53 protein-coding genes (1 of these 53 running past the window's edge) are annotated in these 57,671 nt (G+C 33.2%); 19 read left to right on the top strand and 34 right to left on the bottom strand.

Annotation, left to right across the window (positions count from 1 at the left end; all coding sequences use genetic code 11):
* Window positions 1–883 carry the 5' end (the start) of an endonuclease MutS2 gene (locus BM383_RS16405; RefSeq protein ID WP_093026235.1) on the bottom strand. 1,289 nt of this gene lie to the left of the window's left edge, so 883 of the gene's 2,172 nt are visible here — the first part of the coding sequence; the start codon lies at window positions 881–883; the stop codon falls past the left edge of the window.
* Window positions 884–933: 50 nt separating this feature from the next.
* On the opposite strand from BM383_RS16405, the gene BM383_RS16400 reads away from it, so the two are divergent.
* Both BM383_RS16400 and BM383_RS16395 read left to right on the top strand, forming a co-directional pair.
* The gene (locus tag BM383_RS16400; protein WP_093026234.1) at window positions 934–1,599 is read left to right on the top strand and encodes a uracil-DNA glycosylase; all 666 of its coding nucleotides are present in this window, start codon (window positions 934–936) and stop codon (window positions 1,597–1,599) included.
* A gap of 100 nt (window positions 1,600–1,699) precedes the next feature.
* A complete protein-coding gene (locus BM383_RS16395) occupies window positions 1,700–2,290 on the top strand; it encodes an FEKKY domain-containing protein (protein WP_093026233.1) in 591 nt (196 codons plus the stop codon).
* Here BM383_RS16395 and BM383_RS16390 read toward each other — a convergent pair.
* The 23 genes from BM383_RS16390 to BM383_RS16280 all read right to left on the bottom strand — a co-directional run bounded on the left by BM383_RS16390 (window position 2,280) and on the right by BM383_RS16280 (window position 25,682).
* The gene (locus BM383_RS16390; protein ID WP_218157961.1) at window positions 2,280–2,444 is read right to left on the bottom strand and encodes a hypothetical protein; all 165 of its coding nucleotides are present in this window, start codon (window positions 2,442–2,444) and stop codon (window positions 2,280–2,282) included. The genes BM383_RS16395 and BM383_RS16390 overlap by 11 nt on opposite strands.
* A 94-nt stretch (window positions 2,445–2,538) precedes the next feature.
* Window positions 2,539–3,393, bottom strand: coding sequence for a substrate-binding domain-containing protein (locus BM383_RS16385; protein ID WP_093026231.1), 855 nt, complete (start codon window positions 3,391–3,393; stop codon window positions 2,539–2,541).
* A 37-nt stretch (window positions 3,394–3,430) separates the two neighbouring features.
* Window positions 3,431–5,476: a polyphosphate kinase 1 gene (gene ppk1 / locus BM383_RS16380; protein ID WP_093026230.1), complete on the bottom strand. Its 2,046-nt coding sequence runs from the start codon at window positions 5,474–5,476 to the stop codon at window positions 3,431–3,433.
* A gap of 72 nt (window positions 5,477–5,548) precedes the next feature.
* Window positions 5,549–6,415, bottom strand: coding sequence for a nucleoside phosphorylase (locus BM383_RS16375; protein WP_093026229.1), 867 nt, complete (start codon window positions 6,413–6,415; stop codon window positions 5,549–5,551).
* Between the two features lie 3 nt (window positions 6,416–6,418).
* Window positions 6,419–7,336: a DUF1835 domain-containing protein gene (locus BM383_RS16370; protein ID WP_093026228.1), complete on the bottom strand. Its 918-nt coding sequence runs from the start codon at window positions 7,334–7,336 to the stop codon at window positions 6,419–6,421.
* Between the two features lie 82 nt (window positions 7,337–7,418).
* Window positions 7,419–7,748, bottom strand: coding sequence for a translation initiation factor (locus tag BM383_RS16365; RefSeq protein ID WP_093026227.1), 330 nt, complete (start codon window positions 7,746–7,748; stop codon window positions 7,419–7,421).
* 37 nt (window positions 7,749–7,785) lie between these two features.
* On the bottom strand, window positions 7,786–8,304 hold the full coding sequence (locus tag BM383_RS16360; protein WP_177229153.1) for a WbuC family cupin fold metalloprotein: 519 nt from the start codon (window positions 8,302–8,304) through the stop codon (window positions 7,786–7,788).
* Between the two features lie 88 nt (window positions 8,305–8,392).
* Window positions 8,393–9,343, bottom strand: coding sequence for an isopenicillin N synthase family dioxygenase (locus BM383_RS16355; RefSeq protein ID WP_093026225.1), 951 nt, complete (start codon window positions 9,341–9,343; stop codon window positions 8,393–8,395).
* 106 nt (window positions 9,344–9,449) lie between these two features.
* On the bottom strand, window positions 9,450–9,746 hold the full coding sequence (gene trxA, locus BM383_RS16350) for a thioredoxin (RefSeq protein ID WP_093026224.1): 297 nt from the start codon (window positions 9,744–9,746) through the stop codon (window positions 9,450–9,452).
* 55 nt (window positions 9,747–9,801) lie between these two features.
* Window positions 9,802–10,077: a DUF3817 domain-containing protein gene (locus BM383_RS16345; protein WP_093026223.1), complete on the bottom strand. Its 276-nt coding sequence runs from the start codon at window positions 10,075–10,077 to the stop codon at window positions 9,802–9,804.
* A gap of 280 nt (window positions 10,078–10,357) precedes the next feature.
* Window positions 10,358–10,654 carry a hypothetical protein gene (locus BM383_RS16340; protein WP_093026222.1) on the bottom strand — a complete coding sequence of 99 codons (297 nt, stop codon included), beginning with the start codon at window positions 10,652–10,654 and terminating at the stop codon, window positions 10,358–10,360.
* Window positions 10,655–11,040: 386 nt separating this feature from the next.
* Window positions 11,041–11,856, bottom strand: coding sequence for a prohibitin family protein (locus BM383_RS16335; RefSeq protein WP_093026221.1), 816 nt, complete (start codon window positions 11,854–11,856; stop codon window positions 11,041–11,043).
* A gap of 59 nt (window positions 11,857–11,915) precedes the next feature.
* Window positions 11,916–12,719, bottom strand: coding sequence for an SDR family oxidoreductase (locus BM383_RS16330; protein WP_093026220.1), 804 nt, complete (start codon window positions 12,717–12,719; stop codon window positions 11,916–11,918).
* 9 nt (window positions 12,720–12,728) lie between these two features.
* A complete protein-coding gene (locus tag BM383_RS16325; protein ID WP_143106451.1) occupies window positions 12,729–14,747 on the bottom strand; it encodes a vWA domain-containing protein in 2,019 nt (672 codons plus the stop codon).
* 6 nt (window positions 14,748–14,753) lie between these two features.
* Complete coding sequence (gene fabG / locus BM383_RS16320; protein WP_093026218.1) at window positions 14,754–15,500, bottom strand: 3-oxoacyl-[acyl-carrier-protein] reductase; 747 nt, start codon at window positions 15,498–15,500, stop codon at window positions 14,754–14,756.
* Between the two features lie 100 nt (window positions 15,501–15,600).
* Complete coding sequence (locus BM383_RS16315) at window positions 15,601–18,588, bottom strand: M16 family metallopeptidase (RefSeq protein WP_093026217.1); 2,988 nt, start codon at window positions 18,586–18,588, stop codon at window positions 15,601–15,603.
* 91 nt (window positions 18,589–18,679) lie between these two features.
* Window positions 18,680–19,552, bottom strand: coding sequence for a succinate--CoA ligase subunit alpha (sucD, locus tag BM383_RS16310; protein ID WP_093026216.1), 873 nt, complete (start codon window positions 19,550–19,552; stop codon window positions 18,680–18,682).
* 74 nt (window positions 19,553–19,626) lie between these two features.
* On the bottom strand, window positions 19,627–20,559 hold the full coding sequence (locus tag BM383_RS16305; protein ID WP_093026215.1) for a UDP-3-O-(3-hydroxymyristoyl)glucosamine N-acyltransferase: 933 nt from the start codon (window positions 20,557–20,559) through the stop codon (window positions 19,627–19,629).
* Window positions 20,560–20,616: 57 nt separating this feature from the next.
* Window positions 20,617–21,183, bottom strand: a complete 567-nt coding sequence (efp, locus tag BM383_RS16300) for an elongation factor P (protein WP_093026214.1) — start codon at window positions 21,181–21,183, stop codon at window positions 20,617–20,619.
* 24 nt (window positions 21,184–21,207) lie between these two features.
* Window positions 21,208–21,993 (bottom strand): acyl-ACP--UDP-N-acetylglucosamine O-acyltransferase, encoded by a 786-nt coding sequence (gene lpxA, locus BM383_RS16295; RefSeq protein ID WP_093026213.1) that lies wholly within the window; start codon window positions 21,991–21,993, stop codon window positions 21,208–21,210.
* A 14-nt stretch (window positions 21,994–22,007) separates the two neighbouring features.
* Window positions 22,008–23,411, bottom strand: coding sequence for a bifunctional UDP-3-O-[3-hydroxymyristoyl] N-acetylglucosamine deacetylase/3-hydroxyacyl-ACP dehydratase (locus BM383_RS16290; protein WP_093026212.1), 1,404 nt, complete (start codon window positions 23,409–23,411; stop codon window positions 22,008–22,010).
* The gene (gene lpxD, locus BM383_RS16285; protein ID WP_093026211.1) at window positions 23,404–24,429 is read right to left on the bottom strand and encodes a UDP-3-O-(3-hydroxymyristoyl)glucosamine N-acyltransferase; all 1,026 of its coding nucleotides are present in this window, start codon (window positions 24,427–24,429) and stop codon (window positions 23,404–23,406) included. The genes BM383_RS16290 and lpxD overlap by 8 nt, the downstream gene beginning before the upstream one ends.
* Window positions 24,430–24,452: 23 nt before the next feature.
* A complete protein-coding gene (locus BM383_RS16280; RefSeq protein ID WP_093026260.1) occupies window positions 24,453–25,682 on the bottom strand; it encodes an HD domain-containing protein in 1,230 nt (409 codons plus the stop codon).
* Between the two features lie 50 nt (window positions 25,683–25,732).
* Here BM383_RS16280 and porX point away from each other — a divergent pair, with 50 nt between their 5' ends.
* The 5 genes from porX (at window position 25,733) to BM383_RS16255 (ending at window position 30,062) form a co-directional block, all read left to right on the top strand.
* The gene (gene porX, locus BM383_RS16275; RefSeq protein ID WP_093026210.1) at window positions 25,733–27,283 is read left to right on the top strand and encodes a T9SS response regulator signal transducer PorX; all 1,551 of its coding nucleotides are present in this window, start codon (window positions 25,733–25,735) and stop codon (window positions 27,281–27,283) included.
* A complete protein-coding gene (gene tsaE / locus BM383_RS16270; RefSeq protein WP_093026209.1) occupies window positions 27,283–27,702 on the top strand; it encodes a tRNA (adenosine(37)-N6)-threonylcarbamoyltransferase complex ATPase subunit type 1 TsaE in 420 nt (139 codons plus the stop codon). The genes porX and tsaE overlap by 1 nt, the downstream gene beginning before the upstream one ends.
* A gap of 248 nt (window positions 27,703–27,950) precedes the next feature.
* Window positions 27,951–28,457: a hypothetical protein gene (locus tag BM383_RS16265; protein WP_245766610.1), complete on the top strand. Its 507-nt coding sequence runs from the start codon at window positions 27,951–27,953 to the stop codon at window positions 28,455–28,457.
* A gap of 33 nt (window positions 28,458–28,490) precedes the next feature.
* Window positions 28,491–29,690 carry an alanine dehydrogenase gene (locus tag BM383_RS16260; protein WP_093026207.1) on the top strand — a complete coding sequence of 400 codons (1,200 nt, stop codon included), beginning with the start codon at window positions 28,491–28,493 and terminating at the stop codon, window positions 29,688–29,690.
* Window positions 29,691–30,062, top strand: a complete 372-nt coding sequence (locus BM383_RS16255) for a DUF4258 domain-containing protein (RefSeq protein ID WP_093026206.1) — start codon at window positions 29,691–29,693, stop codon at window positions 30,060–30,062.
* 2 nt (window positions 30,063–30,064) lie between these two features.
* On the opposite strand, the gene BM383_RS16250 is transcribed toward BM383_RS16255, so the two are convergent.
* Complete coding sequence (locus BM383_RS16250) at window positions 30,065–31,234, bottom strand: proline dehydrogenase family protein (RefSeq protein ID WP_093026205.1); 1,170 nt, start codon at window positions 31,232–31,234, stop codon at window positions 30,065–30,067.
* A gap of 232 nt (window positions 31,235–31,466) precedes the next feature.
* Here BM383_RS16250 and aroB point away from each other — a divergent pair, with 232 nt between their 5' ends.
* The 4 genes from aroB (at window position 31,467) to BM383_RS16230 (ending at window position 35,610) form a co-directional block, all read left to right on the top strand.
* On the top strand, window positions 31,467–32,534 hold the full coding sequence (gene aroB, locus BM383_RS16245) for a 3-dehydroquinate synthase (RefSeq protein WP_093026259.1): 1,068 nt from the start codon (window positions 31,467–31,469) through the stop codon (window positions 32,532–32,534).
* A gap of 292 nt (window positions 32,535–32,826) precedes the next feature.
* Window positions 32,827–34,221 carry an arginine decarboxylase gene (locus tag BM383_RS16240; protein ID WP_093026204.1) on the top strand — a complete coding sequence of 465 codons (1,395 nt, stop codon included), beginning with the start codon at window positions 32,827–32,829 and terminating at the stop codon, window positions 34,219–34,221.
* 55 nt (window positions 34,222–34,276) lie between these two features.
* Window positions 34,277–35,245 (top strand): deoxyhypusine synthase family protein, encoded by a 969-nt coding sequence (locus BM383_RS16235; protein ID WP_093026203.1) that lies wholly within the window; start codon window positions 34,277–34,279, stop codon window positions 35,243–35,245.
* A gap of 74 nt (window positions 35,246–35,319) precedes the next feature.
* Window positions 35,320–35,610: a hypothetical protein gene (locus tag BM383_RS16230; RefSeq protein ID WP_093026202.1), complete on the top strand. Its 291-nt coding sequence runs from the start codon at window positions 35,320–35,322 to the stop codon at window positions 35,608–35,610.
* Window positions 35,611–35,703: 93 nt separating this feature from the next.
* On the opposite strand, the gene BM383_RS16225 is transcribed toward BM383_RS16230, so the two are convergent.
* The 3 genes from BM383_RS16225 to BM383_RS16215 all read right to left on the bottom strand — a co-directional run bounded on the left by BM383_RS16225 (window position 35,704) and on the right by BM383_RS16215 (window position 40,081).
* Entirely contained in the window at window positions 35,704–38,289 is a 2,586-nt protein-coding gene (locus BM383_RS16225) for a phosphoenolpyruvate carboxylase (protein ID WP_093026258.1), read from the bottom strand.
* A gap of 91 nt (window positions 38,290–38,380) precedes the next feature.
* Window positions 38,381–38,863 carry an Lrp/AsnC family transcriptional regulator gene (locus tag BM383_RS16220; RefSeq protein WP_093026201.1) on the bottom strand — a complete coding sequence of 161 codons (483 nt, stop codon included), beginning with the start codon at window positions 38,861–38,863 and terminating at the stop codon, window positions 38,381–38,383.
* A 96-nt stretch (window positions 38,864–38,959) separates the two neighbouring features.
* Entirely contained in the window at window positions 38,960–40,081 is a 1,122-nt protein-coding gene (locus BM383_RS16215) for a M14 family metallopeptidase (RefSeq protein ID WP_093026200.1), read from the bottom strand.
* 339 nt (window positions 40,082–40,420) lie between these two features.
* Between BM383_RS16215 and BM383_RS16210 the strand changes: the two genes are divergently transcribed.
* Together BM383_RS16210 and BM383_RS16205 are read left to right on the top strand one after the other, a co-directional pair.
* On the top strand, window positions 40,421–40,891 hold the full coding sequence (locus BM383_RS16210) for a helix-turn-helix domain-containing protein (RefSeq protein ID WP_093026199.1): 471 nt from the start codon (window positions 40,421–40,423) through the stop codon (window positions 40,889–40,891).
* Between the two features lie 60 nt (window positions 40,892–40,951).
* On the top strand, window positions 40,952–41,326 hold the full coding sequence (locus tag BM383_RS16205) for a hypothetical protein (protein ID WP_093026198.1): 375 nt from the start codon (window positions 40,952–40,954) through the stop codon (window positions 41,324–41,326).
* Between the two features lie 146 nt (window positions 41,327–41,472).
* On the opposite strand, the gene BM383_RS16200 is transcribed toward BM383_RS16205, so the two are convergent.
* The 3 genes from BM383_RS16200 to BM383_RS16190 form a co-directional block, all read right to left on the bottom strand.
* Window positions 41,473–44,064, bottom strand: coding sequence for a DNA gyrase/topoisomerase IV subunit A (locus BM383_RS16200; RefSeq protein ID WP_093026197.1), 2,592 nt, complete (start codon window positions 44,062–44,064; stop codon window positions 41,473–41,475).
* A 39-nt stretch (window positions 44,065–44,103) separates the two neighbouring features.
* On the bottom strand, window positions 44,104–45,957 hold the full coding sequence (locus BM383_RS16195; protein ID WP_093026196.1) for a DNA topoisomerase IV subunit B: 1,854 nt from the start codon (window positions 45,955–45,957) through the stop codon (window positions 44,104–44,106).
* A gap of 99 nt (window positions 45,958–46,056) precedes the next feature.
* Window positions 46,057–48,270 carry a tetratricopeptide repeat-containing hybrid sensor histidine kinase/response regulator gene (locus tag BM383_RS16190; protein WP_093026195.1) on the bottom strand — a complete coding sequence of 738 codons (2,214 nt, stop codon included), beginning with the start codon at window positions 48,268–48,270 and terminating at the stop codon, window positions 46,057–46,059.
* A gap of 254 nt (window positions 48,271–48,524) precedes the next feature.
* Between BM383_RS16190 and BM383_RS16185 the strand changes: the two genes are divergently transcribed.
* Window positions 48,525–49,160, top strand: coding sequence for a hypothetical protein (locus BM383_RS16185; RefSeq protein ID WP_093026194.1), 636 nt, complete (start codon window positions 48,525–48,527; stop codon window positions 49,158–49,160).
* Window positions 49,161–49,189: 29 nt separating this feature from the next.
* On the opposite strand, the gene ychF is transcribed toward BM383_RS16185, so the two are convergent.
* Window positions 49,190–50,281 carry a redox-regulated ATPase YchF gene (ychF, locus tag BM383_RS16180; RefSeq protein WP_093026193.1) on the bottom strand — a complete coding sequence of 364 codons (1,092 nt, stop codon included), beginning with the start codon at window positions 50,279–50,281 and terminating at the stop codon, window positions 49,190–49,192.
* A gap of 177 nt (window positions 50,282–50,458) precedes the next feature.
* On the opposite strand from ychF, the gene BM383_RS16175 reads away from it, so the two are divergent.
* Window positions 50,459–50,992: a hypothetical protein gene (locus tag BM383_RS16175; RefSeq protein WP_143106450.1), complete on the top strand. Its 534-nt coding sequence runs from the start codon at window positions 50,459–50,461 to the stop codon at window positions 50,990–50,992.
* A 95-nt stretch (window positions 50,993–51,087) separates the two neighbouring features.
* On the opposite strand, the gene BM383_RS16170 is transcribed toward BM383_RS16175, so the two are convergent.
* A complete protein-coding gene (locus tag BM383_RS16170; protein WP_093026191.1) occupies window positions 51,088–51,438 on the bottom strand; it encodes a 4Fe-4S dicluster domain-containing protein in 351 nt (116 codons plus the stop codon).
* 62 nt (window positions 51,439–51,500) lie between these two features.
* Here BM383_RS16170 and BM383_RS16165 point away from each other — a divergent pair, with 62 nt between their 5' ends.
* From BM383_RS16165 to BM383_RS16150, 4 genes are all read left to right on the top strand, one after another.
* Entirely contained in the window at window positions 51,501–52,562 is a 1,062-nt protein-coding gene (locus BM383_RS16165; RefSeq protein ID WP_093026190.1) for an acyl-CoA reductase, read from the top strand.
* A 90-nt stretch (window positions 52,563–52,652) separates the two neighbouring features.
* Window positions 52,653–53,717, top strand: coding sequence for a 3-phosphoserine/phosphohydroxythreonine transaminase (gene serC, locus BM383_RS16160; RefSeq protein WP_093026189.1), 1,065 nt, complete (start codon window positions 52,653–52,655; stop codon window positions 53,715–53,717).
* 31 nt (window positions 53,718–53,748) lie between these two features.
* Window positions 53,749–54,702 carry a D-2-hydroxyacid dehydrogenase gene (locus BM383_RS16155; RefSeq protein WP_093026188.1) on the top strand — a complete coding sequence of 318 codons (954 nt, stop codon included), beginning with the start codon at window positions 53,749–53,751 and terminating at the stop codon, window positions 54,700–54,702.
* A gap of 172 nt (window positions 54,703–54,874) precedes the next feature.
* Window positions 54,875–57,361, top strand: coding sequence for a TonB-dependent receptor (locus tag BM383_RS16150; RefSeq protein WP_093026187.1), 2,487 nt, complete (start codon window positions 54,875–54,877; stop codon window positions 57,359–57,361).
* A gap of 62 nt (window positions 57,362–57,423) precedes the next feature.
* On the opposite strand, the gene BM383_RS16145 is transcribed toward BM383_RS16150, so the two are convergent.
* Window positions 57,424–57,671, bottom strand: a 248-nt coding sequence (locus BM383_RS16145) for a transposase (RefSeq protein ID WP_177229041.1), incomplete at its 5' end; no start/stop codon positions are given.

The raw sequence follows: 57,671 nt of genomic DNA, 5'->3' as shown, positions 1-57,671 counted from the left end.
GTAAAACTGCATCCATACTTTCAGCATATTTTGCCTTCGCCGAAAGAATATCAATAGTGGTTAAAAACTCTTGATACTCCATCAAAAGTGGTGCAAACGGACGTACAAAATTGGTTAGATCTTTTAGAATTTTATTAATTTCTTCTCGCTCATCAAACTGTAAATTAATGAGTTCACGCGTAAACTGTTCCGTAGCTCTTGGCTCTACATAGGTGATGCTTCCGGTTTTAGAAGAACCCAATGCAGTTCCCTGCACGCGTTTACGATACATGGCTTTCACCGCTAAAACTCTACGGTTTTCTACCACAGTTTCACGAATATCATCTAAATATCCGGCGCTGTTGTACATGCTCAGAGCCGAATTAAAACTCTGGTTGATTTTCCCTTTTACGCCATTCATAGCACGACGAATATGTAACAATTCAGCCGAGGCATCATCTTTAATTTCTCCAAAACGGTCAATAATACCGTCTATTTGTTTCGAAATTTCTGTGGTGTACTCTATACTATCAGCTAACTTAAAAAGCGTGGGGTAATATTCATGAAACTTCTTGAAAAACACCAAATGCGTGTTTGCTACTTTAGAAAGGTTGTTCATTTTTCTAAAACCGCCAATTTCAATCTGAGTATTTTCTATTCGTAAAAGCTTCAATTCTTCTGTAATGGCATCAAAACCATGGTTTGGAATAGTATTTTCGTTAGCGAATGAAGCCACATATTCACTGGTTTGATGTAAAGAATCAAATAATTTTTCTTCTTTATGAAATGGAGTAATTTTGAGTGCTGCCTCTTTTCCTAATTCGGTAATACAATAGTCCGAAACCTGCTCTAAAACCGTGGCAAACTCTAAATCTTGTAATGTCTTTTGATGTATTTTCTGCATTGAAAAATTTTATGCTAATTTTATAGCCGTACAAAAATAATTAAAATCTAATGAACGTACAGATAGACGAAAGCTGGAAACAATATTTACAACCTGAATTTGAAAAACCGTATTTTGAACAGTTAACAGAATTTGTAAAACAGGAGTACCAAACACAAACCTGTTACCCAAAAGGGAAGGAGATTTTTGCTGCTTTTGATCACTGTACTTTTGAAAACTTAAAGGTAGTAATTATTGGGCAAGATCCATACCACGGACCCAACCAAGCTAACGGATTATGCTTTTCTGTACATGATGAAATTGCGCATCCGCCTTCGCTGATTAATATTTTTAAAGAAATTGAAACCGATTTGGGAAAACCTTATCCTAAAAGCGGAAATTTGGAACGTTGGGCGGATCAAGGAGTCTTATTGCTCAACGCAACGCTGACTGTAAGAGCGCACCAAGCAGGAAGTCATCAAAACAAAGGTTGGGAAACCTTTACCGATGCAGTAATCAAAACCGTTTCCGAACACAAAAATGATGTAGTTTTCTTGCTTTGGGGCGGATTTGCTAAAAAGAAAGTAAAGTTAATTGACACACAAAAACACCATGTATTAACTTCGGGGCATCCATCGCCTTTGAGCGCTAATAGAGGGTATTGGTTTGGAAATCAGCATTTTTCACAATGTAATACTTTTTTAAAGTCTAAAGATCTAGAAACTATTGATTGGTAACTCATTGGAAAAATCTGTACACTCAGCGAAAAGCGTATTTCACTCATTTTACTAAAATTTTATCTGAAGATCATCTATCTTAGAAAAAACTTTTCTAATTATGAGAATTTCTATACTTGCTTTTTTATTGTTTTCATCCATAACTTTTGCGAATCCTATTACCGTGAAAGTTTCTTTTGATACCAAAACAGCTATTCAATTTTCTGAAGGTGTTTTTAAAATTAAAGAAACCAACGAAGAACTAATCATTTCTAAATTAGAAGATTTTGAAATCACGCTTCCTGAAAAAGGAAAATATGAGTTTAGTTTTGTGAGTGAAGGTTTTACTGCGTACACTATATATCCAGTTCGTATGAATGCCAGAAAAAATACGATCATCATTCGGCTTGAAGAAACACATTTTCAAAAGAAAGAAGTTGCTTCAAAACCTGAAACTGTAAATCACTTTATTTTTAATGGTTTCACAAATGATATTTCTGATGCGTGGAAAGTCTTCTATGATAAATACGGAGTTTCTAAAATTACCGAAAACTGTGTTGTAGATCCGTTTAGCTATAGAAAAGCAGTAGAACAAAATCAAAAAATGTACAATCAACTTACACAAAAGTTTGGTAAAGATTGGATTGAGGATTTACCTGAAATTCCGTTTGGCTTGAGGGATTTAATTTCAGAAGCGAAATCTAAAAATTAGTATTTTCTACTTCTGAAATACAAACATCTTCTTGCAATTTTTCGTCAAAAGATTGCTTCTCTATTGACTTGCTATAACGATTACAACCACTTCGTGGGCAATAACCCGATTTACAAGAAGTCATTCCAAAAAAAGAAACTAAACCAACTATCATTAAAAATCTTTTCATACTAAGTAACTTATTTGTTTTGAATGGATTGCAAATAAATTAAATCTGAAAAGATTTATCAAATCTTGATTGTTAAAGTTTATAGCTCAAAAAGTACATCGTCAGCAGTGATGTTTTTCTCTAATAAGTTCAGTTTTTTAAGCTGTTTCAACACATTATTGATTTCCGAAGTAGTCAATTGTTCCTGACTCCACTCCGTGATACTTAACCAATCTTGAATATCTTCTAACTGAATTTCGTATCGGTTTGCCAAACTTCTATCAATGCTTGGAATGATCTTAAATTCTTCTGTGTAGGTATTGATGACTTCAAGAATATGCTCAAGAATGTTTTCGTTTTCTTCAATAAATTTATTCGTTGCGGCAATCACAAAACAAGGCCAGGGCGTTGGGCAATCGGTAATTCTTCTAAAAATTCCTTTGTCAACCACCGGTTTTGTAGTAAAACGTTCCCACATAAAATATTGAGCAGTATCATTGGTTAAAGCTTCAATAGCGCCATCTAGCGTATTTACGACTTCAAAATCTACATCAGATTCAATATTCCAGTTTTGGTTATCAGCGTTTACATACGCCATAAGATGACTTCCGCTACCAAAACGCGAAATGGCTGCTTTGGTTCCTTTTAATTGTGAAAGTTCTGTATAGTTGGAATTAGCCGCTACGTGAATTCCCCAAAGTAGAGGAGAGCCGATAAAACCTTGTACAATTTTAGAAGGATTTCCGGCTGAAATTGCTTTTGTAATTCCTTCGGTAAGAATAATAGTTAAATCAGTTTCCTCATCTTGCAACATTTGACACATTTTCCCGGTTCCTTCTGGCACGTTGGTAAATTCAAGATCAATACCTCTTTTTTCAAAAGCTTCATCTTCAATAGCCATATGCCAAGGCATATTAAAATGTTCTGGAACTCCTGCAATGCGTACTTTTATCATGATAGAAAACTATTTTAAAACGTCAAATTTACTCAAATCAAGATGCTTTTTCGGCTTTTTCCTTTAAATAATTGTAGATAGCATATTGTGAACGAATTACCTTTTCGCCAGGTTTCTGTTCTACATATTTGTTTGTGAAATCTTCATCACAAACTCTAGCTTTTTGATTGTCGTTTAACTGAAATTTGAATATCGTTTTTAATTCATTTTTCACGTCATCATCTAAAATAGGCGTAAGCACTTCTATGCGGTAATCTAAATTTCTACGCATCCAATCCGCAGAACCTGTATACATGATTTCATCACCATCGTTTTCAAAAAGATAAATTCTCCCGTGTTCTAAATAACGATCTACAATACTTGTCATGGTAATATGATCGCTTAAGCCTTCTACACCCGGAACCAAACAGCTAAATCCACGAATCAATAGACGAATTTCAACGCCTTCACGAGATGCTTCGTATAATTTGTAAATCATTTTTCTGTCGTGCAAACTATTCATTTTTGCGGTAATTTTTGCTCTTTTACCTGCACGCGCATTTTCAATTTCATTATTAATCAGCGTATCAAATTCTTTTCGTGTATTGAACGGCGATACCAATAAATGCTTGGTTCTAGGAATAATCAAATCTCTTTCTAAAACCTCAAAAACTTTGCAAAGTTCATCTGAAATTTTTGGATTTGCGGTAAATAAACCATGATCTGCATAAACCGTAGCCGTTTTTGCGTTGAAATTCCCAGTTCCTATATAACAGTAATTTTTGGTTTGATTATCCTCTAATCGTTGAATTAAGAAGATTTTTGAATGCACTTTTATATTAGGAATACTGTAAATTACTTTGGCGCCTTTGTCACTGAACTTTTTACCCCATTTGATATTATTTTCTTCATCAAAACGAGCTTGGGCTTCTACAAAAATAGTTACGTCTTTACCATTTTCTATCGCTTTTAATAAAGCAGAATTCAATGCTGATTCTTTCGCCATTCGATATAACGAAATTTTTATAGCTGTAACATTTTTATCTTCTGCTGCTTGAGCTAGAAAGTTACTAACATAATCGAATTTCTGATACGGAAAATGAACCAATTGATCTTTAGCTCCAATAGTTTCAAAATAATTTGTTGCTTTTGAAAGCACCGGATGATCTAGTTGTGGTTTTGGTTCAAACTCTAAATCTGCATTACCGGTAGGGTTTGGAAAACTCATAAAATCACTAAAATTATGATACGTTCCGCCAGGCATCATATCCACTTTACCCACTTTGAGTGTTTTACGTAATAATTTCTGATGTTCTTTAGAAATTTTATTATCGTACAGTAAACGTGTAGGTTGCCCTATATTTCGCTGTGATAAAGCCTTGTAAATTTGTTCTGCTAGTTCGCCTTCATAATCCTCTTCCAAATACAATTCCGCATCTCTAGAGAGTTTAATTTCTCCTATTTCTTTAACTTCTTTTGACTTGAATATATGCTTTAATTCAAACTGAACGATATCATCAATTAATGTATACTGATAGGTGTTTTTCTGATCAGTTGGAATTTCTATAAAACGATTTTCTGAAGGAATTTTTACAATGTAGATATTTTCATCTTCTGTATAAACTGAAAAATATAAAGAACCGTCCTCTAAATGCGGAGATAGGGTGGAAGTGTCAAAAATCTCTAATCGATTGCAATGCTTTTTGAAGTAATTAGTTACAAATTCTTTTTGAACATCGTTATATTGTTCCGAATTGATTAGGTGTACACCATTTTCATTGAGTTCCGGTAAAATTTGATCGTTTAAAATGGTTCCAAATTCTTCCTGCTGTTCTAGAACGTTTTGTAGTATAGTTTTCAACGTTTTATTTGGACGCAGTTGTAATTTTTTTCGTGTATCCTTATCAATTTTCTTTATTTGACGAAGGCTCGCAACCCGTACTTTAAAATATTCATCTAGGTTAGAAGAAAAAATAGCTAAAAACTTAATACGTTCAAATAACGGGTTTCTTAAGTCTTTAGCTTCTTGTAGAACTCTATGGTTAAAACGTAACCAATTGATATCTCTTTGGATATATTTGTCTTCTTGAATTTGTATTTTCATGAGTTAGTTTCCTGTTCTTTCCAAAAATAAGGACTAACTCACTAAAAAAGCTTTAAAAACTTGTTAAGAAGTTTACAAGCTTAGCTTAAACAATACATATTCTATCAACTCATCAACTACTTTATATGGATCTTTAGAAAAAGTTTGATTGGCTCTATTCGCAATAATCGCATTGGCCGACAGCGCTTCATGTCCCAACATTTTACTTAAACCATAAATTGCCGATGTTTCCATTTCTAAATTGGTCAGTTTAGTACCCTCAAAAGAAAAACTATCCATTTTATGATTCAATTCAGCATCCTGAAGCGGTAAACGTAAAACTCTTCCTTGAGGTCCATAAAAACCTCCAGCAGTTGCTGTGAAACCCGTAAATGTTTTCTCAGATTGAATTTTATTCAACAATACTTCGCTTCCTTTGATAACTGTAGGTTTCCCTTTGTCTAAATCCCAATTGGTATGTTGAACAAAAGCCTCTTCAATTTTAGTTTCAGTAATACCTGTTAAATCGTAAGAACGAAGCATGTTATCTAAACCTAAACCATATTTACCAAGTACAAAACTATCAACGGGAATATCGGCTTGTAAAGATCCAGAAGTACCTATTCTTATGATATTTAAAGACGTTAGTTCATCTTTGATCTTTCTGGTTTTAAAATCAATATTAACAAGTGCATCCAATTCATTAAGCACAATATCAATATTATCAGGACCAATTCCTGTAGCAATTACAGTAATTCTCTTTCCTTTATAAATACCTGTATGTGTAACGAATTCGCGCTTTTCTTTTTTTACTTCAATAACATCAAAATGAGCAGAAATGCGAGCGACCCTTTTCGGGTCGCCTACAGTTATAATTGTTGATGCTATATCTTCGGGTAATAAATTTAAATGATAAATGCTCCCATCTGGGTTCAATATCAATTCCGATTCTTTGATCATGAATTATAGTTTAAGTAATTTTCCTGAACTTTCGTTGTAAAGAAAATCATATTTTTTACTTCCTCCAAGGAAAATATCATCGTTTCTTAGTTCTGCATAGAAATTTGCAGCGCCATCTACTATTTCTTTCCCTTTTTTAGAAAGTACTACCGGATTGAACGTGTGAAACAAAGGGCGAATGGTAGCAATTACGTTTTCATACTGAAGATCTCCGTAACCAAAAACCTTTTGATTTTTAAGAGACATGGCTATCAATTCTTCTTTGGATTTTAATTTACTTTTGGTAGCTTCATTTAAAACGAAATTTTCTACTGAATTTAAGCCGTTTTGAATTGATGGGAATCTTGATAAATGTGCTTCTAAAGCGGTAGATAAGAAATCGAATTGAGAGGAGTTAAGAGAAGCGAAATTTTCTAGTCGAATAGGGGAGTCACTACAATAAATTTGCCAAGCATAATCGGCAGTAGCAATATCATCCGAGGTTAAATGAACTCTTTTTTCAAACATTTTAAGTAATTGTTCTTCTGTTTTATCAGAAAAAAATTGCTCAAGTTTTGGCGGAGATACAAGTGAAACCTGCACGCCCTGTCGAAATTTCTTCAGCCAACTAATTACGGCAATCATATTTATTTGACAGAAAAGGTCGTTATCAAACCAAAGGACAATTTCATCCTGTTGTTTTTCATTACAGAGACGTCTGTATTCTTTTAAGGTTTTCTCAATAAACGATTGCTTTGTGACTTTGTAGTTTGATTTGAAATGTTCAAAACGGGTTTTCCAGAAAGATTCACTACCTACATCGGTAGTAGTTTTACCTTCGCAGAGTACTTCGCGCCAGGTAATGATCTCTCCTTTCACCGGTAATTTTTTCAAAACATCTGTCAATGAATCACCGTTGGTAATGTGAAGGATTTTATTCATCGTACTTAGTTTAAAATTTAGTTAGGGATGATAAATGTAAAAAATATTAACTAAAAGTTTACATTAAATTTCACATAAGTTATTAACCACCAACCCTTTTCACTCGAAAACCCTTATTCTTCAAGAGTTCCATGATTTTATCTCTATAGTCTCCCTGAATAATAATTTCATCGTTTTTAAAACTTCCACCAACGCTCAAAGTCGTTTTCAATTCTTTCGCTAATTTTTTAAAATCCTCATCAGCTCCCGTGTAACCAGCGATGATGGTTTGAGCTTTTCCCTTGCGTTTTTCATATTTGCATAACAAAGGTTCTTCCTGCATCCAAATATTTTTTTCGCTCTTTTGAGGTGTTTGTTCTTCCTGAAATTCGTGGTCAGGAAATAAATTTTTAAGTTGATCTTGTAAATCCATTTGATAAAATTATAAAGTTTGAAGGAATTCTAAAAACTTATTCATTTTCTGTTTTCCTCAATAACTCATTGAGATATTCTTCAGCATCTAAATCATCTTCTTTTGGAGCCCAATCCATAAAACTTTTATCCGTGCTTTTTACGTAAGGTCCCGGTTTTACCTCAAAAATAACAGTATCAGGTTCTAAAACTAAAAATGTATGGATTACCGAAGGTTCTAAATCTACTCCAAAAACATTTGAGCCCGCATATACATTTTGGTACGATTTGATTTTACCATCATCGTAAAACGTAATGAAACGAATTCCTCCTTTTAAAACGATGATTGATTCAGATTTTTGTTCATTTAAATGATAATGAGGAACTATGTATGTCTTTGGTTGCACCACATTAAACATTCGATGCAAAGTATCCTCATCCTTTTTATGAAATGGATAAATGATTCGCTTCCTTGGACTTTCTTGCGACATTTGAGTTGCGTCTTCAACTATTTGACTAGTTATATATGTGAGATCTGAAGTAGGCGGCGGCATCGCTGCAGGAAACTTTTTTTTCATATTGATTGTATTTTTCATCAAAAAAGAAACTAAAAAAAGCGCTATCTAACAAATAGAATAGCGCTTTTTATAAATATATCTTTTAGAACTATTTTTTAATTAATCCTAGCTCTACTAAACGTTCATGAAGAAATTCACCTGCCGTAATATCGTCATACTGTTTAGGATGCTCTTCATCAATACAATTTTCTAAACAATCCAAAGGCATTTCACTTACTGGATGCATGAAGAATGGAATAGAATATCTAGAAGTTCCCCACAATTCTTTTGGAGGATTGGTAACTTGGTGAATTGTTGATTTCAATCTATTATTTGTGTGTCTAGAAAGCATATCACCAACATTTATCATCAACTCATCTGGTTCAGCAATAGCATCTATCCATTCCCCTTTATGGTTTTGCACCTGTAAACCTTTTCCTTGTGCACCCATTAATAAGGTAATCAAATTGATATCACCATGTGCTGCAGCTCTTACTGCATTTTTAGGTTCTTCTTTGATAGGCGGGTAGTGGATAGGTCTTAAAATAGAATTCCCATTTTTGATGTATTTATCAAAATAAGTTTCCTCTAAGTCTAAATGCAAAGCCAAAGCTCTTAGCACATATTGTGCTGTTTTTTCCAGCATTTTGTATGTTTCTTTACCAACTTCATTAAAACCTGGTAATTCATCAACCATTACATTGGGAGGATAAACCTTTTCAAGTTCAGGATTATTTTCTACATATTGACCAAAATGCCAAAACTCTTTTAAATCACCTTCTTTTTTTCCTTTGGCACTTTCTTTACCAAAAGAAGTATAACCACGTTGACCACCAATACCTTCAATTTCATATTTTTCTTTGGTATCTACAGGTAGTTCAAAAAACTTCTTTATTTCTGCATATAAATTATCTATCAGCTCATCTGAAAGAAAATGTCCTTTTAATGCTACAAAACCAATTTGTTCATACGCATCACCAATTTCCTTTGTAAATTTTTCTTTTCTTTTTGGATCGTCCGATAAAAAATCGCGTAGATCTACACTTGGAATCCTATTCATTATCTGGTTTTTACTGTTAATAACTTAGTTTGAAATTGCTAACAAACTCATGCAAAGGTACATAATTATTGATGTTTTATGGAAAATAAGTTATTAACAACAGCACCTAAATAGTTTCTTTAAGTATTCGAGATAATTCGCTCTCGGGAACTACACCAGATTGTCTCCAAATTTGCTTACCTTCTTTAAAAATCATTAAAGTAGGAACGCCACGAATTTGATATTTAGCCGCTAAGGCTTGATTTTTATCTACATCAATTTTTAAAATCGATACTTGATCTCCAAATTGTCCCTTAACGTTATGTAAAATAGGAGCCACAGCTTTACAAGGCCCACACCAATCAGCAAAAAAGTCGATTAATACTGGTTTTGGTTGATTTATTAATTCTGAAAAACTACTCATAATTTTTATTTTTTATAAAATTACAAATAATCAAAAAGAAGAAATGTTACAATTGTTACGACTTCAAGTATTTTCTTTCCATCCAAAAAGCTCCAAAAGGAATGACAGAACAAAGTAGAATAATCGCTAAATCTTTTAGATTCCAATTTTGCTGTTTTTTAAAACTGAAAGCCATAAATACATAAAGGACAAATAAAATTCCGTGTGCCATACCCACAATTTTGTTTGGCCATTCTATATGGTAACTATATTTAAGAGGCATGGTGATTACAAAAGATAAATAGGATATACCTTCAAGGATACTTACAATTCTAAAGCTTCTAATATTCATTTATTTGGTTTTAAGATTGCAAAAATAAATATAAAAGAGAACACATAGAAGTATTTCTGATAATTTCTATTTTACATAAGGTAAATTATAGATCAATTAAATATAAATACATTTTGAATTTATTCTGAATATCATTTCAATTTCACTATATAGAAAATTATCAATAAGACCATAATTCAAAGTTTGCGATTTTAGTATTCGCACTTAGATTTGAATAGAAATAACACTTGCAAAAGATTACACTAGCGAATTGTTTTTTATATCAAAAAAAAAGAGCTTATTAGGAAGCTCTTTTTTCTGTATCTAGGTGGTTGGTTATTTTATCTTTAAAAAAATCCTCAACAATCATAATCAAATTGTTGGGTTTTAGTTTGATGTTTGTACGTTCAAAAGTATCTACATGTAACTGTAGTATTGGTTTTAATATATCTCTAACCGATTTACTGTCATGAAAACTATTACTTATTAAATAAGTTACTAATTTATCACCGATCCTTCGTTTACCGTCTAACGTTTCTTCTTCATAGAAATCTTTACAGATTTCTACAGAATTTCTCTTAAGTAATTCTTCTTCCATGAATAAAGTAGGTTTCGTTAATTATACCAATCAAATTAAAAGTATTGGGGAACTTTTAATGCTTCAAATATAAGCTTATTTACTTAAAGATCAAGATTATCGGCACAAAAAATCGATGAAATACATAGAATAGTATAACTTTTTATCTATAAAAGTATATTTTTAACTGTTTGTTATATTTGTAACTATCTAATTTTCAGATACACTAAACTAATTATTTTCATTGGCATGCAACTAATTACTTAATTACTTCACTATTCTAACCGAGCTTTCTAACACAAAGAATTTACGTTATTATATTTAGTTTTCTAAAGTTCTGAAAATTATACGCACAGAAACATCCCCATAAATGGGGATGTTTTAACGAGTTATATATTTTTAAAAATCTATTGATTTCCTAGAATTACTGGTAAACCATCATCTCCGCTTCCAATTACCACGACTTTTGAATTTGGTGATTTTGAAAGCTCAATGGTTGCTTGAATTCCTTTTTCTTTCAGAATTTTATCACTCAAAGAAGCATTCAAAATATTATTCGCTTTTGCTTTACCTTCTGCTTCAATACGTTGACGTTCCGCTTCCTTTTGAGCTTTAGCTAAACGGAATTCATATTCCAAAGATTCTTGTTCCTGTTTCAATTTACGCTCAATTGCATCTTTAATGGTTGGTGGTAAAGTAACATCACGCACCAAAACTTGATTTAATTGCACATATTGATCGTCTAAAATTTCTTTAGTGTCTTCAAAAATTTCATTTTGAATGGCATCTCTTTTTGTAGAATACAATTGTTCCGGAGTATATCTACCCACAATACTTCTTGCTGCAGATCTCAATGCTGGACGAATTACGCGTTCTACATAATTCTCTCCTTTTTGTTGGTGCAAATCTCCTAATTCAGCATATTCTGGTTGAAACCAAATAGTAGCGTCCAATTTAATTTCCAGTCCATTTGAAGATAATACTTGCATTTTCTCAGATAATTCTTGTTGACGAACTTCGTAAACGAAAATCTTGTTCCAAGGCGCTACTAAGTGAAAACCTTCTCCCAGTGGTGGCTCATCTGTTACAACACCGCCTGCAAAAGTTCTGTATAAAACTCCAGCTTCACCAGAACCAATGGTTACCGTTGATTTCGCAACAAAAATGAGTACTATAATTAAGATAATCGCAATACCGATAATTCCTTTAGGTAATTTATTCATTATTAAAGTTGTTTTGAATTGATTACCTTATTGGTCGGTATTTCTAGTGAAATGTTACATCAACCATTTCCAATGAATCCTGGATATAGTGACATTCCACCATCAACAAAAATGGTAGTTCCGTTTACGTAATCTGATTTATCTGAAACCAGCCAAAGTACTGTTTCCGCAATATCTTCTGGCTCACCAATTCTTCCATAAGGAATTAACTTTAATAATTCTTTCCGCTTTTCATCATCTTTCCAAACATCTTCATTAATTGGTGTTGCAATGGCGCCTGGAGCTACGCTGTTCACTCTTATTTTTTTGTGTGCAATCTCTTGTGAAAGTGTTCGCATAAATTCTGTAAGACCACCTTTTGCTGTAGCATAATTGATATGACCTGCCCAAGGAATTTCTTGGTGAACGGAACTCATAAAAACAATTTTTCCCGCAGCTTTACTCACATCATCCACTACTCCCCTTTTCATAAAATATTTTACAGCTTTTTGAGAACATAAAAATGCACCAGTAAGTATGGTGTTTAAAACTAAATTCCAGTCTTTTAATTCCATATTTTCGAAAGCTGCGTCTTTTTGTAGACCTGCATTGCTTACTAGAATATCTAGGTTTTCATAGGTTTCAAAAACCTTGTCGAACATATGTTCTACAGAGGCTTCATCGGCTACATCTGCTTGAATTGCAAATGCCTCTCCTCCTGCTTCTTTAATTTGGTTTACAGTATCGTTAGCACCTTCTTCATCTGAATGATAATTTACAGCTACTTTTGCACCTGCTTTACCTAGATAAATAGCAACGCCTTTACCAATACCAGAACTACCACCGGTTACGATGGCTACTTGATTTTTCAATGATTTTTCCATGGCATATTTTTAGATTAACCCATTATACTTTCTTAAAAACCATTCGATAGCTAATAATGCCGTAATGACGAACAATAAAAGCTCCCAGCTAATTACCGGAGAAATGGTTTCTTTTGCTTTTTGTATAGGTTTGTATGCCGTATTATTGGTAAGAGATTCTTTTAATTCTTTTAGGTTGTTGAGTAAAGTTACTTCGCCTTGAGTAACTTCTGAAAGTTTTGACATTTTTTTATAATCTGCATTATAAAATTGTGCTTCCACATTATAGCCAATTAGCGTGACACTACCTGATTTACTGATGTTTTCACCCTTTACATGAATGTTAAAATTATACACTCCTGGAGTTAACGTATTGGTATTAAATTCGAAATACGAATTTTTCAAAAGCATATCAAAACGTTCTTTTTCCTTAGTTTCAGTATTTTCTAACTGTATGGATACTTCCGCATTTGGATCAAATTGATAGTTTTTATCAAAATAAGCTGCATCAATTAAAACATTTCCGTAATAAAATGTTTCTGCATTTACCTGAAGACGTTCTTTCTTTTTGTTCGAAGCAAGGTAAAAAACAAGTTTGCCAATAAATTCATCGTAATCAATAAAATCACCTGCTTCCAAATAACTTTTAGCGCGCCATTGCCAACTGTTTTCTCCAAATAAATAGGCAAACCGGCGATTATTCTTTTCTACAGTAGCCAATAAAGGATCTTCAAGCGTAATATTTCTTACGCGTTGTTGTAATAAAACATCTGATTCTCCATTGAAACGAGCAGCGCCCAAATAACCCGTTAAAGGTGGAAAATCTGAGAAAGGAATTTCGTTGATTAAAAAACTACTAAAATTAGAGTCGTAAATACCTTGAATTTCCTCAGTTGTAGTGGCATCTTTTTGAATTATGGATTGATTTGAATTGATAAAATTCCAATCTGTTTTTGATCCTGTTATTAAAAAATAATTTTTGTCTAACTGATCCAGTGTTGAAAATACTTTTTGAAAAGAAGTTGTAGGTTGATATAAAATTACCAATTGATAATCATTCAAATCTTTGACTTCCGAGGGTTTCAAAATAGAGACTGAACGTTGCTGATTTGATTCTATACTTTTTTTCAAAGCTCCCAAATCAGGATGTACAATATCTGAAATGATTGCTACTTTGGTTCGCTCATCTAACACTTCTACAGCAAACTGCTTCGTATTGTTAGCTGTGTTTTTTTCATTATCTAAAATCGAAATTTCAGCTTTGTACTGTTGAACACCAATAGATTTTGCTTTTAAAGTGAAGTTTAATTTCTGAGATAGTTGTTGCCCTGAAAAAGCTACTTCTTTTTGAAAGACTATTGAATTTCCATTGCTAATTTTAAAATTAGCTGTTCTATTTTCTGTTCCCTGATAATTCAGGAAAATTTCAACGGGAAATTCATTTTCATAAAACGCATATTTATTAACGTTGATGGTACTTACTTTAAGGTCTTCATAATTAGTCGTGTCACCAACAACGACGGTATATACGGGCTGCGCTATGGTTTGTGCTGCATAAGTATAATCTGAACCATAGGTTTGATTTCCATCTGAAAATAAAACTATAGGAGCCGTTTTATTCGAATGAATTTTATCTAAACCTCGTAATGCTTTAGAAATATCAGTTGTATTGCCTTTAAACGAAAGGGAATCACCAGCTGTTAGTTTTTCATCAAAAAGGTAAGGTTCTATATCAAATTTATCTCGTAAATCAGGGTTCTGAATAAATTCAAGGATTTGACTTTTCATCTTTATACTATCTTCTAAAGTCACCAACGAAGAAGAATTATCGAGTAAAACAGCCAATTTTGGTTTTTCAACCGTATAAGAAGTGTGTTTTATTTTTGGATTTATGAGTAAAATCAATACCAAAAACAAAACAAGAAATCGCAACACCGTAAATATCCAACGTAATGAATTGGATTGTGATTGCTTTTTATAATAAAAAAAGGCTATGGCTGCTGCTGCAACCAAAGCCAGTATAAGATATATGATAGTGATAGAATTCAACAACAATTATGTTAACATTCCACCATCTACATTCAATGTTTGTCCGGTAACATAAGTACTCATATCTGAAGCTAAATATAAACAAGCATTAGCCACATCTTCTGGAGTTCCTCCACGTTTTAATGGAATTCCCTCTCTCCAGCCTTGCACTGTTTTTTCGTCTAACTTCGCAGTCATTTCAGTTTCAATAAAACCTGGAGCAATAGCATTACAACGAATGTTTCTAGAACCTAATTCCAAGGCTACTGATTTAGTAAACCCTAAAATCCCAGCTTTTGAAGCCGCGTAATTAGTTTGTCCTGCATTTCCTTTTACTCCAACAACAGAACTCATATTGATGATAGAACCACTACGTTGTTTCAACATAGTACGTTGAACAGCTTTGGTCATGTTGAAAACTGATTTTAAGTTAACTTCGATCACTTTATCAAAATCAGCTTCAGAAATACGCATTAACAAATTATCTTTTGTAATCCCTGCATTGTTGATCAAAACATCGATAGCACCAAATTCTGCTACAACATCTTCTACCAACTTTTGAGCCTGCTCAAAATCTGCAGCATTACTTTGGTAACCTTTTACTTTTACACCAAGTGCAGCTAATTCATTTTCTAATTCTTGCGCTGCTTCAACAGAAGAGCTGTATGTAAAGGCAACATTGGCTCCTTGCTTTGCAAAAACCTCTGCGATCCCCTTACCAATACCGCGGCTTGCACCTGTGATAATGGCAGTTTTACCTTCTAATAGTTTCATTGATTCGTAAATTATTTCAGTTTGAAATTCAAATATACTAATTACATAAAGTACATAATAAAAAAACCTCACAGAATTGTGAGGTTTTCAAACATTGTTCTTATAAATCCTTGCGCTGCAATTCTTTAGACTTTTCGTAATTGAAAAGATAATCTACATCTAATTCCTGAACTTTACCAAGTTTGGAAAGTGCTTCAAAATCTACTTCTTTTTCATTTCCGATAACCATCACATTGTATTCAGAATTTTTGATATTCTGATTGAAAAAATCTTTTAGATCTTCCATGGTCATATCTTTAATGGTATTGTAAATTTCTTCTCTATTATCGTGATCTATTCCGCGTTTCTTCAAACTTTCGTAGTTCCAGAAAATTCCGGTTTTATTGATACGTTGAGCAGCAATTTTTTTCAAAGCAGCGTCTTTTGCTGCGTTGAATTGTTCTTCTGCTTCTGGCATATCTTTCATTAACCCCATCATAGCATCTACCGCCTGTGGCATTTTATTAGCCTGGGTTCCTATGTATGCATAAACGTAATCTGGATCTCCTTCTTTCGAAGCATTAGAATATGATGAAAACGCTGAGTAGGCCAAAGATTTAGATTCTCTAATTTCCTGAAAAACAATAGATGAAAGTCCACTACCAAAATATGCATTGAATAGCGTAGAAGCTGCCATTTTCTCTGGATCAAAAGGATCTTCTTTTGCTAAAAATAACATTTCTGCCTGAACCATATCGTAGTTTACAAAATAGACATTTCCACCAGTTTCTGCTCTTGCATATTCTTTTGCTTCTGGATATTCTATGAGATTCTCTGGTAATTTATGCTCTTTATTTAAAGCCGCTACAGCCGCATCAACATCTTTACCATAGTAGAAAACTCGTTGCTTATACTTTTTTAAACCTTTTACAAGATTCACCAAATCAGCAGGATCTTTCTCTTTTAATTCTGCAACTGAATAAATGTTACGCAATGGAGAATCTTCTCCATATTGGCCAAAGCTCATTAAACCACTCCATAAGATACTACCTTTCTGAGTTTTGGTATCTTGACGCCCTTTTGAGATTTTATCTACATATTTATCATACGCCTCAGCATCTGGTTTTGCATTGGTCCATAAATCTTCAAGTAAAGCCAATCCTTGTGGTAAATTTTCTTTTAAACCACTCAACGCAACATACGTTCTATCGCTTCCTGTACCTACATAATATTCAACTCCCAACTTATAGAATTCTTTTTTCAATTCTTCAGCAGTGTATTTATCGGTCCCTAAATATTCTATATAATCTACAGCTAAACCAAGATCTTTATTATTGTCATTTCCCATATCAAATAAGATATACATCTGGAAAAGATCATTTTGTGGATTATCTATATACGAAACTTTTACTCCATTCTCCAGTTCAGTTTCATTGATAGCCTTGTCATAATCTACAAATTGTGGTTGAAGATCTTCTGACTCCATTTCTGAAAAATGCTGAAGATATTCAGATTTCTTATCTCTATTTAAATTTACTGGTGTTATCCCAGGGTTTTTCACCTTTACAATAGATTTGTCTTCTCCCTGACGCTTGTAAACCACTACATAATTTTCTTGATAAAAATTATTGGCAAACTTTACTAGATCTTCTTTGGTTATCTTTTTCAAGTCATCCAAAAAAGCAACTTCTTGCTGCCAATTTTCATGATGAATAAAGGCATTGTAATAGGCTGATGCCAATGCTGTAGCATTTTCATATCTTCTAGTTCTACTCAATTTAAGATCGTTTACAACTGCATCGATCATCCAATCTTCAAATTCTCCTTTTTTAAGTTTTTCAATTTCACCTAAAAGTAAATCTTTTACTTCATCCAAAGATTGATCTGACTTTGGAGTTCCTGTAAAAGTGTGATACCCATAATCATTTAAAAAAGTTGGAGAACAACTAGCTCTTTGTACAACTTGTTTTTGATTTAAATCTAGATCGATCAAACCAGCGGTTCCGTTTGCCAAAATCATATCGCAAAGCGTTACGTATTTTTGATCTTTTGAACCAATACCATCTGCTCTAAAAGCAATACTGATATTCTCTGCTGTTGGACCATAAACCTCTTTTTCAATTGGACTTGTAATCGGCTCTTCTTTTGGCAATTGTGGATGACGAACTTCTTTGTTTTGAAGTTTTCCAAAAGTTTCGTTTACCTCTTTAATGGTTTTATCAAAATCGATATCACCCACCAAAACCATAGCCATGTTACTTGGCACATAATATTTATCAAAATAATTATGAATGGCCACCATAGATGGATTTTTCAAATGATCTCCAGTACCAATTGTGGTTTGCTGACCATAAGGGTGGTTTGGAAACAAGCCTTCTAAACTTGCTGCATATACTTTACGGTAATCATTGTCTTGACCACGATTAAACTCCTCAAAAACAGCTTCTAACTCCGTATGAAACAAGCGTAATGTTAATTCGCTAAAACGATCGCTTTCTAAAGACAACCATTTGTTTAGTTCATTTGCCGGAATTTTGTTTTGATAAACTGTCTCTTCAAACCAAGTATGCGCATTGGTACCAGTTGCACCTAAAGATTGTACCATTTTATCGTACTCATTCGCTACAGAATAATTAGAAGCTTCTAATGAAACTTCGTCAATTTTACGATAGATTTCATCTTTGGTCAAAGAATCAGTAGCCGCTTTATGCTCCTCGTACAAATCAGAGATTTGTTGTAAATATTCTTTCTCTTTCTCCCAGTCTAAAGTTCCTATTTTTGACGTTCCTTTGAAAACCATGTGCTCCAAGTAGTGGGCTAACCCCGTGGTTTCCTTAGGATCATAATTTGAACCTGCTCTAACTGCAATGTAAGTTTGAATTTTTGGTTCGTCTGTATTCTGACTTAAATAGACTTTTAATCCATTATCTAGCGTATACAGGCGTAAACCAGTAGGGTCGTTTGTAACTGTTTCATAAGAAAAACCCGCATCATCGGTATGTTCTTCTGTAACAACAGCATCTTCATTAGTTTTTCGTGATTCATCACAGCTCACAAATATTGTGGCAGGAATCATCAAAAAGAATAAAAGTTTTTTGATTTTTTTCATACGTTGGTTTTTTAATTGATTGAAAATAAAAAAGTCACCAGTAAAGATAACTGATGACTTTGAAATATATTGTAAGAATTTTAATTCTTTTTTAAGAAAGTACTTCTGCTACCTTTTTACCAATTTCTGCAGGAGAATCTACAACGTGGATTCCACATTCTTTCATAATAGCTTTTTTAGCTTCTGCAGTATCATCTGCTCCACCAACAATAGCACCGGCATGTCCCATTGTTCTACCTTTTGGTGCAGTTTCACCAGCGATAAAACCAACTACAGGTTTTTTGTTGCCAGTTTCTTTTACCCAACGAGCAGCATCTGCTTCAAGGTTACCACCAATTTCACCAATCATTACGATACATTTTGTAGCATCATCATTCATCAATAATTCTACAGCTTCTTTAGTAGTAGTTCCAATAATTGGATCTCCTCCAATACCAATTGCAGTAGTAATACCTAAACCTTGACGAACAACTTGATCTGCAGCTTCATAAGTTAATGTTCCTGATTTAGAAACGATACCAACTTCACCTGCTTTGAAAACAAAACCTGGCATAATACCAACTTTAGCTTCACCCGGAGTTATAACCCCCGGACAGTTAGGTCCAATCAATCTACAATCTTTTCCTTTGATGTAATTGAATGCTTTGATCATATCTGCTACAGGAATACCTTCTGTAATAGTAATAATTACCTTGATACCTGCATCTGCAGCTTCCATAATAGCATCGGCAGCAAAAGCTGGCGGAACAAAAATAATTGTAGTATCAGCTCCTGCTTTTTCTACCGCTTCTTGTACTGTGTTAAAAACTGGTTTTCCCAAATGTTCTTGTCCTCCTTTTCCTGGAGTAACACCACCAACAACGTTGGTTCCGTAATCAATCATTTGACCAGCGTGAAAAGTACCTTCACTACCGGTAAAACCTTGTACTATTATTTTAGAATCTTTATTGACTAAAACACTCATTATTCAGATTATTTAGATTTTTTATATATTAAGCTTTACAAAAATATGTTTTTGAAAATGAAATATAAAGATATTTATTCCTTAATTTTTTCAATTATCGAAGGTATTTGACGTATACCTGCTAATTCTTTATACTTCTTTCGAGCCTCTTCCGCTGGCGAACCAAAATAGGTTTTACCACCTTCTAAAGATTTACTGATACCCGATTGTGCTAGAATAACTGCTTTACTTCCTATGGTTATTCCGCTTGTCATTCCTACTTGTCCCCAAATAGTTACTTCATCTTCTATTACTACACAACCAGCAATGCCCACTTGAGATGCAAACAAGCACTTTTTACCAATTATGGTATCGTGACCTATTTGTACATGATTATCAATCTTTGTTCCTGCTCCAATGGTTGTATCTCCTGTAACACCTTTATCAATAGTACACAGTGCTCCAATATCTACATTATCTTCTATCACTACTCGCCCACCGGAAATTAACTTATCAAAACCAGTTGTTCGGTTTTTGTAGTAAAAAGCATCAGCTCCCAGAATAGTTCCTGAATGAATAGTTACATTATCACCTAAAACACAATTATCGTAAATAGAAACGTTACTATGGATAAGACAATTATCGCCAATAACCACATTATTACCTATAAATGCTCCAGGTTGAATAATACTCCCCACTCCTATTTTTGCTGATTCTGAAACCATTGAAGTAGCTTTTTCAAAAGGCTTGAAAAAATTGGTTAATTTATTAAAATCACGAAAAGGATCATCTGAAATCAACAATGCTTTACCTTCCGGACAATCTACTTCTTTATTGATTAAAACAATTGTAGCAGCCGATTCTAAAGCTTTATCGTAATACTTAGGATGATCTACAAAAACGATGTCTCCAGGTTCTACAACATGAATTTCATTCATACCTAGCACTGGAAAATTTGCTTCGCCCACAAATTTAGCATCTATAATAGTTGCTATTTGTTGTAATGTATGCGTTTGTGGAAATTTCATAAATGAAAGTAAATAAAAATTCCCGTTTCAAAAACGGGAATTAATTATAAGCTTAAATTATTCTTTAATACGTTCTACGTACGTTCCTTTATCGGTTTCAATTTTTATTTTGTCACCTTCATTAATAAATAATGGAACGTTCACCGCTGCACCTGTTTCGGTAGTTGCAGGCTTTGTAGCATTGGTTGCTGTATTTCCTTTAACTCCAGGTTCTGTGTGTGTAATTTCTAAAATTACATGAGTTGGCATATCTACAGATAATGGACTGTTGTCTTCAGCGTTGAAAATGATAGAAACAATTTCTCCTTCTTTTAAAAGATCTGGAGCGTCTAGCATATCTTTCTGAATAGCAATTTGGTTGTAATCATCGGTATTCATGAAGTGAAACATTTCTCCTTCAGGATATAAATATTGATAACTTCTTGTTTCTACACGAACATCATCAATTTTGTGTCCGGCAGAAAATGTATTATCAATTACTTTACCTGTTGTAACACTCTTCAATTTTGTTCTAACGAAAGCAGGACCTTTCCCTGGCTTTACATGTAAAAATTCAATTATTTTAAAAATATCGTGATTGTAACGAATGCACAATCCTTTTCTAATATCTGATGTACTTGCCATTTCTCTATAAAAATGTTTATTGATTTAATTTGTTGTAAAATATCCTTTCATGATACCACGTTGCGAATCTCTAATGAACTGAAGGATTTCATCTCTTTCTGGAGTCGCTTCCATTTCAGCTTCAATAATATTGGTGGCTTGGGTATTATTATATCCTTTTTGATAAAGGATTCGATATACATTTTGAATTTCTCTGATTTTCTCAGACGAATACCCTCTTCTTCTTAATCCTACTGAATTAATACCTACGTACGAAAGTGGCTCTCTTGCCGCTTTTACATATGGAGGAACATCTTTACGAACTAAAGATCCACCTGTAACAAACGCATGATTACCAATGGTACAAAACTGATGAACCGCTGTCATACCTGCCATAACCACATAATCTCCTACTACAATATGCCCCGCAAGATTAGTATTATTGGAAAAAATACAATGATCTCCCACTAAACAGTCGTGCGCAACGTGAGAATATGCCATGATTAGACAGTTGCTACCAATTTTGGTTTTCATTCTGTCAACCGTTCCTTTATTAATAGTAACACACTCTCTAATTGTGGTATTGTCTCCTATTTCGGCTGTGGTTTCTTCTCCTTCGTATTTTAAATCTTGTGGCGGTGCCGAAATTACGGCTCCAGGAAATATGCTACAATTTTTCCCTATTCTTGCTCCTTCCATGATGGTTACATTAGAGCCTATCCAAGATCCTTCACCAATAACAACATTGTTATGAATTGTTGCAAATGGCTCAATTACCACATTTTTGGCAATTTTTGCTCCCGGATGTACATATGCTAAGGGTTGATTCATTCTTTCTCTTTTTCTTAGTTTTTAACTTTTACTATTTGTGCCATTAACTCAGCCTCTGAAACTAATTTTCCATTAGCGTATGCATATGCTTGCATGTGACAAATACCTCTTCTAATTGGTGATACCAAATCACACTTGAAAGTAAGCGTATCTCCCGGTAAAACTTGTTGTTTGAATTTCACATTGTCCATTTTCATGAAATACGTTAAATAGTTTTCAGGATCTGGAACCGTGCTTAAAACAAGAATACCACCTGTTTGTGCCATAGCTTCAATCTGTAAAACTCCCGGCATCACTGGTGCTCCAGGAAAATGTCCTACAAAAAATGGCTCATTCATAGTTACATTTTTAACCCCTACTACTCTTGTATCAGTCAATTCTAAAATTTTATCAACTAATAAAAAAGGAGGTCTGTGAGGTAACATTTTCATGATTTGAGTGATATCCATCAATGGTTTTGCATTCAAATCGTATGTTGGAACATTATTTCTTTTTTCTAACTTAATGATCTTTGCTAACTTTTTAGCAAACTGTGTATTTACAAAATGACCAGGTTTGTTAGCAATCACTTTTCCGCGAATTCTAGTACCAATTAATGCTAAATCTCCAATTACATCTAGCAATTTATGCCTTGCTGCTTCATTTGGATGATGTAACGTTAGGTTATCTAAAATTCCGTTCGGTTTTACTGAAATTTCGTCTTTATTGAACGCTACTTTTAATTTTTCAACAGTATATTCCGAAATTTCTTTATCTACGTATACGATAGCATTGTTCAAATCTCCACCTTTAATAAGTCCATGCTCTAAAAGTGCTTCTAATTCATGTAAAAAACTAAATGTTCTAGCATGTGAAATTTCTTCTTTAAATTCACATAGACTTTTTATAGATGCATTTTGAGTTCCTAGTACTTTTGTACCAAAATCTACCATAGTAGTAATTTGGTATTCATCAGAAGGTATAATGGTAATTTCAGAACCTGTTTCTTCATCTGTATAAGAAATCACATCCTTTACAATATATTCTTCTCTTTCAGCTTCTTGCTCTTGTATTCCGGCCTTTTCAACAGCTTCTACAAAGAATTTTGAAGATCCGTCCATAATTGGGGGTTCAGAAGAATCTAATTCAATAAGAACATTATCAAGATCCATCCCTACCAACGCTGCAAGCACGTGCTCACAAGTTTGAATTTTAACTCCAAACTTTTCTAAAACGGTTCCACGTTGCGTGTTGATAACGTAATTGGCATCGGCCTCTATTTTTGGAGCACCTTCTAAATCTACTCTGGCAAAAACAAAACCGTGGTTTTCCGGAGCGGGTTTAAACGTTAATGTTACCTCTTTACCTGTGTGTAAACCTACTCCTTTCAAAGTAGTTTCGGTTGCTATTGTTTTTTGGTTGATAGCCAAATTACTCATTATTTGATTTTTTTTCTAGTTGATTAACTGTGTTTGCTAAGTTTGGTAGATTTTTAAATACTACGTATGATTTGTTATAATCGCTATAATTTAAAGCAGGGGAACCTTGCAATACTTCTCCATCTTTAACATTTCTACCAATACCGGATTGCGCTTGAATTCTAACGCCGTTTCCAATAGTGATATGTCCTACGATACCTACTTGGCCACCAATCATACAATTTTTCCCAATTTTTGTAGAACCTGCAATTCCCGTTTGAGCAGCAATAACCGTATTTTCTCCAATTTCTACGTTGTGGGCAATTTGTATTTGATTATCTAGTTTTACTCCTCTTCTTATGATCGTAGAACCTAAAGTTGCTCTATCTATAGTTGTCGCAGCTCCTATGTCTACATAATCTTCTAAAATCACATTTCCTGTTTGTGGAACTTTGGTGAATTCTCCCTTTTCATTTGGTGCAAAACCAAATCCATCAGCGCCAACAACTGCACTACTATGAATGGTACAATTATTTCCTACCTCGGTTTCTGAATATAATTTACAGCCTGCAAAAATGGTTACATTATCTCCAATTTTCACATTATCACCGATAAATGCATTTGGATAAATCTTCACGTTGTTTCCTATCTGAACATTTTCACCAATGTAAGTAAAAGCACCAATGTAAACATTTTCACCATAAGAAGAAGAATCAGCAATAAAAATAGGTTGTTCAACACCTGTTTTATTCATTTTCACTTGATTGTAATATTCCAACAATTTTGAAAATGATTTATAAGCATCTTCTACCTTTATTAGATTGGTAGTTATTTCTTTCTCTGGTTCAAAATCTTTGCTAACAATGGTTGCGGTAGCTTTGGTAGTATATATGTATGATTTGTATTTTGGATTTGCTAGGAAAGAAAGCGCACCTTCTTCACCTTCTTCAATTTTGGCGAGTTTAAAAACTTCTGCCTCTGGATTCCCTACGACTTCGCCTTCTAAAATGGCGGCTATTTGTTGTACAGTAAATTTCATCTGCGCAAAAGTAAAAAAAATTACTAAAGTAATGTTTTAGGATAGCATATATAATGTTTGGTCACTGGCTTTGACAACGCTTTCAAACTTAATTGATCGGACGCTTTTATAACATCTATAACCTTATTAGTTTTGGTAAGCACATAAATTTGCTGCTCATCTTTGTTATACGCTTGGTTGGTAATAGATCCGGTGAAAACAAAATATGCAGCTTCTTTTTCAGAAAGATGATACTTTTCCATAACATGTTGTTTTTTCAAAGCAACTTTCTCTTTATCAACTTCTTTCTTTTTCAATTTAATCTTTAGTAAGTTTCTATCCAAGATCATTTTACAAAGATGTGACAGCACAAAATCGTCATGAAAACGCCATTCTTTCATCGCTGCAATAATATCATAATCATCTAAACGAGCAAAAATATCGAGTACATTATCATCAAAATTTTCTAAGTTAATTTCATGATGAAGAAAAAAATGCAAAGCACTACTTGTGTACAAATCTTCGCCTTGACTGGCTAATTCTTTTGCCCTTTTCAAAACTCTTATCAACAATTGTTCGGCAACTACTCCCGTTTTATGTAAATATGTTTGCCAGTACATCAATCTTCTCGCTACCAGAAATTTTTCAATTGAATAAACTCCCTTTTCTTCAATTACCAATTCATCATTACGAACATTGAGCATGGTAATAATTCTTTCTGAATTGATATTTCCTTCAGCTACACCAGAATAGAAACTATCTCTTTTTAAATAATCTGCTCTATCCATATCTAGTTGACTAGATACTAACTGATTCATGAATTTACGCGGATAATTCTTCTTAAAGATATCTATGGCCAGCGTTAAACTTCCGTTAAACTCGGCATTCAATTTCTCCATAAAAAGCAAGGAAATTGTTTCGTGGGAAACTCCATTTACAATACTATGTTCCATTGCATGAGAAAATGGTCCATGACCTATATCGTGCAATAAAATTGCTATCAAAAGTCCTTGCTCTTCTTCTTCCGAAATTTCAACACCTTTAAAACGAAGGGTTTGTACAGATTTTAACATTAAATGCATACAACCCAATGCATGGTGAAATCTTGTATGATGTGCTCCGGGATAAACCAAATATGATAATCCCATTTGTGTGATTCTGCGTAATCTTTGGAAATATTTATGCTGAATCAAGTCAAAGATCAGCTCATTTGGAATGGTAATAAATCCGTAAATTGGATCGTTGAATATCTTAAGTTTGTTACTTGTTTTCAAACGCCTTAAATAAAAAATTGCATTAATTAATAAAGACAAATATACACATAATGACCACTATTAAAATACTTTGGGTAGATGATGAAATAGATTTATTAAAACCACACATTTTATTTCTTGAAAAGAAAAGCTATGATGTAACTACCTCACAAAGCGGTTTAGATGCTATAGAATTGATTGACGAAGAAAATTTTGACATTGTTTTCCTTGATGAAAATATGCCAGGTTTAACGGGTTTGGAAACCCTAAGCGAAATAAAAACTAAACGTCCTACGCTTCCTGTTGTCATGATTACAAAAAGTGAAGAAGAGTACATCATGGAAGAAGCTATAGGATCCAAAATTGCAGATTATCTTATAAAACCGGTAAACCCAAATCAAATACTTTTAAGCTTAAAGAAAAATCTTGATAATTCTCGATTGGTTTCAGAAAAAACGACATCGAATTACCAACAAGAGTTTCGAAAAATTGCCATGGATTTATCTATGGTAAACAGCTACGAAGAATGGGTTGATATTTACAAAAAATTGATTTATTGGGAATTAGAATTAGAAGATATTGAAGAAGCAAGCATGATGGAGATTTTAGAGTCTCAAAAAAGTGAAGCAAATACGCAATTTTTCAAATTCATAAGTAAAAATTACCAAGATTGGTTTCAAAATAGCGAAGACGCACCTGTAATGTCTCACCAATTGTTTAGAGAAAAAGTTGCTCCACTGTTAAAAGAAGGAAAACCAACACTTTTGGTGGTTGTAGATAATTTACGATACGACCAATGGAAAGCTTTTGAAGGAATCGTTTCTAACTATTATAAAAAAGCAAGTGAAGAAGCGTATTTTAGTATTTTACCAACCGCTACACAATATGCCAGAAATGCTATTTTCTCTGGATTGATGCCTTCTGAAATGGAAAAATTATATCCAGAATATTGGAAAAACGACACAGATGACGGAGGAAAAAATCTTCATGAAGAAGATTTCCTAAGAGAACAAATTAGAAGATTAGGTTTAAAAATCAACTGGGAATATCACAAAATTTCAAACCTTCGATCTGGTAAAAAATTAGCAGAAAACTTTAAAAACCAAAAGGATAACGACCTATGCGTAGTTGTATACAATTTTGTAGATATGCTTTCTCACGCTAAAACAGAAATGGAAGTTGTTAAAGAATTAGCTTCCAATGATAAATCCTATAGATCATTAACTCAAAGTTGGTTTAAAAACTCACCATTACTGGATGTCATTCAACAAGCACAAACACTAGGTTTTAAATTAATTATCACAACAGACCACGGAACTATCAATGTGAAAAACCCTTCCAAAGTAATTGGTGACAAAGAGACAAGCTTAAACCTGAGATACAAAACCGGAAGAAGTCTTACCTATGAAAATAAAGAAGTTTTAGCATTTAAAAATCCGAAAGATGTTCATTTACCGGCAATTAATATGAGTAGTTCTTTTATCTTTGCAAAAGAAGACTACTTTTTTGCATACCCCAACAACTACAATCACTACGTGAGCTATTACCGAAATACGTACCAACATGGCGGTGTTTCGTTAGAAGAAATGATCATACCGTTTATTGTTTTAGACCCTAAATAATGAAAATTACATATGAACTATCAGAAATTGATGCAGTTGCAGATCAAATTCTGAAAACAGTTAACAGTAAAACACTTCTATTCCAAGGTGAAATGGGTGCTGGAAAAACAACACTTATCAAAGCATTAGCTAAGAAATTAAATGTTTTTGATATTACAGCAAGCCCCACCTATGGTTTTGTAAATGTTTATGAAAGTGAAACTGGTGAAACTATAAATCACTTTGATTTTTACAGATTAAATTCTGAAGAAGAAGCTTACGACATAGGTATTGAAGAATACTTCTATGGAAACAGCTGGAATTTTATCGAATGGCCATCAAAAGCCATTTCTATTATTCCTGAGGAATCCGATTGTATCTCTATTGAAAAAATTAATGAAAATGAGCGAGTTTTAATCATAGGTTCAAAAGAAAAATAATTGATCAATGATTTAATTTTTTATATTTGGTCTACCTAAACTTAACCTTAAAAGCGGCTAAAACTGGTAAAGGTACGACTAAAGTATTTATTATAAATAAGTTATATTTTTCTAGGTTTGTCATGTCTAAACCTTATAAAACTTATTTATCATGAAAAATTTTAAAACTTATTTCGTACTAGCATTAATGGCAATTTCTTTAGGAGTATCTTGTTCACCAGCCAGCGTCGCAGATGAAGACAGCTTATATGACACCCAAACAGGACAAGACAAAACTATCAAAATCGTTAGGCCTACTCACGGCTAGTATTGTAGCTATTTTAATAGCTATATCACCTTTCGTATTTTATTCATACATATATGTCCCATCCGGTCCGGAATGGGACACTTTTTTTGGTACAATTCGAAGTGATTACTATCTAGATGTTAATGATCTAGCTTGGATTTTCTTAGGTAAGCTAGTTCCTTTTTATCTCTTAATACTTTGGTTTTTAACTTGTAAGCACTGGTGGTATCATGTTATTTTAATTCCCATTGCTATGTACGCCTTACAAATTTTCTATGTATTTAATGATGAACAACAGTATTTTGATGAAGCTGAAATTTATATTTTAGTTCCTATTATTGCTATCATTGCCCCCTTCGTATACCTTGTGAGAATTAAAATTTTTGAAAAATACATTCATGGTATAGATATAAAGAAAATTGACGAAGAGCTCGAAAAATACAAAGAAACAGATTCCTCGAATTCCTAAAATCTTTAACAATTCACAATAAATTTCCTAACTATGGGACAACAGTTTTCTCCATTTAGTAAAGAAGAATTAATTCCTCAAGAAGAAAAACTTGAGATTCAAAAGCAAAAAGGAGAACTGTTTATTGGTATTCCTAAAGAATGTTCATATCAAGAAAAAAGAGTTTGCCTTACTCCGGATGCTGTAAATGCATTAACAGTCCAAGGTCATCGTGTAATTATAGAAGCAAATGCAGGTTCTGATTCTAATTTTTCTGATACAGAATATAGTGAAGCAGGCGCAGAAGTAACGCATGACACAGACAAGGTTTACAGCTGCCCTATTATTTTAAAGGTAGAACCACCTACTGCTGCCGAATTAAACTTGATTAAACCCAAAACTGTTTTAATTTCTGCTCTTCAAATTAAAACACAATCCAAAGCTTATTTTGATACACTGGCTAAAAAGAAAATTACGGCTCTTGGTTTTGAGTTTATCAAAGATGAAGACGGTAATTACCCAATGGTGCGCTCTTTAAGTGAAATTGCTGGAACTGCCTCTGTTTTAATTGCAGCCGAATTACTTACCAATGCTAATTGTGGCAACGGTCTTATGTTCGGCAACGTGAGTGGCGTTCCTCCTGTAAGTGTTGTCGTTTTAGGAGCTGGAACCGTAGGAGAATTTGCTGCAAGGTCTGCAATTGGATTAGGTGCTGGCGTTAAAATGTTTGATAATTCAATAAGTAGACTTAGAAAAGCACAAGTTAATCTTGGGAGAGCCATCTACACGTCAACAATTCAACCTAAAAACCTAATCAAAGCCTTGCGCAGATGTGACGTATTAATTGGAGCTGTTCGTGGAAAAGATAGAGCTCCGGTCATTGTTACAGATGAAATGGTTCAAAAAATGAAAACTGGTTCTGTAATTATAGACGTTAGTATTGACATGGGAGGCTGTATTGAAACCAGCGAGATTACATCTCATGACAATCCTACTTTTGTAAAGCACGATATTGTACATTATTGCGTACCAAATATTCCTTCCAGATACTCAAGAACCGCCTCTATATCAATAAGTAACATCATTACTCCTTATTTATTAGAAATAGGCGAACACGGAGGATTAGAAAATTCTATAAGATTTGACAAAGGTTTACGAAACGGTTTGTATTTTTACCACGGAATTTTAACAAACAAATCGGTTGGTGAATGGTTTGATCTTTCCTACCGAGATATTAATTTACTTTTATTTTAAATGCCTTTACTTAAAAGACTTGGGTTTTATTTTATTGGATTTTCTATAGGAATCATCTTTTTAATTTTCTTTTTCAAAAACAAAAAATCTGAATTCTGCTATTTTCCAAATTGTAGAGTTTTAAAAGAAATTCGTGAAAATGAATTTCAAATAGATGAAAAAGCCCAACCAATTTTAGCTTCAAATAAAATTGAAGAACAAGATATTGAAGATATTTTGACTTACGGAGAGGTGAATTTCAGCGAAAGTGATACACATGCCGAACCTTGTAGAACCTATGTTATCGAGGCAATTTGGAATGAAAAAAATATAACGTTCACTGTAAAAAATTGCCCCGATTATGCATTGCTAGAAAATGTTTCTGTAAACTAGTTTTACAGAATTTTTCTTCGGTGTCTTTCTGCCTTTAAAAGATTTAGTTCTCTACTAGTTTGACCAGATACCGAAGTATTTTCTTCAGCTCTTCGAATTAAATAAGGCATCACGTCTTTCACTGGACCAAAAGGCATATACTTGGCTACATTATAACCATCATTTGCTAAATTATAGCTTATATGATCACTCATCCCATATAATTGTCCAAAATAGATACGTTTATCCGCTGGATCTATTCCACGCTCGTTCATAAGTTCCATTAACATATAAGAGCTCTCTTCGTTATGAGTTCCTGCAAAAATAGACATACAATCAAGATGATCTAACATATAAACAATTCCGGCATTGTAATTATCGTCGGTTGCTTTTTTGGATTCACAAATTGGAGTTTTATAGCTGTTTTCGTTAGCACGTTCATTTTCTTTTTCCATGTACGCACCACGAACCACCTTCATACCTATATGAAAACCATCTGATTTAGCTTTTTCATGTAGTGATTTTAGATAATCTAATCTATCCCATCTATACATTTGAAGCGTGTTATACACAATAGCTTTTTCCTTGTTATAACGGCGCATCATTTCTTCAATAAGATCATCTGCAGCATCTTGCATCCAGCTTTCTTCCGCATCAACTAACAACGGAACATCTGCTTCATATGCTTTTTTACAAACTTTATCAAATCGCTCTACTACCCTATTCCATTCATCTTGCTCAGCAGCAGTTAAGGTTTTACCTTCTCCTATTTTTTGATACAGAGCAAATCTACCAAACCCAGTAGGTTTAAATACTGAATATGGAAGTGCCTTATTATTTTCAGAAAAGGAAATGAGTTTCAAAATCTTTTCACAGGCATGATCAAAATATTTTTCCTCTTCTTTTCCTTCTACTGAATAGTCAAGAATACAATTTACGCCCGCTTCATGCATTTTTTCTACTTTCCAAAGACAATCTTCCTCATTAATTCCTCCACAAAAATGATCAAAAACCGTTGCCCTTATCAATCCGTCAACCGGTAAATGTGCCTTAATACAAAAATTAGTGACTGCAGTTCCTATACGAACAAGAGGTTCATTTGCAATCATTTTAAACAGAAAATAAGCTCGCTCTAATTCGGTATTTGTCTTTAATCGAAAAGCGATTTCAGTGTTCTCAAAATATTTCTTCATATAGTACAAGTAGTGAGCAAATATACAATGTGGGATGATAATTATTTCTTGTTGGAATGACAATTTTTTCTTTGCTAATTTTGAATTGATTATCAGAAATTTAACTTTCCTCTAATTCCATTAACACTCCTAAATTCCTTGTTTTAGTAATTAAATATTCAAAAATCACCTTTCATTTTCAGCTTAGAAAGAAGAAATTCTATTACTTTGTAGTTCTATAAAATTGAACGTTTTGAAACCAATCACTTCTACAGACTATAATGTTTATTTTAATACAGATGCATTTACAGCGCTAAATGAACATTTAGAAAAAAATAACTATTCAAAAATTTTCATTCTAGTTGATTCTAATACAAATGCGAATTGTTTACCGGTGTTTCTTCCTCAACTGGTAACAAATTGTGAAGTGGAAATTATTGAAATTGAAGCTGGCGAAATTCATAAAAACATAGAAACCTGTACGGGTGTTTGGAACGCTATTTCAGAATTAGGCGGCGACAGAAAAAGTTTGATGATCAACCTTGGAGGAGGTGTTGTTACAGATTTAGGAGGTTTTGTGGCTGCTACTTACATGCGTGGCATCAATTTTATAAACATTCCTACTACGTTGCTTTCCATGGTAGATGCTTCGGTTGGTGGAAAAACCGGTATTGATCTTGGTACACTTAAAAATCAAGTAGGTGTTTTTTGTACTCCAGAAATGGTTTTAATTTCTACAGACTTTTTAAATACTTTACCTTCCAATGAAATGCGCAGTGGAATGGCAGAAATGTTAAAACACGGGCTCATTGCAGATGAAAATTATTGGAATTTCTTTAAAAATTTACAAAACCTTACTTTGGAGGATTTGGACAAATTGATTTATGATTCTGTAATTATCAAAAATAATGTAGTACTTCAAGATCTCAAAGAATCAAATCTTAGAAAAACACTAAACTTTGGCCACACGCTAGGTCATGCCATAGAATCATTTTTTCTGAATGATGAAAGCAAAACTACCTTATTGCATGGAGAAGCTATTGCCATAGGAATGATTTTGGCAGCACATTTATCTCACCAAAAATTGAATTTTTCAATTGAGAAGGTAGATGAAATTAAGTCTGTAATTTTGAATTATTTTGAAAAGGTAGCCATTGAAGAAAATGATTTAGACACTATCATTTCTTTGATGAAACATGACAAAAAGAATACCTACGGAACTATAAATTTTGTGCTTTTAGAAGGAATCGGAAATCCAACAATCGACATAAAAGTTGATAACAACATGATTTTAAAGGCTTTTGAGTATTATAAAAATTAAAAAAAATATGTTGTATAATTGTTTTTTTTAAGCACATTTGCAGCGTTGATAATTACTCCGTAAATGACGCAAAAGTTTTTAAGTACTGATATTTTCTCTTTGAAAAAAATTCAGTTTTTATGTGGGTTAGCTCAAAGGCTATTCATTGATTTCCGCAAGATAAAATCAGGAAATCATGTTAACATAAACTTCCTGTTATTGTTAATCTTCGTTATTATTTATCTTCGAATTTGATTGTTTTCAAGCTATTTTTTTAACTTGTAACAACGATTGATTAACTAACAATACCCAAATGAAAAATAAGTATATTGATCTTATTGATCAAACCTATTATTTTCCGCAAGAAGAATTTACTTTAAACGAAAACTCACTTTCTTTCCACGGAATTGATTTAATGAAATTAATTGAGGAATATGGTGCTCCATTGAAATTCACCTACCTTCCACAAATTTCGAACAACATAAAAAAAGCGAAACATTGGTTTGGCAATGCTATTGAAAAGCATAATTATAAAGGGAATTACAACTATTGCTATTGTACCAAAAGTTCTCATTTTGAGCATATTTTAACCGAGGCTTTGAAGAATGATATTCATATTGAAACATCATCTGCTTTTGATATCAATATTGTAAATCAATTAAAAAGTGAAGGTAAAATCACCAACGACAATTATGTGATTTGTAACGGTTTCAAAAGAGATCGATACATAATGAATATTGCAGATTTAATCAATTCCGGTCATAAAAAATGTATTCCTATTATTGACAATTATGAGGAATTAGATCTTCTAACAGACGTAATTGATGGTGATTTTGAGGTAGGTATCAGAATTGCTTCTGAAGAAGAGCCTAAATTTGAATTTTACACAAGTAGATTAGGTATCGGTTACAAAAATATTGTACCATTCTATGAGCGTGAAATAAAAGATAACGACAAGGTTTCTTTAAAAATGCTTCACTTTTTCATCAATACCGGAATTCGTGATACGGCGTATTACTGGAATGAATTGGTAAAATGTTTAAAAGTATATATCCAATTAAAGAAAATTTGTCCAACATTAGATAGTTTGAATATTGGCGGGGGATTTCCTATCAAAAATTCACTTGCTTTTAATTATGACTATCAATATATGATTGATGAAATCATTTACCAGATTAAAACAGCTTGTGATGATGCTGGAGTTCCTGTTCCAAACATTTTTACAGAATTTGGTAGTTTTACTGTTGGTGAAAGTGGTGGAGCTGTCTATGAAGTTTTGTATCAAAAACAACAAAACGATCGTGAAAAATGGAACATGATCAATTCATCTTTCATTACCACATTACCAGATACTTGGGCGATTAGCAAGCGTTTTATTATGCTTCCTATTAACCGTTGGAATGATGAATATGAACGCGTTCTTTTGGGTGGGTTAACCTGTGACAGTGATGATTACTACAACAGTGAACAGCACGTTGCAGCAATATATTTACCAAAATTTAGCAAAACAAAACCTTTATATATTGGTTTCTTTAATACGGGAGCGTATCAGGAAACAATTGGAGGTTTTGGTGGGTTACAGCACTGCCTCATCCCTACTCCAAAACATATTTTGATTAATAGAGATGAAAACGGCGAACTGACTACCAAAGTTTTTGCAGAACAACAAAAAGCTGAAGATATGTTAGATATTTTAGGATATAAATAAATCCAAGAATATTCATTTTATATAACTTTAAAATACTACAACAAAAAATATTACCATGAAAGGTCCTATTTCAAACTTTATAGAAAAATATTATTTACACTTCAACTCGGCAACAGTTGTTGATGCAGCTAAAGCATACGAAGCTCAATTAGAACAAGGTTCTAAAATGATGGTAACACTAGCAGGAGCTATGAGTACTGCAGAGCTTGGGAAAATCTTCGCTGAAATGATTAGACAAGACAAGGTTCAAATTATTTCTTGTACAGGAGCAAATCTTGAAGAAGACATCATGAACTTGGTAGCACATTCTCACTATAAGAGAGTCCCAAATTATAGAGATTTAACTCCGCAAGAAGAATGGGAATTATTGGAAAAAGGATTAAACAGAGTTACCGATACTTGTATTCCTGAAGAAGAAGCTTTCCGAAGACTTCAGCAACACATTCACAAAATTTGGAAAGATGCCGAAGAAGCTGGTGAACGCTATTTTCCACATGAATTCATGTACAAAATGCTATTATCTGGAGTTTTAGAAGAATATTACGAAATAGACTTAAAAGACTCTTGGATGTATGCTGCTGCAGAAAAGAATTTACCAATTGTAGTTCCTGGTTGGGAAGATAGTACAATGGGAAATATTTTTGCATCTTACGTAATCAAAGGAGAATTAAAAGCTTCAACTATGAAAAGCGGAATTGAGTACATGGCTTTTCTAGCAGACTGGTATCGTAATAATTGTGATAAAGGAATCGGGTTTTTCCAGATTGGTGGTGGTATTGCAGGAGATTTTCCTATTTGTGTAGTTCCAATGCTTTATCAAGATCTTGAAATGACGGATGTACCTTTCTGGAGTTATTTCTGCCAAATTTCAGATTCAACAACAAGTTATGGTTCTTATTCAGGAGCTGTTCCAAATGAAAAAATTACTTGGGGTAAATTAGATATTGATACTCCTAAGTTTATCATTGAATCTGATGCAACCATTGTAGCACCATTAATTTTTGCATATTTACTAGAAATGTAGCAATTTATTTACATTGACATTTGTATTTAATACTATTTTTCAATTACATTTAACGACAATTAAGGATATAATATATGAAACGCGTTATTGTTGATTATAAGAAACTTACAAACGAAATTCTATCTCTTTTGGTAGAAAAATATCCAGATGGATATGGCGATGATGACATCATAAGTTTCAAGAATTTGAAGAACGAAACAGTAGAGGCTGTTGAAGTAAGAACAGAAGATTGCATCTATCTGGTAAAAGTGAGTACCCGCTTGGCAAACACGATGGAAAACTTTGACGAAGATGAAGATGATTTTGATAACTCTGGCGAAACAGAGAATATAGATATTCCAGAAGATAACGAAGAAGAGGATTAATTAATTAATTAATTTCTTTATATCACATTACAACATAAAAAAGCCGTTCTAAATTTAGAACGGCTTTTTCTATATTTATTTGTTTTAAAAATATTACGCTGAGTTTCTACTTGCATTGATATTTCCAAACAATGATCTGGTAACCATTTTCTCATAAACTTGAATCAAGGCTTCATCCACATTTTTATTCTTATGAAAATCTTGCACTTTCTTCAAAGCAAACTGTTGAATTGTTAACAACGGCAACACAATATCTTCACGAACTTTGATAGACGCTTTTTGAGATCTGGTGTCTTCCATTAATTCAGAATATCCGGTTAACTTCAATAATAGCTTTTTAGATAACTCATATTCATCATGAATCAAAGTCCAGAAAGCTCCATACTCTTCATCATCTTTCATATAAGCCGTTAGCTTGAAGAATGATTTAGTTAAACTCATCATACTATTTTCAAGCAATGTTTTGAAGAACAATGAATTATGATATAATTTTTGAACTTTATCAAATTCTCCTTTATCCTCAAAATGTTTTAAAGCCGTACCAACTCCAAAGAATCCAGGAACGTTTTGTTTCAATTGGCTCCAGCTACCTACAAAAGGAATTGCTCGTAAATCTGAGAAAATTAACTTATCAGACTTTCCTCTTTTCGAAGGTCTACTTCCAATATTAGTTTTTGCATAGTATTTTAATGTACTCATATGCTCTAAATACGGTACAAATTTCGGATGATCTTTAAAGTCAGAATAAGTTTTATAACTTACTTCTGCCAATTCTTCCATAGTTTCTTTATCCTCTGGAGAAATGATATTTTGATCTTTGGTAAAAATCTCATTCATAATACCTGAACTTAATAATTGCTCAAGATTATATTGACAAGAATCAACCGTTCCAAAATTAGAACTAATTGTTTGTCCTTGAATTGTCAATTGAACTTCTTCGTTTTCAATTTCTGGACCTAAGGAAGCATAGAATTGGTGAGTTTTTCCTCCTCCACGCGCTGGTGGTCCACCTCTACCATCAAAAAATATGACTTTAATACCATATTTCCTAGAAATTTCGGTAAGCTCTGCTTTTGCTTTATAAATACTCCAGTTCGCCATCAAGTATCCTCCATCTTTTGTACCATCGGAGAAACCAAGCATAATTGGCTGAACGTTATTTCTTCTTTCTAAATGTTCCTTATAAATAGGATTGGTATATAACGTTTCCATGACACTTTTTGCCCGTTGTAAATCGTCTACTGTTTCAAAAAGCGGCGTTACATCTGCAGAAGGTTTTTCCCAACCCGTTAAACGAATCATTGCAAAAGCTTCTAAAACATTGATGATGGTTTGGTTGTTACTAATTATGTAACGATTACAACCAACTTCACCATTTGTTTTCTGAATTTCCTGCATTGCATAAATAGACTGCAATGTGCGTTTTGCCATTTCATCAGAAATAATCTCTGGATCAATTTTGCCGCTTACTTTTGTAAGAACGTCTATTTGTTCTTCATCTGATAACGACTCATAGTTCTCAGGGAAAATTCCAAGATTATGTTTGTGGGTATCATTTACAATTCCTAATAAAACACTGTGATGTACACGGGAATCTTGACGAATATCTAACGTAGCAAAATGGAAACCGAAAAGTTTCACTTTGTTTATTAAATCCGAAATTTCTTCTACAAAAAGTGATTGATGTCTTTCCGTTAGAATCGCTTTAATTTCTTTAAGCTTTGCTAGAAAATAGTCTTTATCTAAAGTATGTTTTTTAGAACTGATAAAAACATTTTCATACAAGCTTTGCTCTAACTCTTTGATAATTTTATCTGCACCGTCAAAAGTAATTCTTCGTTTAAGCTTACGAATATCTTTGTAATAATTTTTAAGTACCGAAGTTTTAAGTCTATCAGCTACATTTAAGGTAATTTCAGGAGTTACAAAAGGATTTCCATCCCTATCACCTCCTGGCCAAAAGCCTAATTTTACCACATCATTTTCCAATTCTTCTTCACGAAAAATATTGTTTTGGATATAAGTGAATATTTTTGAACTAGCTTGATAAAATACGTTTTCTAGGTACCAAATTAAACTTACTGCTTCATCGAATGGCGTTGGTTTTTCTTTCTTAAAGAAAGGGGTTTTACCAAGTTGTGCTAACAATTTTTTAATTTCAGTTAGATCATTACGCTCAATAGCATCAGAAAGATCGGTAATAATACCTAATACCGGTCCCGGATAAAATTGAGTAGGGTGAGCAGTTAAAACCGGACGAATTGAAAAGTGTTTTAAATGTTCTTTCAAATCTCCAAGTTTATTAATTGCTTGCGCTTCTTCTTTGATACTGCGCAAGGTACCATGACCATTCATGTTATTCACAACAGAGAAAGAAGCATCTTCAATTGCATCAAACAACACTACCTGTCTTTCGATATACTGAATAAAACGGAATAGATACGAGATCTTTTCTTCTTCAGAAATATCACTAAAGAACTTTTTAAAAAATTCATCTACGATTGTAGTAGGATCCTGATTCTTCTCATACCCTTTTTCACATATTTCGGAAAATAATGGTAGAAAAGAACCAGTGTTAGAAATTTCATCAAATGGTAGCGTTAGAAAAATACTGTTGTAAATCTGATATTTGGATAATACACTGTCATTAAACCGTTGAATTTTGGGTTTTCTAAGCATTTGATTTTTTTGATTTATATTCATTTAAAGATAAAAAAAAACCCTTTCATATACTAGTATGAAAGGGTTCAATTATTATAAAATTTGTTAATTAATTCAACTCATTGAAGATTGAGTGCATTAATCTTTTCTTATCATTTATACTTTCTTCAAGAGAAATCATTGTTTCTGTTCTAGAAACTCCTTCGATATCATCAATCATGAAAATAATCTCTTTTGCGTGCTTTGTGTTCTTAGCTCTTACTTTACAAAAGATATTGAATTTTCCAGTTGTGATATGTGCTACCGTAATATTTGGAATTTCATTAAGACGCTCCATTACAAATTTGGTTTGGTGCGTTTTCTCTAGAAAAATACCTACATATGCAATAAACGCATAGCCTAATTTTACATAGTCTAAAGTTAATGAAGAACCTTTAATGATTCCTGCATCTTCCATTTTCTTAACACGAACGTGAACAGTACCAGCAGAAATAAGAAGTTTCTTTGCTATATCTGTAAAAGGCGTTCTAGTATTATCGATCAACATATCTAGGATTTGGTGATCTACCTCGTCTAATTTAATTTTACTCATATGTATTTTTTTAAAATCAATGGACATACAAAAAAAGCAAAAAAAACATTAATTACACAACAAAAAATAGAAAAAATTTATTTTTATGTTAAAAAACTAAAGGTTTTTTAAAAACTCCTGTAAATCCGTTGTTAATAATTGTTTTCTGGTTATACTTATTTTTGCGTTTGAAGCATCTATTTCTTGATGTCCGTAACAGTTTTGCAAATTTCCTATTTTTTCCACATATGGAAAAAGAAAAATGTTATTATTTTGTAAATTTTCTTTAAAAAGTACACCTATTTCGTTTTCGGTTTCTACGTCTTCCTCAGAAAACTTAAAGTTTTTTATCAAAATGTCAAAAAATCGTTTTTCATTTTCTGGCACATCAAAGTAATTTTCAAACTCATCTCCTGTTATTTCCTCGGTAGAAACTTTTAAAAGGGATGATAACAAAGCAATGAAAACAAATTTTCGCGTTTCCTCACGCTCATAATCACCTTGGTAATGACCGGCTTCAAATAGTATTGTAGGAACTCCAAGAGAAGTAAACATATCTCCTATACAATTAATATTGAAACTATCGTCAAAACGCCCAATTTGGTTAGGAATATAGTTTTGTAACGTAGCTACCATCGCATTTATAATTTCCATAGCTTTCTTACGAGTATCGGTAACATTCCTATCTGGGTCTTCTGAAGGAGCTAAAAAAGATAAAGTAGCAGGTTTTGGAGTATCGCCTACATTGAAAATAGTTCTCTGGTCATGTAGGTTAAAACAAAAGTCTGGTTCTATATTTTCAAAAGCAGCACGTAACACACGGCTTTCAGGTTGCGTTAAATGCTTAGAATCCCTATTTAAATCCTCATTGTTAGCATTGAACCTTGTATAAGCAGTGGCTCCATCAGGATTCAACATTGGTATAATATATAAGGTACAAGCATCTAAAATTTGTTGAGAATAGTCACTTTTGGTATTTAAGAAAGATAAAAGATCTAAAACAGCCTTTGTAGTGGTACTTTCATTTCCGTGCATCTGTGACCACATAAAAACTTTATGATCTCCATTTCCCACTTTTAAAAGATGTATAGGCAATCCGTTTACGGAATGTCCAATGATTGATTTCTCAAAGTTAAAATCTGTCTTTTCTAAAAACGATTCTAGACGTTTATAAGGTAAATATCTTCCCGAAATCTCACTGTATTTTATGGCGTCATATGTTAACCAGTCAAGGTTCATAAGTATAAAATTTTGATGGTTACAAATCTAAACAATTGATTTGGATTAATGTGTTTACAATTGTATTTACATCTGTAAACAAGTGTTTGTTTATTTTTGTAAACATGTTACGAATGCTTCTCTTTTACAATTGTAACTTATCTTTTATTTGATTCATTTTGTTATTGATTATTTTTCAATGTACTATTAAACTACCATTTAATTATCTTATTTTCAATAATTAAGTAGTGTTTAATTGAAGTGTTAGTTCATACTTATGTTGATTGATTAATTAACTTTTAAATTAAAATTTCTTTCATTACATTTGTAAACAGTACTAATTTACAAATACAGTTTACAATGGTAAACAACCAAGAGTTTTCAAAACGTTTACAAATTATACTCGAACATTATCACCTGTCGGCTTCTGCTTTTGCTGATTCTATAGATGTACAGCGTTCTAGTATTTCGCATATTTTATCGGGAAGAAATAAGCCTAGTTTAGACTTTGTTTTGAAAGTTATTCAAACTTATTCTGAAGTGGATTTGTATTGGCTATTGAATGGAAAAGGAACCTTTCCTCCTTCTAAAAATGAAGAACAAAAATTAGTAATCACTAAGCCTTTACAAGAAGTTTCGCCATCGACAAATCAATCCAAAGACAGGACTAATGATTTGTTTTCAAATTCTTCCGAGGATATATCCCAAAAATCCGAAAGCATTTCAGAAAAAAACACGATGACTTCCGTAATGTCTTCGTCAAAAAAAGTTGAGCGAATTGTGATTTTCTATGCTGATAAAACTTTTGAAACCTACTTACCTAATTCTTAAAAAGAAGATTTCAATTTATTAGCTGAAAACAAAATGGTAATTTGCAGGAAAATTTATATTATGAAATATTTTACACTTGTACTCCTTCTTTTATGTTGTATTTCTTGTTTTCAACCAGACAGAAATTGTACTGATTTTAAAACAGGAACATTTACTTATGAAGTTTCATTAAACGATGAAACTATCAAAGGTTCTTTTACGAGAACTGAAGATTTACAAATTGAAAATTACGGAGAAGGTAAAATAGATTCCAGCAGAATTAATTGGGTAAACGATTGTGAGTTTATTGCTAAAAAGATACATCCGCAGACGATGAATGAAAAAAAACCATTGCTTTTTAAAATTCTCTATACCGAAGGTGATTCTTATACTTTTGAATATTCGTATGTAGATGATATGACCAATAAACATCAAGGAAAAGTATATAAAAAATAATAACTCTTGTTAAGCATATAGAGAAGCTTTTCAATAGAAAATTACACGTTTCTTTATCTACTTGTTAAAAACGTATGATAGGCGACATCAACCATAAAAAAAGGGAGCTAATTGCTCCCTTTCTTATATACTAATGGTTTTGTTTTTTACTCATCAAACAATCGTAAATCGTCATTGTCTTTTGCATCTTCTTCTGTTTCGGTAATTTCTTCTTCCGGAACTTCGTATGGCAACGGTTCTAACAAATTTACCGTTCTAATTTTATCGGCTGTTAATTGGTTTCCTAAAGCTTTGATTCCTTTAACGGTTATAAATTCTTCCATATCTACCGTTAAATTTGGTTTTGCCTCTTTTCCTCTAGGTTTTACAAATTCTATCTCTGCCATTGGTCGCCAATCGGTAGCTACAATTTGTATTTCAGATTTAGGATGGTCTGTAATTATCGTTTCTTCCTTATTCTCATTTTCAACTAGGAAACGTTTCAAATAGTAACGTTCTTTTTCTCCTTCGTAATAAATGATAGAAATTGGTTTTTCCGGAATCCATTTTTCTAACACAATCATATCGTTATCAAAATGCGTTGTTAATTCTGGTAAAATAGTTTTTACCAAACCATTTTGGCGAATCACCAACAAACGATCTTCTCCTTTAAACTCGCCTAACAATTCGCCACGTCCATCTACGTTGAGACGCTGCACAATATCATCGAACCAAATTTTACGAGGTTTCAATGTAGAAACTCCTTTTTCTTTTAATTCGATTCGTTTTACCGAGAATTTAGAAACTAAATTTCCTTTAGAGCTACGACCTTTGATTTTGATATCTGCGAAATCAATATCCCATTTCAGCTTTTTTACACTTCCCACAGCGCGCAACAATACTGTAACTATCTCGGCTTCTCCATTTGGGTTGGCTGAAAAATACAATACCCTACTTTGTGGTTTCCCTTGGGTTAAATCGTATTCACGATCACGGGTTACGCTGGTTACATTAAAGCGCTTTATAAATGTAGAACCGCCTTTGCCATCTTTGTAGACCATGTTGTAGGTAGTGCGCTTATCGCCTCTTTTGAAAATGGCTACGTGGATTATATCTTTACCAACATACGTTTTATCGGTAACTTTATGAACGTTCATTTTACCATCTGCGGTAAACACAATCACATCGTCAATGTCACTACAATCGGTAACGTATTCATCTCTTCTAAGTCCGGTACCTACAAAACCTTCTTCGCGGTTTACATAGAGTTTTGAATTTCGAATAACCACTTTGGTTGCTTCGATATTTTCGAACAAACGAATTTCGGTTTTACGTTCTTTTCCGGCTCCGTAGGTTTTTCTTAAATGCGTGAAATAATCAATTGTAAATTCAATAATATGGTTCAAGTGATGCGTTACTTCAGCAATCCTATCTTCCAACGATTCAATTAATTGATCTGCTTTATTAATATCAAATTTTGAAATTCTTTTGATTCGAATCTCAGTTAATCTTACAATATCATCCTGAGTTACAGCTCTTTTTAAATGCGTAATATGTGGCTTTAAACCTTCATCAATAGCGTTGATAACTCCATCCCAGGTTTCTTCTTCTTCAATTAAACGGTAGATTTTATTCTCAATGAAAATTCGTTCTAACGAAGCAAAATGCCACTGTTCTTCTAATTCTCCTAACTGCACCTCTAACTCTTGTCTCAACAATTCTACGGTGTAATCTGTAGAGCGTTTTAACATTTCGGTTACGCCAATAAACAAGGGTTTGTTGTCTTCAATAATACACCCCAAAGGCGAAATAGAAGTTTCACAAGCAGTAAACGCATACAAGGCGTCAATAGTTTTATCTGGTGAAATACCGTTGGGTAAATGCACTAAAATTTCAACTTCGGCAGCCGTATTGTCCTCAATTTTCTTGATTTTAATTTTGCCCTTATCATTGGCTTTCAAAATGGAATCAATCAATGAAGAAGTGGTTGTAGAAAACGGAATCTCATTAATCACCAAGGTAGTTTTGTCTTGCTGACTAATTTTGGCGCGTACACGAATTTTTCCGCCACGCAATCCGTCATTATAGTTAGACACATCCATAATTCCACCCGTTGGAAAATCGGGTACAATTTGAAAACGCTTTCCTTTTAAATGTTTAATAGAAGCATCAATTAACTCTAAAAAATTGTGAGGCAACACTTTGGTAGACAAACCAACCGCAATCCCTTCGGCTCCTTGTGCTAATAACAATGGAAATTTTACCGGAAGGTTGATGGGTTCCTTTTTACGACCATCATAACTTAATTGCCAATCGGTAATTTTTGGACTGTAGACAACTTCTAAAGCGAATTTTGACAATCGAGCTTCAATATAACGAGAAGCTGCAGCACCATCTCCCGTTAAAATATTTCCCCAGTTCCCTTGTGTATCTATCAATAAATCTTTCTGCCCAATTTGCACCATAGCATCGCCAATACTGGCATCACCGTGTGGATGATACTGCATGGTATGCCCAACAATATTGGCTACTTTATTGTAACGACCATCATCTAACTCACGCATAGAATGCATGATACGACGCTGAACGGGTTTAAAACCGTCTTCTATCGCCGGTACGGCACGTTCTAAAATTACATACGAGGCATAATCCAAAAACCAATCTTGATACATGCCTGTAATACGCTTAATGGTATCTTGTTGTTCTTGATTTTGGTTATTTTCTTCCGGATTTAATTCTTCTGGATTATCGGTGCTCATTAATTGCTCTAAGGGATTTTAGGTGAACCAAAGGTTGCTTTATTCTTCTTCTACTGTGTCTAATTCTACTCTTAAATTTTCGATGATAAACTCCTGACGATTTGGAGTGTTTTTCCCCATGTAAAAACTCAACAACTCTTCTGTAGTCGTAGCTTTGTCTAGCATTACAGGATCTAAACGAATGTCTTCACCAATGAAATATCGAAACTCATCTGGTGAAATTTCTCCCAAACCTTTGAATCGAGTAATTTCTGGTTTACCTCTCAATTTATTAATAGCTGCTACGCGCTCTTCTTCGCTATAACAGTAGATGGTTTCTTTTTTATTTCGAACTCTAAAAAGTGGTGTTTGCAAAATAAACAAATGTCCTTCCTTGATCAGTTCAGGAAAAAACTGCAAGAAAAACGTAATCAATAACAAGCGAATGTGCATTCCATCTACATCGGCATCGGTTGCAATTACAATGTTATTGTAACGAAGATCGTCCATTGAATCTTCAATATTCAAAGCAGCTTGTAAAAGGTTGAATTCTTCATTTTCATACACAATCTTCTTGGTCATTCCGTAGGTATTCAACGGTTTCCCACGCAAACTAAATACCGCTTGTGTATTTACATCTCTCGACTTGGTAATACTACCCGAAGCCGAATCACCCTCTGTAATAAATAAAGTAGATTCTAAATTTCTATCTTTCTTAGAATCTGTTAAATGCACACGGCAATCGCGTAATTTTTTATTGTGAAGATTGGCTTTTTTAGCACGCTCTTTGGCTAATTTTCTAATTCCGGAAAGCTCTTTACGCTCCTTCTCTGCCTGAATAATTTTTCGTTGTAATTTTTCAGCCGTTTCCGGGTTCTTATGTAAAAAGTTATCTAAATGTGTTTTTACAAAATCGTTTACAAAAGTTCTTACAGTTGGCAATTCGCCTCCCATATCTGTAGAACCCAATTTTGTTTTGGTCTGGCTCTCAAAAACTGGTTCCATTACTTTGATAGATATCGCAGCAATAATGGATTTTCGAACATCAGAAGCATCGTAATTTTTCCCGAAGAATTCACGAATAGTTTTTACAACGGCTTCTCTAAATGCATTTAAGTGCGTACCACCTTGTGTGGTGTTTTGTCCGTTTACAAAGGAATAATATTCCTCTGAATATTGGGTTTTACTGTGAGTTAGCGTTACTTCAATATCGTCTCCTAACAAGTGAATAATTGGATATAAAAAATCCTCCTCATTGTTATTATCTAATAACAAATCTTTCAATCCATTTTCGGAATGGTATTTTTCACCATTAAAAATAATCGTCAAACCACGGTTTAGATACACGTAGTTTTTGAGCATTTTCTCGATATACTCATGACGATATTTATAATTTTTGAAGATGGTTTCATCCGGAATAAAAGTCACCTTAGTTCCTCTTCTTCGAGATGATTCTTCTAAAAATTCTTCGTTGGTTAAATTTCCACACTCAAATTCTGCAGATTTTGATTGACCGTCACGAGACGATTCTACTCTAAAATAAGTTGATAAAGCATTCACCGCTTTGGTACCAACACCGTTTAATCCAACCGATTTTTTAAAGGCTTTGGAATCGTATTTTCCACCGGTATTCATCTTAGAAACAACGTCTACCACTTTCCCTAACGGAATTCCACGACCATAATCGCGCACGGTTACACGCGTTCCCTGAACCGAAATTTCGATGGTTTTCCCGGCGCCCATCACAAACTCATCAATACAGTTATCTAACACCTCTTTTAAAAGAATGTAGATACCGTCATCTGAAGAAGAACCGTCTCCAAGTTTCCCGATATACATACCAGGACGCATGCGAATGTGCTCTTTCCAGTCTAACGATCGAATATTATCTTCTGTATATTGAGTATCGGCCATAAAAAATAGAGAAATTGAGATGTGCGTTGCTAATATACTATTTAAAAGGAATTTTTAAAACCTTACTAAATATATTTAATTAACAAATTTATGAGTATCTCAATTTAAATATTTGGATAGAATTTCTAGAAGATTACTTTTGTTGAACGGTTTTATAAGAATATCGTTCATCCCAGAATTATAAACCTGTTCTTCTATTTCAGCTAATTCTGAAGCAGTTACAGCTACAATTGGAGTATTGATATTTTGTGCTCTAGTTTTTTGTGCAATTTCGTAACCATTAAAATATGGTATATTGATATCTAACAAGATAAGATCATAGGTATTCTTCTGTATTTTTTCCCATCCAGAATTACCCTCTGAGGCAAGATCTAGATGTATATTGAAAGGTGAGAGAAATTTTTGAGTTACCAATTTATTGATTTCATTATCTTCTACCATCAAAATACGTTTGTTATCAAAATTGTATATGACTTCTTCTTTTTCAACCACTTTCTCCTGCTCTTTTACTTTTGTAATTCCACAAAGTAAATCAAAATAAAATAAAGAACCTTTCCCTATTTCAGATTCTAAATGTATATCACTTCCCATTTGAAGTAACAAATTTTGAACTATGGATAATCCTAAACCAGTACCTTCCATAATACTTTCATTTCCTGATATTTGAGAAAACTTATAAAAGATTGATTCCTTTTGTTCAGCCGGAATTCCTCTTCCGTTATCTTCTACCTCAAATCGAATAAAGACTTTCTCTTTAAGATCTACATTTGCTTCTTTAGGAACTTTGGCTCTAATCCAAACGTTTCCGTTCTCACTAAACTTTACAGCATTATCTATAAGATTAATTAACACTTCTGAAAGCACACTATCATCTAAAATCAAATACTTAGGAACATTTTCTTCTATTTGAAAAGAAATTGCTACATTCTTCTTTTCTGCAGAATACGAAGCAGTTCTTCCAATATGATTAAATACATTTTTAAGCTCTATAGACCTTGGCATAATCTTAATTTTATGTCGATCTATCTTACTCATTAACAAAACGTTATTTATCAACCCTAAAAGATAATCTCCTGAAAACTTTAAAGATTTTAGTAATTTTTTATTTTTTGGTGAAATTTCATCTTCCGAAAGTAATAACGAAGTAATACCTATTACGCCGTGCAATGGAGTACGAAGTTCGTGACTTATATTTGATACAAAATTAGACTTAGCCTCAGCAGCAATCGCCGCTTTCTTTTCTGCTAATTTCAATGCTTTATTTTTTTTATTCAGATTTTCTATCAATTTTTTTCGACGGCTATTTTGATGGAGAACCACAAAAACCAAAATCAATAATAAAATGGCTATAATTAAATATACTCTATTTAACTTGGATCTATTTGTCGCAATGGATTCTGAAAATTGTTGTTCTTTTTGAGATAGTTCCAAAGCACGCTCGTACTCTTCTATATTAAATTTCACTTCCTCTACCTGAAGTTTGTTTAACATATTCTTATCTAAAAACAACTTATAAAATTTGTTATGATTCATAAGTTGTAAATATGCACTGTCAATTTTTTTCTGCTTTTCAAACACTTTTGAATCCGCCAAGTAAGCATCACTTAACTCTTCATAATTTGATGATTGTTTTGCTGTGGTTATAGATTTATTTAGATAATAGTGTGCTTTGGAAAAATTACTTTTCTCCCCTAAATAACGTCCTAAAATATAATTAACATTACTAAACGATTTAGCTTCGTCTATTGAAAGTTCTTTTAGATCATTTTCATTTGAATAGGCATATAAATCAGATAGATAAGGCAAGACCTTTTGAGTCTGTTCATTTTCAAGATAATCCCAACAAATATTTATAATAAAGGACATTTTATAAGGATCATTAATCGCTTTTCCTATTTCTAAACCTTTGAGGTAATATTCTTCAGATTTTTCAAAATCATTATCTCTTAGCGATGCTATATTTCCTAAACCATTATAAATATCTAAAATGAATATGGAATCGTTTCTTTTTTCAGCAATACTCAAAGCTTTTAAATACTTTTCTTTCGCCCTGCCATATTCTTCAATGGTTTCATCATTCAAACCTAATAAATAATATGCCTCCCCTATGTATTCTAGATTGTTAAGCTCGTAGGCTACTCGTAACAACTCTCTACCTTCTTTAACCGATTTCTTATAATTTCCTTTATCGTAAAAATCATAAGCTCTATTAAGAATTATCGGAAATGAATCTGTAGAACCCTGTTGTCCGAATACACATGAAATGATAAACCAAAAGAATATAAATAAGGATAACTGATTTTGAAGCTTCATGTGGGTTTCTTAACGTTCTATTAATTTCACAAGTAAAGTTATTTTTTATTTCTAAGTAATTAAGTTTTTTTAAAAAAAATGATTACAACTTAAAATTACATTAGATTAATTACGAAGAAGTTTTATCGCACAGATTATGAAAACCACCTATACTTTTATGCATAATATCGAAAAACACTTTATTCTTTTTACTTAATATCTAATTTTGAACCATAATTCCTTACAAAATCAAGTAATTTAATTAATTGTACAACATGAAAAAGTTATTACACACAGTCCTTATCTTAGTTTCATTAAGTGCTACTGCACAGGTTGGTATTAATACTGAAACTCCAGATGCTAACTCAGCTATAGATATTAATGGTAAAACAATCATAAGAGATGTTCCAAACGATTACAGTAGTACAGATATATTAGTTCTTGGAGCAGACAACGTAGTTTCTAAAGGAAAACAACCAGTTGTATTGGCTTTTCCAGGTATGCAAGTCCCCGCTTGTCAAACGACTTCCGTTGGAAGTACAGGAAGTTTTTCAGTGACAATAAATTCATTAAGCTACACAGTAAATTGGGAAATCTTAGAAAAAAATGTAGGGAGTGGAGTTGGTTATAATAACGGAACTTATGTCTTAGCCGATTATCCAATCACTGCGCAAAGCCTAGTTGTCGATTATACATTTAGCCCAGCTTTACCATTTACACCTGATGGAGTTATGTTTACAGCTTACAATAACAGCTCATTTCCTGATTCCTTTTCTTTTAGTTATTCTGATTTTACAACAACCGATTTAACTGTAAGAATATCAAGAACAGATATTTCTTCTGCTGATGGAAGTGAAAATTGTTGGTTGAGCTCTTTGAACAGATTCAATATGATGATCTTTAAAAATTAAAAGATCACCATATTAAATAATTATAAGTTTTAAACATTGAATCTAAAGTGCATGATATCACCGTCATGCACTATATATTCTTTACCTTCTACTCTCATTTTACCAGCTTCTTTTACTTTGGCTTCGCTTCCGAAAGTAGTATAGTCATTATAAGCTATTACTTCTGCTCTAATAAATCCTTTTTCAAAATCGGTATGAATAACGCCAGCAGCTTGTGGTGCAGTAGAACCTACAGGAATAGTCCAAGCTCTTACTTCCTTCACCCCAGCAGTAAAATAGGTTTGTAGATTTAATAATTTATAAGCAGCTCTAATCAATCTAGATACTCCAGGCTCTTCCAATCCTATATCTTCCAGGAACATTTGACGTTCTTCGTAAGACTCCAGTTCAGTAATATCCGCTTCCGTCCCTACTGCCAATACAATCACTTCTGCATTCTCATTCTTCACGGTTTCTTTTACCTTATCAACAAAAGCATTTCCATCTTTGGCAGAACTTTCGTCTACATTACAAACATATAAAATAGGTTTTGCCGTAAGTAATTGAAAACCTTTCATCAATTCTAATTCATCTTCATCAACATCAACAGATCTTGCGGAATTTCCTGCTTCCAAGGCTTCTTTAAACTTTAGAAGAGTAGTTTGCTCTTTTTTAGCATCTTTATCTCCTGTTTTTGCTGCGCGGTTTACTTTTTCTAAACGCTTATCAACAGTTTCAAGATCTTTCAATTGTAATTCTATATCAATAGTTTCTTTGTCTCTAATAGGATCAACGCTCCCATCTACGTGAACTATATTATCATTTTCAAAGCAACGAAGCACATGGATAATTGCATTACATTCACGAATGTTTCCTAAGAACTGGTTTCCCAAACCTTCTCCTTTACTTGCTCCGCGAACCAAACCAGCAATATCTACAATTTCTACTGTTGCAGGTACTACTCTTTCCGGATCAACTAATTCTTCTAATTTTTCTAATCTTTCATCAGGTACGTTTACTACACCCAAATTAGGTTCAATAGTACAAAATGGAAAGTTAGCACTCTGTGCTTTTGCATTAGACAGACAGTTAAATAAAGTTGATTTTCCAACGTTTGGTAATCCTACAATTCCGGCTTTCATGTTATAAAATTTTATCGGCGCAAATATACACTTCTATATTATATGAAACCATCTTTTTGCTATTACTAAGTAATTCACCGCTTAACAAACACTTAAGTTTAATTAACAATGCTTTGAAACATATTGAATTTGACCTTTTTTACATTTGTTTACATGAAAAAGAAAAATGAAAATATTATGAAAAAGATATTGATTACAGGAATGTTCGCAGCAACTGTTTTATTTTCTACAAATAGTTTTGCTCAGGAAAAATCTACCAATGATGGTGCTGCTACAGAAACAGTAGTAACTACCATAGAAGTAAATAACGGTGACGGCATCAAAGAGCTAAAAAAAGAGGTAACTACCAAAACGGAACAAGCTCTTATGCTAAATGAAGATGACAAAAATAAACTGAATCAGGATTATAAAATGGGTCCTACGAAAACTACAAAAACTACAATTATAAAAGATGGAGATAAGGTGGTTTCCAAAGAACAAGAGGTGTATTACACAAAAGGTGATACAAAATATGTTTTAGAGTCATCCGAAGAAAATATCTCATATAACGCTGCAAAGACTGCAGATAGTTCCAAAAAGAAATATCAAATTAAGACTTCAAATGGTCAAAAATGTACAGGATATTTCAATGAAGACGGAGATTTTTGCGAAGAAATGTACAACAAGGATGCTGGGACAATGAAACAGAATATTTATAAAAAATCAGAATAGAACTTAAGGTTGGTTAATTAGTTTGTTTTAAACAAAAACGCCGTATTTCTAAGAAATACGGCGTTTTTATATTTTTAACATTAAGATATTTAAATCTATTCCGGGTGCATAAAACGTTGTTTTCCTAACAATTCTTCATCACTTTCAACATGATCATCGTCTGGTACACAACAATCCACAGGACAAACTGCTGCACATTGCGGCTCCTCGTGAAATCCTTTACACTCTGTGCATTTATCTGGAACAATATAGTAAATTTCATCAGAAACCGGCGTTTGTGCTTCATCTGCATTGGCCGATTTTCCATCAGGTAATACAATATCTCCATTCAACTGAGTTCCATCGCTGTAACGCCAATCATCAGCACCTTCATAAATTGCGGTGTTTGGGCATTCTGGCTCGCAAGCTCCACAATTGATACATTCATCTGTTATAATAATAGCCATAATATTTTCTTTACCTATTTTTGTACAAAAATAAAGCTAGATAAATACAAAAGCAAACCTTTATGAATTTAAATACCCGCATTGACGCTTTCGTAACTCTTGGAGCGTTTTTAAGACAGTTTTCTAACAGCGGAATCATTCAAAAAGAAGAAATAGCATGTAATAATGAATATTTTGATCTTTTTCTGAATAAAATTGAAACAGCTCATCATTATAATTCGTGGTTCAACAAAGAACAAGTGCTATTTGCTTGCGAAAGTTGGGCTAATGCTTTAACTGAAGAGACTATTAAAAAATGGATAGATTCCTATCAAATTCCTGAAAAAGATGGAAAAACTGTCGCTATTATTATGGCGGGGAATATACCATTAGTAGGGTTTCATGATTTTTTATCAGTTCTCATAACTGGTCACAGTGTGGTTGTTAAACAATCTTCCAATGACAATCAACTTTTACCAGTTTTAGCAAACTATTTGATGGCGATTCAGCCAGGTTTCAAAAATAAAATTGAATTTACCACACAAAAGTTACCAGAATTTGATGCGGTTATCGCTACAGGAAGTAATAACACAGCTCGTTATTTTGAACATTATTTTGGCAATAAACCGAATATTATTCGCAAAAATAGAAACTCTGTTGCCATTCTTACAGGAGAAGAAACCCAGGAAGATTTGCAAAATTTAGGTGAAGATATTTTTAGGTATTATGGCCTAGGCTGCCGTAGCGTTTCAAAATTATATGTTCCTGAAGCATATGATTTTGACAATTTTTTCAAAGCTATCTACTCATATTCAGATATTTTAAATGAACAGAAATATGTAAACAATTATGATTACAACAAAGCTGTTTATTTAATGAGTTTATACAAATTATTGGAAAATGGATTTTTAATGCTGAAAGAAGACCAAAGTTTTGGCTCACCTATAGCTACACTTTTCTTTGAACGCTATGAAAACTTAGAAACTCTTAGGAAAGAATTAACGTCCAAGTCTGAACAAATTCAATGTATAGTAGGTAATTTGGCAGACATAAATACGGTGCCGTTTGGGGAAACTCAAAAACCTCAATTATGGGATTATGCAGATAATGTTGATACTGTTGATTTCCTGTTAAAAATATATTAGAAAATTGTTGGTTTTATATTACTATTTAAAACTATATTTAGCACCTTTGTAATTGATTAACACAATTAAGCATACTTTAAGTTACAAATTATGAAAAAGCACAATTTTAGCGCCGGACCATGTGTTTTACCGCAAGAAGTTTTTCAAAAAGCTTCTCAAGCTATTTTAAATTTCAACAATATGGACCTTTCCATTATTGAAATTTCGCATAGAGATAAAAACTTTGTTGCGGTAATGGAAAAAGCTCAAACACTAGCATTAGAGCTTTTAGGTTTAGAAGGTAAAGGTTACAAAGCGCTTTTCTTGCAAGGGGGTGCCAGCATGCAATTTTTAATGGCGGCATACAATCTTCTAGAAACAAAAGCTGTATATGCAGATACTGGTACATGGGCTGCCAAAGCAGTAAAAGAAGCAAAACTTTTTGGTGAGGTAGACGTAATTGCTTCCTCTAAAGACAAAAACTATAATTACATTCCAAAAGGATATTCAATTCCTGAAGATGCAGACTATTTTCACTGCACATCCAACAATACAATTTTTGGAACGCAGTACAAAGAATTTCCACAAACCAGTGTTCCTGTAGTTTGTGATATGAGTTCAGATATTTTCTCTCGTGAATTAGATTTCTCCAAATTCAGTGTTATCTATGCGGGTGCACAAAAAAATATGGGTCCAGCAGGTACTACCTTAGTTGTAGTAAAAGAAGATGTTTTAGGGAAAGTTACCAGAGCTATTCCTTCTATGCTTAGCTACAAAAATCATATTGACAAGGAAAGTATGTTCAATACGCCTCCTGTGTTTGCTGTTTATACTTCTATGCTAACTTTAGAATGGTTGCAAAATCTTGGTGGTATTGCTGCTATTGAAAAAATAAACAATCAAAAAGCTGCATTATTATATAGTGAAATTGATAGAAACCCTCTTTTCAAAGGTTTTGCCGCAGTTGAAGATCGTTCAAATATGAATGCAACTTTCAATTTGGTTGATGAAAGCCACAAAGAAGTTTTTGACAAACTATGGAAAGAAGCAAACATCAACGGTATTAACGGTCATAGAAGCGTTGGTGGTTATAGAGCATCCATGTACAATGCGCTGCCATTAGAAAGCGTTGAAGTATTGGTAGACACAATGAAGAAGTTTGAAAGCACTATTTAAGTAAAATTCAATCACACAACACAATAAAAAAATGAAAGTATTAGCAAATGACGGTGTTTCTCAAAGCGGTATAGACGCTCTTGAACAAGCCGGATTCGAAGTTATTACAACAAAAGTAGCTCAAGAACAATTGATTAATTACATCAATGAAAATGAAGTAACCGTAATTTTAGTTCGTTCAGCTACGAAAGTTCGTAAAGATATTATTGACGCTTGTCCTTCTCTTAAAGTTATAGGTCGTGGTGGCGTAGGTATGGATAACATAGATGTTCAGTACGCGCGTGACAAAGGTATTCACGTAATCAATACTCCTGCAGCGTCTTCAGAATCTGTTGCAGAATTGGTTTTCGCTCACTTATTTACGGGGGTTCGTTTTCTTCATGATGCAAACAGAAATATGCCTTTGGAAGGTGAAACTAAGTTTGGTGCTTTGAAAAAAGCGTATGCTGGCGGAAAAGAATTAAGAGGAAAAACTATCGGAATTATTGGTTTTGGTAGAATTGGTAGAGCTACAGCAAAAGTTGCACTTGGTTTAGGAATGAAAGTAATTGCAGCTGATAAATTTGTTGATAAAGCAGAGATTAAAGTAGATTTTTACAACGGTCAATACATCAATGTTGAAATTGAAACTATGCCAATGGAAGATATCTTTAAACAAGCTGATTTCATTACTTTACACGTTCCTGCACAAGACGGATATGTTTTAAGTACCAAAGAATTTGAGCAGTTAAAAGATGGTGTTGGTATTGTCAATGCTGCTCGTGGTGGAGTTATTGATGAAGCTGCACTAATTGAAGCAATTGATAGCGGTAAAGTTTCTTTCGCCGGATTGGATGTTTTTGAAAACGAACCTACTCCCGCACTTAAAGTGTTAATGAACCCAAAAATTTCATTAACACCACATATTGGTGCTGCAACCAACGAAGCACAAGATAGAATTGGTGTTGAATTGGCTGACCAAATCAAAAGTATTTTAAAAGGATAAACCTCGTTTTTCCTTATTAGCATATAAAAGCTCCTGCAAATTGTAGGAGCTTTTTTTATTTCTGCTTCTTATTAACACATTCAATTTTCATTTAACATAGTTTTAACCAAACAGGGTTAAACCAAGAGATAATTTTGCAGTCATAACCACAATAATTAACTAAACTATCATAATGAAAAAACTCTCAATCATCACTAGCATACTTTGTATGCTAAGCACTCTTTTTGTAGCTGCCCAATCTGGTAAAAATATAAAGGTTACAGGAACTGTAGTAGATGAAGACACAAATGAACCAATCATGTACGCTACTTTGGTTTTAGAAAATGCAGAAACCAAAGATGTTACCGGTGGAGTAACGGATATGGATGGTAAATTTTCTGTAGATGCGCCTCAAGGAACCTATAATATGCGTATCGAATTTATAAGTTATAAAACGTATCGATTTCCACAACAAGAACTTACTTCAGATAAAAATTTAGGTACTATCAAATTAGCTTTAGACGTTGCAGAACTTGATGCTGTAGAAGTAACAGGTGAACGTACTTCTGTTGAAATAAAATTAGATAAAAAAATATACAACATTGGTAAAGACCTTACCACGCAGGGAGGAACTGTTAGTGATGCGCTTCAAAACATTCCTTCTGTTTCTGTAGATGTGGAAGGCGCCGTTAGTTTAAGAGGAAATGAAAATGTACGAATCCTTATTAACGGAAAACCTTCGGCAATGGCTGGTTATGGTGACACTAATATTTTTTCACAACTTCCTGCCGATGCTATCGAAAGAGTTGAAGTAATAACAAGTTCTTCTGCTCGTTACGATGCTGAAGGAACTGCAGGTATCTTAAATATCATTCTTAAAAAAGAAAAAACACTGGGTTTAAATGGTTCTATTCAAGGAACCGTTGGTGCGCCAGATAATCACTCGCTTTCAGCAAATATCAATTTAAGAACCAATAAATTCAATTTATTTACAACTACCGGAGCATATTACAGAAACTCTCCGGGAGAAGCTAATTATGATAATAATTATGAAACAGGTTCATTTGACCGAATCAGAGAAAACAGAGATTATGAGCGTTTACGCAAAGGTTTCAACACCAATCTTGGAATTGAATACTACCTTACCGAAAAATCATCATTAACAGGTAGCGTTTTTGGCCGTTGGGGTGAAAATGATGATGAAAGTAATACCATTAATGATAGATATATAGGTACAGATTTAAACAGTATTACCAGCAGAATCCAAAATGAAGGTCAAACTAGTGAAACCTACCAAGGTTCTTTGAACTATATTAATAATTTTAATGATGAAGGACACAAATTAACTGCCGATCTTCAGTATTCTTATGATAATGAAGATCAACCTACTACCATTAACGAATACAGAACTTTTCCTTCAGACAGCTTAATTGATCGCCAGAATATTTTTCAAGTTGAAAAGCAAAACGAATTCTTGTTTCAAGCAGATTATGTGTTACCAAAAGGAGATTCGCAATTTGAAGCTGGTGTTAGAATAAATCTGGAAACAGAAGATACTGGTTACAATCTTGATCAATTCAACCAAGAAACCAATGAGTTTGAAGTTGACGAATTATTATCCTATAACTTCGATTATGACCAAAATGTTTATGCTGCATACACTCAATATGGTAATAAACTTTCTAAAAAGTTCTCATATTTATTAGGTTTAAGATTGGAAAACACTCAAATGAAAGGAAGTGTTTCTTCTCCATATTATACACAAGAAGAATTGATTGATGAATTAGATTTTGATTTTGATGCAAATTTTGATAAAAACTATTTGAGTTTGTTCCCTACTATGAACTTAATTTATGAAATAGCAGAAAATGAAAACTTAACTTTAGGTTACAATAGAAGAATTAATAGACCTAGAGGTTGGTTTATCAACCCTTTCCCTTCAAGATCTAGTAGAACAAACATATTTCAGGGTAATCCAGACTTAGATCCAGCATTTTCAAATGCATTTGATTTAGGTTATTTGAAAAGATGGACTAAATTTACGCTGAACGCTTCGGTATATTTTCAAAGAGAAACCAATTCCTTTGAAAGAATTCAAGATGAAACAGGTCAAACTACAGATGATGGAATTAGCATCATTAGATCTATTCCAGTAAACTTATCTTCTCAGAATAGAATTGGTGGTGAGCTAGGTGCCATGTTAAATCCAACTGATTGGTTCCGTTTCAATGCTAGTTTCAACTTCTTTAAATTTAAAACTGAAGGATTTTTTAATGATGTGGATTATGGTGCAGAAAGTACAAGTTGGTTTGGTAGATTCAGTGGAAAAGTAACGTTACCTGCAAAAATTGATTTTCAGGCAAATGGATTCTACATGGGACCAAGAAAAAATTCTCAAACAGAAAGCGAAGGAATGTTTTCTCTTGATACTGCTTTAAGCAAAGAGCTTATCAAAAATTCATTAACAGCAACATTCAACGTAAGAGACGTTTTCAACTCAAGAAAAAGAAGATCTTATACAGTGAGTGAAAACTTTACTTCAGACAGTGAATTTCAATGGAGAAAAAGACAATTTACATTATCGTTGATTTATAAATTCAATCAACAAAACGATCATAATAACCGAAATAAAAATCAAGGAAACCCAAATGGTGGAGATGATATGGACTTTGAAGGATAATCTTCAAAGTCTACCAATGCATATAAGTAAATAATCCTCGGGGCAAGCCCCGAGGCATTAGTTTAGAATAGATTTAATTGTATGTCATTATTTCTATGCAAAACTTGATAATCCTTTTCAGAACCTTGGTTTTTCACATATGCAGCTATTACTTGCTCATTGCTATGCCGTCCCACAGTATTAATATAAAAGCCACTTCCCCAAAAAGCTCCACCCCATAATGCTCTTTTTACACCTGGAGCTTGAGAGAAAATTTCACGGGCAGTGATACTTTTAATTGTTCTGGCAATCTTTGTTGGACTGTAGGTTG

It is taken from the genome of Pustulibacterium marinum (assembly GCF_900116665.1).
Taxonomy (GTDB): Bacteria; Bacteroidota; Bacteroidia; order Flavobacteriales; family Flavobacteriaceae; genus Pustulibacterium; species Pustulibacterium marinum.
Note: the sequence above shows the minus strand (reverse complement) of the source record. Positions and strands in the feature narration are given on the sequence as shown.

Bases quoted from the DNA above. Each gene is read 5' to 3' on its own strand.
- porX (WP_093026210.1), top strand. From the start codon at position 25,733: ATGACCACTATTAAAATACTTTGGGTAGATGATGAAATAGATTTATTA.
- ychF (WP_093026193.1), bottom strand. From the start codon at position 50,281: ATGAAAGCCGGAATTGTAGGATTACCAAACGTTGGAAAATCAACTTTA.
- BM383_RS16240 (WP_093026204.1), top strand. From the start codon at position 32,827: ATGAAAAATAAGTATATTGATCTTATTGATCAAACCTATTATTTTCCG.
- BM383_RS16210 (WP_093026199.1), top strand. From the start codon at position 40,421: ATGGTAAACAACCAAGAGTTTTCAAAACGTTTACAAATTATACTCGAA.
- tsaE (WP_093026209.1), top strand. From the start codon at position 27,283: ATGAAAATTACATATGAACTATCAGAAATTGATGCAGTTGCAGATCAA.
- BM383_RS16335 (WP_093026221.1), bottom strand. From the start codon at position 11,856: ATGAATAAATTACCTAAAGGAATTATCGGTATTGCGATTATCTTAATT.
- BM383_RS16260 (WP_093026207.1), top strand. From the start codon at position 28,491: ATGGGACAACAGTTTTCTCCATTTAGTAAAGAAGAATTAATTCCTCAA.
- BM383_RS16235 (WP_093026203.1), top strand. From the start codon at position 34,277: ATGAAAGGTCCTATTTCAAACTTTATAGAAAAATATTATTTACACTTC.
- BM383_RS16395 (WP_093026233.1), top strand. From the start codon at position 1,700: ATGAGAATTTCTATACTTGCTTTTTTATTGTTTTCATCCATAACTTTT.
- BM383_RS16340 (WP_093026222.1), bottom strand. From the start codon at position 10,654: ATGGAAGAAGAATTACTTAAGAGAAATTCTGTAGAAATCTGTAAAGAT.
- BM383_RS16385 (WP_093026231.1), bottom strand. From the start codon at position 3,393: ATGATAAAAGTACGCATTGCAGGAGTTCCAGAACATTTTAATATGCCT.
- BM383_RS16185 (WP_093026194.1), top strand. From the start codon at position 48,525: ATGAAAAAGTTATTACACACAGTCCTTATCTTAGTTTCATTAAGTGCT.
- BM383_RS16200 (WP_093026197.1), bottom strand. From the start codon at position 44,064: ATGAGCACCGATAATCCAGAAGAATTAAATCCGGAAGAAAATAACCAA.
- BM383_RS16165 (WP_093026190.1), top strand. From the start codon at position 51,501: ATGAATTTAAATACCCGCATTGACGCTTTCGTAACTCTTGGAGCGTTT.
- BM383_RS16195 (WP_093026196.1), bottom strand. From the start codon at position 45,957: ATGGCCGATACTCAATATACAGAAGATAATATTCGATCGTTAGACTGG.
- BM383_RS16170 (WP_093026191.1), bottom strand. From the start codon at position 51,438: ATGGCTATTATTATAACAGATGAATGTATCAATTGTGGAGCTTGCGAG.
- BM383_RS16255 (WP_093026206.1), top strand. From the start codon at position 29,691: ATGCCTTTACTTAAAAGACTTGGGTTTTATTTTATTGGATTTTCTATA.
- BM383_RS16345 (WP_093026223.1), bottom strand. From the start codon at position 10,077: ATGAATATTAGAAGCTTTAGAATTGTAAGTATCCTTGAAGGTATATCC.
- BM383_RS16230 (WP_093026202.1), top strand. From the start codon at position 35,320: ATGAAACGCGTTATTGTTGATTATAAGAAACTTACAAACGAAATTCTA.
- trxA (WP_093026224.1), bottom strand. From the start codon at position 9,746: ATGAGTAGTTTTTCAGAATTAATAAATCAACCAAAACCAGTATTAATC.
- BM383_RS16175 (WP_143106450.1), top strand. From the start codon at position 50,459: ATGAAAAAGATATTGATTACAGGAATGTTCGCAGCAACTGTTTTATTT.
- BM383_RS16290 (WP_093026212.1), bottom strand. From the start codon at position 23,411: ATGAGTAATTTGGCTATCAACCAAAAAACAATAGCAACCGAAACTACT.
- BM383_RS16190 (WP_093026195.1), bottom strand. From the start codon at position 48,270: ATGAAGCTTCAAAATCAGTTATCCTTATTTATATTCTTTTGGTTTATC.
- BM383_RS16205 (WP_093026198.1), top strand. From the start codon at position 40,952: ATGAAATATTTTACACTTGTACTCCTTCTTTTATGTTGTATTTCTTGT.
- BM383_RS16250 (WP_093026205.1), bottom strand. From the start codon at position 31,234: ATGAAGAAATATTTTGAGAACACTGAAATCGCTTTTCGATTAAAGACA.
- serC (WP_093026189.1), top strand. From the start codon at position 52,653: ATGAAAAAGCACAATTTTAGCGCCGGACCATGTGTTTTACCGCAAGAA.
- BM383_RS16155 (WP_093026188.1), top strand. From the start codon at position 53,749: ATGAAAGTATTAGCAAATGACGGTGTTTCTCAAAGCGGTATAGACGCT.
- BM383_RS16365 (WP_093026227.1), bottom strand. From the start codon at position 7,748: ATGGATTTACAAGATCAACTTAAAAATTTATTTCCTGACCACGAATTT.
- ppk1 (WP_093026230.1), bottom strand. From the start codon at position 5,476: ATGAAAATACAAATTCAAGAAGACAAATATATCCAAAGAGATATCAAT.
- BM383_RS16355 (WP_093026225.1), bottom strand. From the start codon at position 9,343: ATGAATAGGATTCCAAGTGTAGATCTACGCGATTTTTTATCGGACGAT.
- BM383_RS16400 (WP_093026234.1), top strand. From the start codon at position 934: ATGAACGTACAGATAGACGAAAGCTGGAAACAATATTTACAACCTGAA.
- BM383_RS16215 (WP_093026200.1), bottom strand. From the start codon at position 40,081: ATGAACCTTGACTGGTTAACATATGACGCCATAAAATACAGTGAGATT.
- BM383_RS16370 (WP_093026228.1), bottom strand. From the start codon at position 7,336: ATGAATAAAATCCTTCACATTACCAACGGTGATTCATTGACAGATGTT.
- BM383_RS16390 (WP_218157961.1), bottom strand. From the start codon at position 2,444: ATGATAGTTGGTTTAGTTTCTTTTTTTGGAATGACTTCTTGTAAATCG.
- BM383_RS16225 (WP_093026258.1), bottom strand. From the start codon at position 38,289: ATGCTTAGAAAACCCAAAATTCAACGGTTTAATGACAGTGTATTATCC.
- BM383_RS16220 (WP_093026201.1), bottom strand. From the start codon at position 38,863: ATGAGTAAAATTAAATTAGACGAGGTAGATCACCAAATCCTAGATATG.
- BM383_RS16150 (WP_093026187.1), top strand. From the start codon at position 54,875: ATGAAAAAACTCTCAATCATCACTAGCATACTTTGTATGCTAAGCACT.
- BM383_RS16315 (WP_093026217.1), bottom strand. From the start codon at position 18,588: ATGAAAAAAATCAAAAAACTTTTATTCTTTTTGATGATTCCTGCCACA.
- lpxD (WP_093026211.1), bottom strand. From the start codon at position 24,429: ATGAAATTTACTGTACAACAAATAGCCGCCATTTTAGAAGGCGAAGTC.
- lpxA (WP_093026213.1), bottom strand. From the start codon at position 21,993: ATGAATCAACCCTTAGCATATGTACATCCGGGAGCAAAAATTGCCAAA.
- efp (WP_093026214.1), bottom strand. From the start codon at position 21,183: ATGGCAAGTACATCAGATATTAGAAAAGGATTGTGCATTCGTTACAAT.
- sucD (WP_093026216.1), bottom strand. From the start codon at position 19,552: ATGAGTGTTTTAGTCAATAAAGATTCTAAAATAATAGTACAAGGTTTT.
- BM383_RS16360 (WP_177229153.1), bottom strand. From the start codon at position 8,304: ATGAAAAAAAAGTTTCCTGCAGCGATGCCGCCGCCTACTTCAGATCTC.
- fabG (WP_093026218.1), bottom strand. From the start codon at position 15,500: ATGAAACTATTAGAAGGTAAAACTGCCATTATCACAGGTGCAAGCCGC.
- BM383_RS16305 (WP_093026215.1), bottom strand. From the start codon at position 20,559: ATGAAATTTCCACAAACGCATACATTACAACAAATAGCAACTATTATA.
- BM383_RS16265 (WP_245766610.1), top strand. From the start codon at position 27,951: ATGACACCCAAACAGGACAAGACAAAACTATCAAAATCGTTAGGCCTA.
- BM383_RS16330 (WP_093026220.1), bottom strand. From the start codon at position 12,719: ATGGAAAAATCATTGAAAAATCAAGTAGCCATCGTAACCGGTGGTAGT.
- BM383_RS16375 (WP_093026229.1), bottom strand. From the start codon at position 6,415: ATGATCAAAGAATCGGAATTGATATTGAACCCAGATGGGAGCATTTAT.